Origin of the sequence: Hyphomicrobium sp., assembly GCF_035572195.1 — a bacterium.
Lineage (GTDB): Bacteria > Pseudomonadota > Alphaproteobacteria > Rhizobiales > Hyphomicrobiaceae > Hyphomicrobium_B.
Genome location: NZ_DATNBA010000043.1, coordinates 1 through 55485, shown reverse-complemented (window position 1 = coordinate 55485; position 55485 = coordinate 1). Strand labels below are relative to the sequence as shown.

Genomic DNA, 55485 nt, shown 5'->3' with positions numbered 1-55485 from the left:
TCATCCTCCCGTAATCCTGCCTTATCCAGGATGTCTTCTATCTTCGTCAGCAACGTCGGGAAGTATCGTTCGCTTTCGGCGAGAGCCAGCGCGCACGTCGGCAGAGCCACGCACGCGATGCTGTTGCGGCGCAGACCGGACGATGTCGCGAGCGATACGTTATGGGCGGCGAGTATCTGCTCGATCTTGACCTTCGAACGGGCGCTGACGTTCGCGAAGACGAGGTTCTGATTTGCCGTCATCACGAAATCGCAGATATCGAGGTCCGCGATCTCGCGGATCGCCGATCGCAATTTATGCTGCGGCGTGTCCTTGATGCGGCCGCTCTCGATGTAAAGCGTCAGATGCCATTTCTTCTTGTCCTGGCCCTGGCGCCAGCCGATGAAGTCGCCGGTGCGTTCAAATTTATACGGCCGCGGTGCGCCTAAAGGAAAACCAAGGCGCTTTTCGACCTCGGTGCGGAAATTGTCGAGCCCGCGGTCTTCGATCGTGTACTTGAGGCGCGCCCGCGCCCGATTGGACCGGTTGCCCCAATCGCGCTGCACCGTCAAAATCTTTTCGGCAACCTCGATCACCTTGTCATGCGGGCAGAACCCCAGCACATCGCCGAGGCGCGGAAATGTTTCCACCACGCCGTGCGTCATGCCCATGCCGCCGCCGACGGTGACATTCCAGCCAACGAGCTTGCCGTTTTCGACGATGGCGATGAAACCGCAATCATGCGCGAAGACGTCGACGTCGTTGTCGGGCGGTACCGCGAAGACGAACTTGAATTTGCGCGGCAGATAACGCGGACCATAAATCGGTTCGCTTTCGGCCGTCGCGAGCTCCTTGCCGACGATCTGCTCTCCATCCAGCCAGATCTCGTGATAGGCGCCGGTTTTCGGCAGCATGTGATTGCTGGTTCGCTGCGCCAGCTCGTAGGCTTCCTGATGAACCTTCGAAAGGTAGGGATTTGCGACCGACATGACGCCGCGAGTGACGTCGCCGCACGCCGCGATGGTGTCCAAGCAAGCGGCACTAATCCCCTGCATCGTGCGTTTGAGGTTCGATTTGATGACGCCATGCAATTGGAACGTGGCACGCGTCGTGATGCGCAGCGAATGGTTGCCATACTTCATCGCGATATCGTCGAGCTGCCGCCACTGCGCCGGCTTGACGAAGCCGCCGGGGATCCGCAGCCGGATCATGAACATATATGCCTTGTCGAGCTTCTTCTTCGATCGCTCGCCGCGCACGTCGCGGTCGTCCTGCATGTATGAGCCGTGAAACTTCAACAGCTGGAAATCGTCTTCCGAGATCGCTCCCGACTCGACGTGCGTCAGCCCTTCGGCGATCGTGCCGCGAAGGAACCGGCTCTTCTCTTTCATAAATTCGCTTTTAGATGGCTTATCGTCCGTCATTGCCGTCCTCGTGGGACCAAATCGGCCCTGGCCGTTGTCTGTGATTTAAGTTGAACCGGCCCGGCTTAATACACGTCGCGCTGATAGCGCCCGGCCTTGGTCAGTTCTTTCAGTTTGGCGCGGCCCGCCTCTTCGTCGCCCTTTGCCTGCTCGGCGAGTATCTTTACGAGCGTCGCGTCGACATCCTTGGCCATGCCCTTCTCGTCACCGCAAACGTAAAGATGAGCGCCGTCCTGAAGCCAATTCTGCAGCTCCGCGCGCCGTTCCCACAAGCGATGCTGAACGTAGATCTTTTCCGGCTGATCACGCGAGAATGCAACGTCAATTCTGGAAAGATCCCCGGACCCCAGGTAATCCTGCCATTCGAGCTGATAGAGAAAGTCGTTGGTGAAGTTGCGCTCGCCGAAGAACAGCCAGCTCTTGCCCTTCGATCCGGTTGCAACGCGCTCTTCGACAAACGCCCTGTAAGGCGCAACGCCGGTTCCGGCGCCGATCATGATGATCGGCGTATGGCCGTCGGGCGGCAGGCGGAAGTGCCGGTTCGGCTTGACGTAGAGCCGCGCCGTCGTGCCGACCTTGCGCCGCTCGCCGAGATAGGTGGACGAGACGCCCTTGCGCACCTTGCCGTGTGATTCCCAGCGCACCGCCCCAACCAGAAGATGGGCTTCGCCCGGATGCGCCTTGAGGCTCGAAGCAACCGAGTAGAGCCGGCCCGGAAGCGGCCGCAGCAAGCCAGTCAACTGGTCGGCCGTCAACTTCTCGGGATAGGCTTCGAAGAGATCGATGAGCTGACGGTCGGCGGCAAACTTCGGATAGGCCTCGCCTTCGAGCAACGCCTTGACGTCGCCACGGCCGGTGACCTTTGCATAATTTTCAACCAGCGATCGCGACAGCGTCGTCACGTCGTAGGATTTCTGCAGCTTGAGCAGCAGCGCCGCGTCCGAACCGAGGCCGACGGTTTTCAACAGTTCGTCGACGAGCAAAGGATCGTTCTCAGGCACAAGTCCAATGGCGTCGCCGGGCTGATAACTGAACGCAGGCGTATCGAATGCGAATTCGGCGTGCCACGTCTCGCGCGTCGACCCCGTACCATTCAAATTCACCAGGGCCGAAATTTCTGCTTCGAGGGGGCGCTCGTCGGTAAACTGCGGCTCGTCATCGTCGAGTTGACCGGCTGCACCGCCGAAATCGACATGCACGACGGTGCCGCCTGCCGGCGCTGTCTCAGGCGGCGCCAGCTTGGCGAGCGCGCCTTCAGTCCATTCGGCCGCCTGCTTGGCATAATCGAGATCGAGATCGACACGATCAGCAGCGCGCGAAGCACCCAGTTCTTCGAGCCGCGCGTCGATGGCCTTCCCAACCCCGCAGAAATTGACGTAGGCCGTGTCGCCGAGCGCCAGGACCGCAAAACGCACGCCATCGAGACGCGGCGCCTTATCGCTCATCAATGCCTGATAGAAGTCGGCGGCGCGGGATGGCGGATCGCCCTCGCCCCACGTCGCGGCGTAGACAACGAGGTTTTTTGCCTTGGCGAGGAGCGTCAAGTCAGCATCGGCCATATCGAAGACTTTGGCGTCGAGACCGTTCTTCTGAGCGACTTTCTTCGCCTTGTTGGCGAGCGCTTCAGAGTTACCGCTTTCGCTAGCGTATAGGATCGTCAGTGGGGCCCGTGGTTTCGCCACCGGCGCGGCCGCTGGCAGCGCGCCGCCGCCCAGGGCGGCCTCAAAACCCGCGAAGAAACCTGCCAGCCAGGAGCGTTGCTGCGGAGTTGTCCTAGCAACGACCTTATTCAGCATATCGATGTCTTCCGGCAAGAACGGTGCATTTCGCGGAAGCAGTGGTGTCACGGTCACAGAAGGCTCTCCCAGAAAGACTTGAGACCGGCATGCTCAACACGCCGGTGACGTGCGCATTTAATGACCGGGAAAATCCCAAGCCGGTTCGCCTCGCGAGGCCGAACAAGCAATGTTTGAAGCTCTATCATTAGCAGGTCACTTTAACCCCCAGGGTCGGCATGCATTGACCCATCCGTTCGCCCGCACCCCTATATGCAGTGTTGATAGACCAATTTGGAAGATTTTTCTACATATCTGCGTCATTCTACCCCAAATGTGATAATATTTTCTAATGTTCCGCGCTCAGGCGGGGTTTCGGACTGCCGAACGGGCCGGCCGCGATTCTGGGAAGTGGGCAGTTTGGGCGACTTTACGGACGTGTTGCACTTACAAAAATCATCCAACGAACTCTGAACGAGTCGCGAGGCCGCTCAAGAGGGCGTCATTGCCGAACCTCATCGCCCTCACCTCGCCACCACTCACACGCAGACGTGAAGCACCTTGATTTGAAAAGTTGCCGACGACTGTGGTCTCTAGAGGAGAACGCGGCGGCCTTGACTTTAATTGGCCGATCCGCAGATTGGTGCTCGCACAAGAAAGTGTCTGCACCAATCGGGTGGGCCCTCGGCGGGGCTTGCAGGAATGGAAAGCAGCTTACCGCTTTGGAGGAAACACTATGAAGATCTGGACGAAGCCCGAAGTTCGCGAGCAGGAAGTTGGCCTCGAAGTCACGAGCTACCTGCCGGCCGAAATCGACCTCATCTAAGTTTTGATGTCTTCGGTCTCGCTAAATTTGTGAGACAGCGGCGCGGCGGTCGATGGGCTCATCGGCCGCCGCAGCCGTTTAACCTCTCGAAAAAATGAGAGCGCCACCGGCTTCGGCGATCCGGGTCGCGTAACCATATCAAACAGATGATCATAAAAGTTCTCGGGTCCGCCGCTGGGGGTGGATTCCCGCAGTGGAACTGCAATGGCCTGCACTCAGCCAACGTGCGCGCCGGCATCGCGGGATACAAAGCAAGGCTGCAATCTTCGCTCGCCGTTTCTGCGGACGGCGCGAGCTGGGTATTGCTCAATGCCTCACCCGACATCCGCCAGCAGATCAACGAGACGCCGGAACTGCATCCTGTCAAATCGGGTGCGCAGCGTAATTCGCCGATCAAGGCCGTTGTCGTCACCAACGCCGACGTCGACCATATCACCGGCCTCATCAGCTTGCGCGAAGGCCAGCCTTTCTCGATCTACGGGTCGGATCGCGTACTGGCAACGCTCAACGCTAATTCGATCTTCAACGTCTGCGCTCCGGACGTGGTGCCGCGCATCGTATTCGAACTCGATAAGCCGACGCGCCTCGACGGCGCCGGCGTCGATCTCGGCCTGACGGTCGAAGCGTTCGCAGTGCCGGGCAAGGTCGCGTTATTCCTCGAAAAGGGCGACGCGGGCAGCAATTTCGGAAGCCGCGACGGCGACACGATCGGTCTCAAGATCACCGACGCAAAGACCGGCAAAGCATTCTTTTATATTCCGGGCTGCGCCGAGATCGATACGCCGCTCGCCGACCGCATCCGCGACGCCGAACTCATCTTCCTCGACGGCACGCTTTTCACCGATGATGAGATGGTCAGCCAGGGGCTTTCGAGCAAAACGGGCAAACGAATGGGCCATATTTCTGTTTCAGGACCCAACGGGTCGGTCGAGACTTTGCGCCCACTCAATGTAAAACGCCGAATATACGTGCATATTAACAATTCGAACCCGATCCTGGACGAGAACTCTGAAGCCCGTAAATTTGTCGAGGCCGCAGGTTGGGAAGTCGGCTTTGATGGCATGGAGGTCCGCGTATGAACCCGGTCAGTCTCGAGAAAAAAAATGCCGAGCTTCGGGGCAACGAGCCGCCAATGCCGACGGCCGATTTCGAAGCCGCGATCCGCGCAGTGGGGCCGGAGCGCTATCACGATCTTCATCCCTTCCATCACCTGCTGCACGGCGGCAAGCTGAACAAGGGCCAAGTGCAGGCCTGGGCCCTCAACCGCTACTGCTATCAAGCGGCAGTGCCCCGCAAAGACGCAGCACTGATCAGCCGCGTGCATGACCGCGAACTGCGTCGCGCCTGGACCCATCGCCTTCTCGATCATGACGGCCTGCCACCCGACGAGCCCGGCGGCATCGAACGCTGGCTCGTTTTGACCGACGGCCTGGGGCTCGATCGCGAATATGTCGTGTCGCGCCGTGGGGCGCTGCCCGCCACGGTCTTCGCGGTTGAATCCTATGTCACGTTCGTCCGCGAACAACCTCTGACGATCGCCGTTGCCTCGTCGCTGACCGAACTCTTTGCGCCGAAAATCCACAAAGAACGCATCTCCGGCATGCTCGAGAATTATGATTTCATCGACGACAAGGTGATGGCCTATTTCAAGCGCCGCTTGACGCAAGCCCCGGGCGACGCGGAATTCGCGCTGCAGTACGTCTTGAAGAATGCCAGGACGCGAGACGAGCAGGAAGCCTGCGTCGAAGCCGTGCGCTTCAAATGCAATGTGCTCTGGGTTCAGCTCGACGCGCTCTATCACGCCTACGTCAACGGCAACGTTCCGCCGGGCGCTTTCCGGCCGGAGGCATGAGCATGAACGCCGAAGCAACGCCTCGCACCCGCACGATCATCACGCCTGCATCGCAGCCGGCGATGCCGCCGCACATCAAGTTTCGCCACGATGCGGGTCGCGGCCGTTGGCATGTGCTGGCGCCTGAACGCGTATTCGAGCCCGACCCGATCGCTATCGAAATCTTGAAGCGTTGTGATGGCGTGAGAACGGTCGAGCAAATCGCAAACGAGCTTGCAAAAGACTATAACGCGCCGCTGCAAGAGATCCTTACAGACACTATATCTATGCTGCAGGAACTCTCAGATAAGGGCGTCGTAAAAGCCTAGAAAACTGGGACGCAACGGAGCTGACGTTATGAACGAAATAGCGCCGATGGAGCAGTTCTCCAACTCACCCGTGGAAGCAGCTTGCGCGCGCGCCCCGGTCGGGCTGCTGGCTGAGCTTACGCATCGCTGTCCGTTGCAGTGTCCCTACTGTTCGAACCCGCTTGAGCTCGAGCGAGTCAACACCGAGCTGACGACTGCCGAATGGCAGGACGTCATGCGCCAGGCAGCCGAACTCGGCATCCTGCAAATCCATCTGTCGGGCGGCGAACCAACCGTCAGAAAAGATCTGGAGGACATCGTCGAGGTTGCGGCCAAGGCGGGCCTCTACACAAACCTGATCACGGCGGGCGTGACGCTGACCCGCGACCGACTGAAGAAGCTGAAGGACCTTGGCCTCGATCACGTCCAGCTATCGATTCAGGACGTCGACGAAGCCAACGCAGAGAAAATTTCGTCGTACAAGGACGGCCTCGCCAAAAAGCGTCAGCTCGGCAAATGGGTGCGCGAACTGGATATGCCGCTCACCATCAATGCGCCGATCCACCGCCTCAATATCGAAAACCTGCCGAACATCATCAACTTCGCGGTCGAGCTGGGCGCCGGACGCATCGAGGTTGCAAACATTCAGTATTACGCCTGGGCGCTAAAGAACCGCGCAAGCCTGATGCCGACCCGCGCTCAAGTCTTGAAGAGTGCCGAGATCGTCGAGGAAGCGAAGGAGCGCCTCAAAGGCATCATGGTGTTCGACTTCGTTGTTCCGGACTACTACGCGAAGACGCCGAAGCCGTGCATGGGCGGCTGGGGCCGCGGGATCATGAACGTTACGCCGCAGGGTCGCGTGCTGCCCTGCCATGCTGCCGAGTCGCTTCCCGGTCTCGAGTTCGACAACGTCAAAGACAAACGTCTCGCCGACATCTGGCTCAACGGCCAGGCCTTCCAGAAATATCGCGGCACCAGCTGGATGAAGGAGCCCTGCCGCAGCTGCCCGCGCGCCGAGATCGATTTCGGTGGCTGCCGCTGCCAGGCGATGGCCTTCACTGGAGATGCGGCAAACACCGACCCGGCTTGCAGCTTCTCTCCACATCATGCGGCATTTGTCGCAGCCGCCGAGCAGGAGAGTGCGGTGCCGAAGCCTCCGGCATTCGTCTACCGCCGCATGAGCGCCGCCAAGCCGGTTCCGGCGAAGTAGCCCGACACAGAAACCGTGAGTGCAATGCGGTATGCGTCGGTTCACCGACGGTGCGGCATTCTGTTCAAGCGGGATTCAGAAAAAAAATGTCATTTTGCCGGAGCTAAGTTATGACTGCCGGCGTTTCAACGACGTCGCTCGGACGAATTCGGGAAGGAAACTAAGATGCGCAAATGGATTGTAGCGGTCGCGATGATCGCTGGGTTACCGGCCGCGGCAATGGCTGCAGACGCGGAGAACGGCAAGACGGTCTTCAATAAATGCAAGGCGTGCCATCAGGTCGATAAGAACGCCGTCGGGCCCCACTTGGGTGGCGTCGTCGGCCGAAAGGCGGGATCTGTCGAAGGATTTGCCTATTCCGACGCGGTGAAGAAGTCCGGCCTCACCTGGGACGAAGCAACCCTCGACAAGTGGCTGCAGGGCCCGAGCAAGTTGGTTCCAGGAACGCATATGATCTTCGCCGGCATCAAGGATGAAGGCGATCGCGCCGATCTGATCGCGTATCTGAAGACACTTCCGGCCGCGAAGTAATCCTCCGGTCGTTCTGTAGTTTGAAGCGCCGCCAGGGGGTCCTTGGCGGCGCTTTGGTTTTCATCGGTCGTGATATCGCTTCACGGCTCGAGAAGCTGAACGTCGCTCGAGTCGAGTTTGCCAAGAAGTGTATCGAGGGGCGCTCCTTCGATACGCATTTCCGGCGCGACGTCCTTCAGCGGGATCAAAACGAAGGCACGTTCCGCGATCAATGGATGCGGGATACTCAAGTCCGCCTCGTTTACCTTGAGAGCGCCAAAGGTCAGAATATCGACGTCGATAACCCGCGGTCCCCAGCGCTTCTTGCGTACTCGGCCCATTCCATTCTCGACCGCCTGGCAGTGTTGCAGCAGCTCGCGCGGCGAGAGGCCCGTCGTGATCGAAATGCAGGCATTCACGAACCAATCCTGATCCGTGACGCCCCACGGCGCGGTGCGATAGAGGCGCGATCGTGCCACCAGCTCGATCGTTCCATCGGCTGTCAGTCGTGCAATCGCCTCTTCAATGTTGCCGACCCGGTCGCCCATATTCGAGCCGAGCGCCAGCGTTGCCTCGAACGCCTTCATTGGTGAACCTGCTCCTCTCGGCAATGGAACCGGTGGTTCTCAATCATATTTGATGTAGGCGAACCTCTGATCGCCCTGCGGCGTACCCTCGAGGCCCTTGCCTTCCTTACCTGGCTGCCAGCAAACGACGGACTCGATTTTTGTCGCAAGCTCGAGGTCTTTGGGGGTTATACCCTTGGCGGTATGGGTAATCAGCCGTACTTCCACCCAGGCATAGGACGCGGTGATGTCGGGATGGTGCCAAGCCGCTTCGGCGAGATGGCCGACGGTGTTGATAACCATCAGTGTGCCCTTCCAACCTGACGTCTTGTAGGTACGGCGGATCCAACCGTCCTCTAGCCTCCACGACGGAAGATTGGTCTGAAGCCACGCCTTGACGTCAGCTTCGGACATTGGTTTTTCGCGTTCCGCGGTCATCTTGCCCTTGCACTCCAATTATCGGACAGTTCTGTCGATAAATTCTACCGCCCCTGGCCATGCCGACGCAAACCCGATGCTGCCGCTGAGAATGCTTCGGCAGAAAGGACCATACTTCGTGAGGTTTTCACCCGTGACTTCGACCGCAATCCGCGTCATCGCGCCGGCTCGGCTGCATCTCGGATTCCTCGATCTCAACGGCGCGATCGGCAGGCGCTACGGGAGCATCGGGCTGGCAGTCGATCATCCGAGCACGGACCTGACGCTTACGCAAGCTCGCGAGCACTCGGCCAGCGGCTATGAAAGCGAGCGTGCGCTGGCGCTCGTCCAAAAATTCGCAAGCCAACAACATGGCCAGGGTTATGCCGTTGACATACGCGAGGCCATACCCGCCCATGCCGGCCTCGGCTCGGGAACCCAGCTGGCGCTCGCAATCGGAGCGGCCGTGGCGAAGCTCGAAGGTCGCGACCTCTCAGCTGGCGAGCTTGCCTTGCTCGGCGAGCGCGGGGCGAGATCCGGCATCGGGCTCTCAGCGTTTGCCTGCGGTGGTTTCATCATCGACGGCGGACGGGGCGCGCTCGATGCGCCGCCGCCGCTGACGCTGCGCGCCGACTTCCCCGAAGACTGGCGCGTCATGCTGATCCTCGATGAAGGACGCGCCGGCGTTTCGGGCGAAGCGGAAGCGACGGCATTCGCGGACCTGCCCGAGTTTCCTCAATCCGCGGCGGCCCATATCTGCCACTTGGTTTTGATGAAGCTCGTACCCGGCATGAAGGAGGCCGACATCGCCGCGTTCGGCTCAGCGCTGACCGAAATCCAAGACATCGTCGGCGGTCACTTCGCTTCAAAGCAGGGCGGCAGCAAGTGGACGAGCGATGCCGTCGGACGCCTGGCTTCCCGTATGCGCGATGCGGGCGCGACCGGCGTCGGACAGAGCTCATGGGGTCCAACCGGCTTCGCATTTGTCGACGGCGCAAAAGCGGCAGATCGCCTCTATCATTCTTTAATCGAAGACGCTAAAGCCGACCGACTCGACATCGTGATCGCGCGGGGGCGCAACACGGGCGCTACTATCGAGGCGGTGAAAAAATAAAAAAACGAATGGAGATCAAAGCACTATGAGTGAGGCCACTCCCATCCTGCATATGCTCGCGCCACAGAAGCATATGAGTCCATTCGATGTGAACATGGCGGCCGACGCGGGCTACAAAGTCATCGTTCCCTACATCAATGTTGAACTCGGCGAAGTCACCGGTCTCATTCAAGACGCGATTTTCTCACGCCCCCCCAACTACGGCGTGCGTACCGGATTTTTCATGGGTGGCAAGGATGCGCTGCTGGCGCTCGATATGCTCGACGCCGCAAAAAAAGCCATGGTGCCGCCGTTCGAGTGTTCGGTATTCGCCGATCCCGCCGGCTCATTCACGACAGCAGCCGCGATGGTTGCTTGCGTCGAGAAAATTCTCAAAGAAAAGTTCAACCGGTCGTGGAAAGGCGTCAAGGTCGCCGTGTTCGGCGCCACTGGCGTCGTCGGTTTCGCGTCCTCGATCATCGCCGCGCTTGAAGGGGCCGATGTCCGCCTTGTCGCGCATCGCGGCGTGGAACGCGTAGTCAAGAATGCCGATATTTCCAAGACGCGGTTCGGCGTCGATCTCGATGCCGTGGCCGGCGAAACGCCGGAGCAGAAGCGCGCAATTATCGCCGATGCCGAAGTGATTTTCGCGGCCGCCGCAGCCGGCGTCCAGGTCGTCTCGAAAGAGCACAAGCAGCTGGCGAAGAACCTGCTGGTGATCGCCGACGTCAACGCCGTGCCGCCTCCGGGCGTCGAAGGCATGGAGCTGTTCATGAACGGCGAAAAGCTGCCGGGCTGCGACGCTCTCGGTGTCGGCCCGCTTGCGATCGGCGACATCAAGTACAAATGCGAGTCGGGTCTGTTCAAGCAGATGATCGCATCCGACAAGCCGTTGATGCTCGACTTCCGCCATGCCTACGCGCTCGCGAAACAGCTTGTCGGCATCTAGAGTGTCGTGGGCCAATCGGTCCTAATCGCTGCATTCTCCGGGCGGGCGCTTGCGCAGTCCGCCCGGCGCGCTGGCTTTGAGCCGCTCGTCGTCGATGCCTTCGGCGATCTCGACACGCGCCAAGCGGCTGCAGATTTTCGCGTCGTCGATGGCGCCATGCAGCGGGGCTTCAATACCAAGTCCGTTGTCGCCGCACTCGAAGCGCTCGCCACGGCCGCGCGCGTTTACCCCATTGGCCTCATCCTTGGTTCCGGCTTCGAAGACAAGCCCAGGCTCGTAGTGTCTCTCGCCAAACGCTTCCGGTTGCTCGGCTGTTCGCCTGAGACGATCGCCGCGAGCAAGGACCCAGCGACCTTCTTTGCAACCCTCGACAAACTGAATGTTCCACATCCCGAAACGCGACTGACGCCGCCCGACCACCCGGTGGATGCCTGGCTGACCAAGCGCACCGGCGGCAGCGGCGGCCGCCACATCCGCGTCTTCCGTGCAGGCGTTGCATCGCGACGGCGACGCTATTTCCAGAAACAACTCGCCGGCGAGCGGCTGTCGATCGGCGGCCTGTTCGCGCCCGGCGGCGCGGAATTCGCACCGACGCGGCAATGGATCTCGCCATCGACCCAAAATCCCTTCCGCTTCGGCGGCGCGGTATCGATGCCGGAGATCGACGCATCCCTTTACCGGCGTCTTGCCGAGGCTGCGTCGCAGGTCGGGACGGCCTTGGGCCTTGTCGGCATGGCGTCATTCGACTTCATCGTTGCGAATGGGCAGCCGCATCTGCTCGAAGTCAATTCGCGACCCGGCGCCTCCCTCGATGTGCTCGACGACGCGCACGGCCGATTGTTCGCCGGTCACATTGCCGCTTGTCTCGGCACGCCGATGCCGGCCGCCGTTCGTTCAAACCGGCCCGCGCGCGCGATGGCCGTTTTGCACGCCGACCGAGGCCCGTTAACTTTGGGAGACATACCTTGGCCCGACTGGAGCGCCGACCGCGGCACGCCAGGCACGTTCGTTCCGCGCGGTGCCCCGCTTGCCACCGCCTTCGCCGATGCGCCGACGGCTGATGAGGCGCAGCGTCTCGCCGCAGTGCGCTTGGCGGAACTCGAAGACCTGATATACGGACACTCGAAATCCTGACTCCACTGGAGCTCCCATCCGATGCAAAGCGCAATACAGCCGAGCGTTTCCGCTCGCGCCGCCAAACTTGTCGATGCGATCGTCGCGGATGCCGACGCGCTGCGTATTTCGGTTTCGAGAGGCGAACACGGCGAGCGCCTGATCGATATGGGCGGCAAATCCATCGGCGGACTTGAAGCCGGGCGCCGCCTCGGCGAAGTCTGCATGGGCGGCCTCGGCACCGTCGCCTTCACGCAATCTTCTGGGCTCGCAAATTGGCCGCTCGGCGTTGTCGTGACATCGAATGATCCCGTCATCGCGTGCCTCGCCAGCCAATACGCCGGCTGGACCATCACCGACGAAGCATCGGGCTTCTTCGCACTCGGATCGGGCCCGGCGCGGTCGCTGTCGCGCGTCGAGGACCTGTTCAAGGAACTCGGCTACGTCGACCACTATCCGCAAGCGACCCTCGTCATCGAAGGCGATAAGGCACCCCCGCCCGCCGTGATCGCGAAAGTTTCGGAGAGCTGCGGCATCGTCCCGGCCGGCCTCACGATCTTGTACGCGACGACCTGGAGCCTCGCCGGCACTGTTCAGATCGCCGCCCGCGTTCTTGAGGTCGCGATCCACAAGGCTCATGCCCTGCACTTCCCACTTGAGAACATTCTCGACGGCACGGGCACGACGCCGATCGCTCCGCCGGTTCCCGATTTCGTCAAGGCGATGGGACGCACCAACGACGCCATCATCTATGGCGGCCGCATCCATCTCTTCGTCAAAGGGCCGGACACCGACGCGAAGCGCCTCGCAGACAACCTGCCGTCGAGCGCGTGCGCCATCTACGGCAAGCCGTTCGCGGAAATCTTTGCGGCGGTCAACGGCGACTTCTACAAGATCGATCCGATGCTGTTCTCGCCGGCTCAAGTCATCGTTTCGAACGTCGAGACCGGCAACTCCTTCCGGGCGGGCGAACTAGCTCCGGAGATCGTCGATGCGAGCTTCCGTTGAAACGCCTGCGAAGCCCGTCTCGGGATTAGGCAGCGGCCTGCATCTCGCGCTTCTGATCGAAGAAGGGCGAGGCGAATGGCATGCCCGCCGCATCGTCAGATCGCTCGAAGAAATGGGTGCCCGCGTCACGGTTTCGTCGCTGCCGCATTGCGCCTTCGATACCTCGCTTAAATCCGGAATCGATATTGCGGGCTTCGACGGCGCACTGCCGGACGGCGTCTTCGTGCGCTCGATCTCCGCGGGAACGCTCGAGCAGATTACGTTCCGCCTGGGGCTTTTGCATGCGTTGCGCGAAAGCGGCGTGCGGGTGTGGAACGATGCGCGCGCCATAGAACGGTGCGTCGACAAATCCCAGACGACGTTTTTGCTGCACAAGGCCGGCGTACCGACGCCGCGGACGCGCGTCTGCGAAACGCTACCCCATGCACTTGAGTACACCGAAGGGCTTGATCGTACGCTGGTGATGAAGCCACTGTTCGGAAGCCAGGGTAAAGGCATCGGCTTGATTTCGTCGCAAGCCGAGCTTCCGGTTCCTGAAGCCGTCGACCACATGTATTACATGCAGGACTATATCGGAGCCAAGGACGGCGTTTTTGAAGACTGGCGGGTGCTCGCAACCCGGCATCGCGTCGTCGCGGCGATGACGCGCCGCGGCGCCAACTGGGTGACCAACATCCACCAGGGCGGCAAGGCCCGCCTCCACCTTCCCGATGCCGAGATGACGCGAATTTCGATGGCCGCGATGCGCGCCGTCGATGCCGATTATGCCGGTGTCGATCTGATCCGCACGGCGAACGGCGAGCTGCAGGTGCTTGAGGTCAACTCGAACCCGGCGTGGCGAGGGCTGCAAAGCGTCGCCGACATCAATATCGCCTGGGCCATCGCCGAGGACTTCCTGAAGACGGTCGTTGCGCACCATGCCGCCGCCGTGCCTGCCGATGCGATATGAGAAAGCCCCTGCCCCCGAACGAAATAAAGGCCGCGTTTCTCGCCGCGTGCCGGGCTGAACTCGATGCGCTGAAACCCGGCAACGTGCACCGGCATTCTGCCGGCCACGGCATGGAGGTCGCACATTTCGAACGCGCCGCCGCAGCCGCAGCCGGGCCGATCGCCGATCCCACATTGAGCGTCGGGCAACGCATTCTGCGCGCCACCGAGATGAGCGTCGCCGCGACGGGACTGAATGCCAATCTTGGTATCGTGCTTCTTGCGGCGCCCCTCGCCAAAGCCGCGAGCGAAACGACGATCGATGTGGGGCTTCGTCGCCGGCTCGGCCAAATTCTATCGGAACTCGATGAGCGCGACGCCGAAGACGCCTTCGCCGCGATCCGCCTCGCCAACCCCGCCGGGCTTGGCAACGTCAAGGAAGGCGACATCCGCGAAAACCCCGAGCGCATGACGCTGATCGCGGCGATGCACCTCGCCGCCGAGCGCGACCGCATAGCCAACGCCTACGTCACGACGTATTCCGATGTTTTCGATTTCGCACTGCCGGTTCTGCGCGATGCCCGAGCCGCAACAGCGGATCCAAACCTCGCGGTCACCACGTTGCACATGGCACTGCTGGCGGAATTTCTCGACACGCACATTAGCCGCAAGCATGGCACGCAGGCTGGTGAGGACGTGCGTCAAGAAGCCCGCGGCATAATTTCGAGTTGGACTTCTGCTGCAACCGCGAAATCGCTGTCGCAATTAGCCGAATTCGACATGAAATTGAAAGAACGAGGCCTCAATCCCGGCACGACCGCCGATTTCGTGGTCGCCACGCTCTTTGCCGAAGGGCTGGTCGAGCGAAAACATTCATGAACGCGGGCCCGCCCTCCTACTAAAGGGCTTGTCTAGCACGATGACCTGGGGCTAATTACGGGCGCCGTGTCCGCAAGGTACACGGACCTATCCATTGTGCTGACCCCCGGGCGTCTCGCGCTCCGGGCGTCGACGTACTTGGATATCCATCGCCAGAGCAGTACAGCGAAGTCCCGGCTTCTGACGGGGGAGCGTTGGTGCTCGTATCGTTTCATTCGTAGGAGGAATCCCCCCTAATGGCCAAAATCAATAAAGTTATGGTCGGCGAGTCTCTCGTCGGCGACGGCAACGAAGTTGCTCATATCGACCTCCTCATCGGACCGCGCGGCTCGGCTGCCGAAACGGCATTCTGCAACGCTCTGACGAACAACAAGGACGGCTTCACGACGCTTCTCGCCGTCATCGCACCGAACCTCGCCTGCAAGCCGAACACGATCCTTTACAACAAGGTCACCATCAAGGACGCCCGTCAGGCCGTTCAGATGTTCGGACCGGCTCAGTACGGCGTTGCAAAGGCCGTTCAGGATTCGGTTGCCGAAGGCATTATCCCGGCTGCTGAAGCCGACGACCTCTACATCTGCGTTGGCGTGTTCATCCACTGGGAAGCTGCCGACGACGCCAAGATCCAGGACTACAACTATCGCGCCGTGAAGGAATCGCTGGCTCGCGCCATTGCAGGCAAGCCGACGGCTGCAGAAGCTACGGCTCAGCGCAACTCGGCTCAGCATCCTTTCGCTGCTAAGACTTGAAGCGGAAACCGTCCTCAGCAGGAAGAAAACAACAATAATTCCGCCCCTCCAATGAAGGGGGGTCTGCTGCAGCGATTGGGTAGACTGCTCTCAGGCCGTTACAGCGGTTAAGAAAAAAGCTTGGACCGCGGAACTCGCGGATCCACGCTTCGCTAGAGCGGCTCCGCCAATAAGCACTATGACGTTTGACGTTTACCGGCCGGCGATCTCCTTGAGGTCGCCGGCCGTAATTTTTTGTGCATGCAAAGCCGACGCGACCAACGCTCCGGCCGCTCCCACCGCGCGAATGCGGTCGAGATCAGCACGGTCGCGGATACCGCCGGCCGCATAGACGCGCCGCGAGCCGGCGCGCGAAGCGATATCCTGCAGCCGCGCAACATCCGGGCCACCGCCGCTGCCGACGCGATCCAACGTCATCACGATGACGCGCGCGGGCCAGAGAGTTGGATCGTCGAATAGCGCTTCCGGCCCCATGAATTCGTTCCCACGAAAATCGAGCGACAGCACGGTGCGGGACGGCGCATCGGCGACGATGTCGTGCCAGACACGGACGTTTTCGAGGCTTTCGGAACCGACGACCAGTGTCGCAATCGGAGCGGCGAGAACGGCGCGGGCCGCACCGCGCGAACCAGTCCCCGCATCGATCCAGATTTCGGTATGTGGCAGGACCTGGCTCAGCGCCGGTACCAGCCGTGTATTGCGGCCTCGCCCCTCAATGCCGTCGAGATCGGCGATGTAGATTTTGCGGAACGGAAAAAGCGCCCGGAGGCCGCGGGCCAGCTCGGCGGGTTCGGTCGACTTCGCAAGCGGCGTTTCAATCGGCCGGTAGGCCGAACGCTTGCCCTCGACGGCATGAACGACTTGGCCATGCGCCACGTCGAGCACCGGAATGATGTCCACGGCTTGCCTCCTCGAGGGTTAAGTGTATCACGGGGCCGGATATCGATGTGAAGGCTTCATGACAACTACTGTCGGATACGATATCGGCGGCGCCCATCTCAAAGTCGCGGCCGTCGAAGATGGCCGCCTCGTTTTGGTGCGCCAGATCGCCTGCCCGCTATGGCAAGGTCCCGAACGGCTAGACGCGGCATTCGACGAAGCGGCGGGCTTGACCGGCGCCGCAGCCATCCACTCCGTCACGATGACCGCCGAGCTGACGGAAATATTCGAGAGCCGACAAGCCGGCGTTGTCGCAATTCTGCAAAAGGCGCGCGAGCGCCTGCACGGCGATATCCGCGTCTTCCTGGGCCTCAAAGGCTTCGGTTCCGTCGAGGCGGCAAACGCGGATCCGCTTTCGGTGGCCTCGGCTAATTTTCTCGCCAGCGCTCGCCTGATCGCCAACCGGCGGCCGAAGTTGCTGCTGATCGACATGGGCTCGACGACGACCGATATCGTGGCCTGTGACCGGCCGCAGGGTCTGACAGACGCCGAACGACTGCAAACCGGCGAGCTGGTCTATACCGGATTGACCCGAACGCCGGTTGCGTCCGTCGCGACGCGCGCACTTCTCGCCGGAGAGTGGCAGGGCCTGGCGCGCGACGCCTTCGCGACGATGGCCGACGTGCGGCGCATTATCGGCGATCTTTCTGGCGACGTTGATATCCACGCGACGACGGACGGGCGGGGCAAATCGATCGCAGAAAGCCTGGCGCGGTTTGCGCGCGGCTTCGGGCGTGATGCGGACATGCGCCATCTGGCAACGTGGCAGGCGGCCGCCGCGTATGTGCGCGAGCGCCAACTGCGCACACTTCACGACGGCGCTCTGCAGGTGTTGTCGCGACCCGGCCTCGACATCACGTCGGTCGTTGCGGCCGGCATCGGCGCGGCCGACGCAGAGGCGATCGCTGCCCGGCTCGGGCGGCCCTGCGTGAACTTCGGCGCTCTCATCGATGCTCCGGCGGAGCATCGTGTTTGGGCGACGCGATGCGCGCCCGCAGTTGCAGTGGCGTTGCTGCAAGAGAAATAATTCTGTTTTCGCTTCGCATATAATTTGGGCCGCAGAAGGGTACTACGGCCCAATTGCCCGTCTCGGAAACGATCAGGACTCAGTCGCGCTCGAGCTCGAGCTTGACGAGGTCGAGCGTTTCCGCCTCGAGCTTGATGTCGTAGACCTTGCCGTCGGCACGGCGCGCATCGTCGACCTTCCAGACGCTGTGGTCGGGCCTGAGCCGGCGCCACGCGACAAATCCCATTTGGTTCAACTTGGCGGCGACGGCTGCCGGATCGTCGTTGCGCGCATCGTAGCGTGCGTCATGCCCTGCGCTCGCTGGCAACGCAAATGCGACCGTGATACCGGCGATCGCGAGACCATATCGTGCCTTATGCGGAATTCGGAACATGTCGTTACACCTTTCTCATTACTGCGCGCCAATGCGCCCACCGATACGGTATCGACGGGCACACGGGCCTAAACGGATATAGGCCCGCATTGTTCCATCGGCTAGCGAACCAATCAATCATCTTTAAGTTGCGACGCCAGGTGATGCGTGCTGAACCCCGTTGACGTCTTGAGGTTTTGATATTGCCGGCGCGCCAGATCGCGATCGACGGTCGCCGACTTGATCGCCGCGATCAGAATGTTTTTCGACGTGTGCTCGGTCGAGACGAACTCGATCACCTTCACCTTGTAGCCGGACGCCTCGAGCAGCAGGGCGCGCGCCGCGTCGGTCACGAGATCGGCCTGACGTTGTTTGAACAGCGGATACTTGATCAATCCTTTGAGGCCGTCGATGGGTTCGTCGAGCTGCGGCGCGAGTTCGTGCTGACAGCAAGGTGCGGCGAGGATCAGATTCGCATCGGCCGTGATACCAAACGCCATCGCATCATCGGTCGCGGTATCGCAGGCGTGCAGCGCGATGACGATATCGGCGGATTTGGCGGACGTCTTCCCTGCTTCCGACGCCTCGAACGAGAGCCCTGAGAACCCAAGTTCGCGGGCCAATCCATTGCAAAATTGGACGAGATCGCCGCGCATCTCGATGCCCGTCACGCGGCAATCGCGTTTCAACGCCGTGGCGAGATGATCGTAGAGCGCAAACGTCAGATAGCCTTTGCCGGAGCCGATATCGACGACGGAAAGCGTCGGGCTTTCGCCTGCTTCTGTTTCTTTCAGCAGCCCGTCAACGATTTCGATGAAGTGGCAGATCTGCCGATACTTGCCTTGCATGCTCGGCTTGACGCGGCCTTCGCCGTCCGAAACCTGCAACGCCTGCAGATAAGGCCGATCTGGCGCAACGAGATAGGCCTTGGCCCGATTATGCTCGGCAACCGGCGGCGCCGATGTCAGGGTCGCCTTGTTCTTTATTAGTTGCGGTTCGCGCTTACGGCTGTAGGTGAGCGTCACATCCCCACTAGCTGCAAACAGTGTTGCGCTCAAGTAGGTGTCGCCAATCTTCGCTTTGATATGGTTGATGCCGTCGTTGATCGAAAACGTCTTCGTCTCGTCCTTTCGCGCAAGACTTGTGACCAGCTTCAGATGCGGGACATCCTTCAAAAGTACCAGGGTTGCCACGGCCTTGCTCGGCTCACCCTGCCCGCGAAACTTGCCAAGCGAAATCCTGATGAAGGTCTTGTTCTCGATGGCTTCTGAAAAAGCAGCGATAAACTCGGACTTCTTGTTGGTGGGCGCAATCATGACTTGCCGGCGGCCTCGTCGAACATCGCCTGCCTCCAGGCTGCGATCTTTTCCATCAACCAGCTCCACGCTTCCTCCTCGCGCGGACCGGCGGTCTTGGAGATCGCGATTTCGAGGTACTTCAATTCGTTCTCGATCTTTTCCGGCGGCAACATGCCGAGGCGCGTCGTCAGCACGGCAAGCTCGAGCACGGCGGCCTGAGCCCGGTTGAAACCCTCCCAAGGTTTGTGTGTCTCGCGATGCACGATGGCGCAGGCGAAGCGAGGCCGTCGCTGATCTTCGACGACGTTCTCGACCTTGAGTTCCCAGTGCGATACGCAATCGGCAAGCCGCCCACCCTTGATCGCGGGCAACGGAACAAGCGGCCACGTCTTGCGGCCCGTTACGCAGCCCGCAAAGACGCGGACGTCGTCGGTGTGGCTCGCCGCTGCGAACGGGTTTTCCCGCAGGTTATCGAGTGTCTTTGACGGTTTGAACGGCGCGATGATCCAGCGTGCGCCCTCTTCGATCAGCCCAAGCGGCGCGATATGAACCTCACCCTTGGCGTTCGCCGTGGTCACGATCGTTTCAACAATGCGCGGCATCAGAAGCCTCCTTCTGCCTCGAGAGCGGCAGCGAATTCCGCGTCGTTCCCCGGACCGAAGATTGACCAGGAAAGGCCGGCACGCGCAACAATCGTTGGGAATTCAGGATCCACCACATCGCGGCGTGCCAGCTCTTTGGCACTCGCTTCCTTTTCGACGTTGACGGACTTCAAAAGCACGAGGTGGGTGCCGCCCAGAAGTTCGGCCAAGCGGGCAGCGAGACTGTCCGACGTCGCGGTCCAACCGGCCGGAATCGTCACGTCGTCCGCGATCATGCGCAGCGGCGCCCATACCGGAACCTCGTCGCGCCGCAAGACGGCGGAAATTTCGTCGAGGCTCTGCGCGATTTCAAGCCCCCCTTGGAGCGACATCATAAGTTCGGCCATCTGATGCATGGCGAGCATCGCAAGACGGTGTGCAACGGCGTCATTAAAATTTATGGCGCGTTGCAGCTCGCGGACGTTTTCGGCAAAAGGGCCGCCACCCGGAACGATGACGATAGGAAGACGGGCCGCTTTGATAATCGCGAGCGCCCTTCTTAGGCGTCCCGTTTCGGCGAGGCTGCCGCCGACCTTGACGACGAGTGGAAGACCACCCCTCGCCGCTCGTTCAGCCACGGCCGAACTCGCGCGCGGCCGCCTTGGTTGCCGGACGAATGATTTCAACGCCGCGCATCGGGCCGCGCTCGAGTTTTTCCAGCGCGACACGGACGACGCTGATGCGCCGATCGGCTAAGACGCGTTCCGCGATGCGCTCGGCGAACGTCTCGACGAGATTGATGTGACCGCCGCGCGCCAGCGCAACTATTGTATCAATGATGTCGGCGTAGGACGGCACGTCGGCCATCCTGTCGCCGGTGCTGAAGACATCCTTCGCAACCCTGGCCTCGACGGTAAAGCGCACCTTTTGAGTTACGCCCTGCTCCTCGGCGTAAACCCCGACGTTGCAATCGACGATGAAGTCTCGCACGAAAATGGTGTCGCCAATCTCGCGTGCCTTGGCGGCCTTCTTCAATTTTGCCGTGTCGCGATCGTTTGCTTTGCCAGCCTTCTTCTTGTCTTTCATGCGACAGATTTCTCCCGCGCCGCTGAGGCTGATCGCGCGCGTTCGAACTCGTATCGAACCGCAGTTAACTTTTTGGGATCGAGGCCGCTGACGCGTCCTGATGCGCATAGCGCCCCGCGGAAGCCGAGCACATCCGGATTGAGTCGTGCAAGACCGGCAATGTCGTCGCGTTGCAGAGATCCGGCGAGGCCGGACGATAATCCATTCGCCGCAGCCGCACGCACAAACTCGGCGAGACGGTCATTAGAGAGAACCGTGGTCAGGCGGCCAGCGGATTTATCCGCCGTATCGAGCATCGCGCCTGCGAAGCCGTGAGCCGCGAGTATGGGAAGAAGCGAGAAATCAGGATTGGAGTCCGCCATCAGCACGGCGACGAGCTGGGTGGACGGTTGCTTTTCCCGGCCCAGCGCGACGATGGCCGGTCGCGGGTCCCGATCGCCGAAAAAGCCGATTTTGACGATGTCGACTCCCGTTGCCGCCATGATGACAGCGGCAGGGACCATCGCATCGGCTTCGGCCGGCAGATCGCCGATCGTGGCGCTCACCGGCACTCGACCCGAGATAACCTCCACGATGTCGCGAACCGCTTCGGCGTCGAGCGCACCGAGAGCGCCAGTGGCAGGGTCTTTGCAGTCGATGATGCCGGCTCCGCCGCGAAACGCCATCTCGGCCTCGGCGGCATTCGTCACACTGGCGAGAAAGGCGGGCCGGTCTCGTCTCAAACCTTCGATCATTCAGTCATCCGTGGCAGCGCCCCGCGTCAAGTGGCGGCGAAAATGCGATTTTGCTCGGCAAGCACCGCGGCGCGGTCACGCCGTTCGGCTTCGTTGAGGTTCACGACCGCATCCTGTGCGACACTCGCCTCTCCGGGCGCCAGGCGCAAGATGCGCGTGCCGAGTTGAATAGCCTCGGAACGGTCGTGAGTCACGAAAAGCACGGTCGTCGGCTGGCTATGCCACAGCTCCATAAGCAATTCGCGCAGACTTGTGGCCGTCGGGTCGTCGAGCGACACGAACGGCTCGTCCATCAACAGGATTTCGGGCTGGAGAATGAACCCGCGTGCCAGTGCCGCACGCCGCTGCATGCCGAGCGATAGCCGTTCGGGATAGGCGTTCGCCGCCTCGGCAAGTCCGACCCGATCTATCATCGCCGGAATTTCAGCGCGCCGCGGATCGCCGTCCGGAAGCACAAGCGCAATGTTTTCATAGACGGTGCGCCAGGGTAAGAGCCGCGGCGTCTGAAAGATGAAGGTGAGACTGTCTTTGGCTGGGCCAAGGTCGATCTCACCCTCATAATCGGTGTCGAGCCCCGCGATGATATTGAGGAGCGTCGATTTTCCGCATCCCGACGGTCCGGTGATGACGACAAACGACCGCGGCGCGACCTCAAATGAGACATCTCTCAAAACGAGTTGTGCCTGCCGGTCGCCGACCGCCGGGAATGTTTTGCGCTTTACCAAGACGTGGATCGGAGTGCCGACGTTCATTCCGTTCAACGGCGCCATGCGCTCACCCGTGCCTGCAGCGGCTGCAGTATAGTAAATTCGATGAACTGAACGATCAGGATGAAGGCCAGGGCGTAGGCGAGAATGGTGGTGACGTCGAACTCCTGGAAGGCGATGGTCAGCTTGTAACCCACGCCGTTCGACCGTCCGAAGGCCTCGACAACGAGCACGATTTTCCAGACGAGTGCCAGGCCCGAACGCGCCGCGGCGGCGGAGAAAGGCGCGAGCTGCGGTATGGTCACGTGGCGCAACGTTTTCCACCAGCCGAACTTGTAGACGATTGCCATCTCGCTCAGGTCTTTGGAAAGACTGCGGGCGCCTTCCCGCATGTTGACCGCGACATTCGGAATTTTATTCAAGGCAACCGCCGTTACCGCGGCGGCATCGGTCAATCCGAACCAGATGTAGCAAAGCGTTATCGTGACGAGTGCCGGCAGGTTGAGAAACAGGATTAGCCACGCGTCAAAGAAGCGGTCCGCCGTTTTGTATCGGCCGAGAACCAAACCGATTGCTGTTCCGATGAACATCGAGATGACGAATGCGAAGAACACACGCAATAACGTCGCTGACGTATGTTTCCAGAGTTCTCCGTTTCTGGCTTCGCGCATCAGCACATCGAAGACGGCGACGGGCGTCGGGAGATATCTGTTCTGAAGGAATTCGGCGATAATCTGCCATAGGATCGCGAACACGAGCAGCGAGCCCACCAACCAGGCGAGCCGCTGAAGCGTCGCGTTAATTCCCAATGACGAGCTAGCCGGCCTGGGTATGGAAAAGGCCCTGGTCGAAACGGGTGCCATCGCCTACGAGTTCCGTATCACCGAGTTCTATCAGAAGTTTCGTCAACTTCTTGGCTGCCGAAGTCTCGTCGGCTCCCCAAGGTCCGGGAATTCCCGAGCGATAGTATTTTTTGATCGCAACGAGTTCGGCATCTGACGCGGGCCTTATAAGTGGGCGAAGTCTGTCCCAAGCGGCGTCGGATTTGGCAAGAACCACATTTGCATCACTGACCGCCGCGAGCAGAAGGTCTACGGGAACACGCTTTTCGTGAACCAATTTTTCCGACCAGATAAAGCCGACAAGCGGCGGCGTCGGGCTGACGCCGAGGCCCTTTATCACATCGGCCATCGTCAAGACATCGCGTGCTCCGCCGGCTTCGAGACGTGCCGCGTACGTCCAAAAATTCAAGACCGCGTCGAGGCGACCGTTCTGGAATTCGGCGGTGACGAGAGGCGCGGCGCCGAAAACCGGCTCGGCCAACGTCGCGATATCCTTGCCGAGAACTTTGCGAGAATAAGCGCGCAGCAGAATCCAGCTCTTGTCGATGCCGGTACCGGCGACGCCGATTTTCTTACCCTTCAGATCGGCGAGCGACTTAGCCGAACTACCCTTCGGGACCATGAGACTGCCGAGCGCCGATGAATAGGGCGCGAACTTCAGATCGTCGCCCTTGGCGCGCTGGCGAAGCGCCCACGTCCAATCGCTGACGGCGACGTCGGCGGCTCCGGACAACAGAGCAACCGGCGCTGCGGGATTGTTCGCAACTTCGACGACGTGGAGATCGAGGCCATGCTTTTGGTCGAACTTCTCAAAACGAATAGTATCGATCAGCCAGCTGACCGAGCCGAATTGCACGGACGTGAGCCGCACGGGAATCGCCGCACGAGCAAACCGTGGAAGCATCGTCGCGACTGCAAGAGCGGACCCTGTCGCGAGGGCTTGGCGACGGGTGAAATCGGTCATTTCGCGGGCGCCTCGGCGTTGAAACGGTTTTTCCAGAGATAACGAACCCCATGCAGCCAGAGGTCATCGTTATTGCCGTTGATTTGGGCCTGCATTGTTTTCGTGAGCTTTCCTGTCTGCGTATCGCGCGTCACCAGACTTATGCTTAAAAGTGCATCCGACCACTTGTCGACGTAACCGGTCACGGCGACATCGGCGCCGGCCTCTTTTGCTATCGGCACTTCACAGCCATCGCATTTGTCGAATGGGGCAGCAGCTTCGATCTCCTTGGCCTGCGAAGTGAGATCGACGACTTCGTATTTGCCATCCTTTTGCATCAGCGTCTTGAGTTCATCCGCGACGAGCTTCAGCCGCCTCACATCCTCGGTATTGAGTTGCGGGATGAGTTCGCCTTCCTGACTGACGTCACGAATGTCAAAAGGAAAGACCGCAGCTTTGGTTGCAGCGGCAGCCGGAGTGACGATCAGGACAGCAAATAGCGCACATAAGAAACGCTGAAGCATTGGGCATCCGTTCCAAGTTGGGGAAACGTTCGATGGTCGCGAGTTCGATAGCCGGGAGACCGCTCCACGATAGTTGTACGTGTTCGTTGGCCCCGGCGGATTACAAGAGGTCCGCCAAGACTTTAACGAGAGTTGCTAGTCACAAACGCGAGAGCCAATCGCCTCCACCTTGACAAGCAGGCCGCACGCCCCCTTTTACAGCAACACAGTAACATTGGAAGTGACCAGCCGCTAACATCGTCGTGACGGCAAGTTGATTGCGAACTGGAGTGGAACGTTGGCTGTCTCAAGCATCGGATCGAATGCCGGCTCTGCTGCGCGTCGGCGAAATTGGGTGGCATTAAGCATCAGCTTGTTGTTGGCGAGCTTGGCCCTCGCTGTGGGGCCCGCGCGCGCTGAAGACGCGACGCCGCCTCAAACGACGGCAGCGCCGCCTGCAGCTGCTCCGGCCGCTGCTTCTCAGGGCGCCGAATCCAAATCGGGCCCCGTATCCAGCTCTGATGCATCGCAAAAAAAACTGACCTTCTCCGTTCTCTACGTCAAGCAGAACCGCACGAAAGACTTGCCGTTGTCGATGCTAGATCTTCCTGCCAAGGACGACGGCATTGCGGGCGCCAAGCTTGCAATAGAAGACAACAACACGACGGGCAGATTCCTCAATCAGACATTCAAGCTCGATGTGCTGAACGGCGATGTCGATGAGTTGATCAAGGGTGCGACAGAGAAAGTAGCGGCAGGCGATTCCTTCATCATTGCCGACCTCGAGCCCGACGCATTATTAAAGTTTGCCGATGCCTTGGCAGGTAAGCCGGCCGTCATTTTCAACGTGGGCAGCCCGGACACCAGACTTCGCGAAGAAGATTGCCGCGCCAACGTGCTGCATATCGCTCCCAGCCACGCGATGCTGGCCGACGCACTCGCTCAATACCTCGTTTGGAAGAAGTGGCCGAATTGGCTTCTCGTCTACGGACCTCGGCCCGAGGACAAATTGCTAGCGGACTCGTACCGGCATGCAGCCAAGAAGTTCGGCGGCAAGATCGTTGAGGAGCGCGAGTTCAAGGAGCCGACCGGAAGCCGGCGGGCCGATGGCGGTTTCGAGCAGGTTCAGCAGCAGATTCCGACCTTCATGCAAGGTGCAAAAGACCACGATGTCGTCCTCGTGGCCGATGCCGGCAATCTATTCGCCGACTACTTTCCTTATCGAACATGGATACCGCGCCCAGTCGCCGGTTCGGCGGGACTGGTCGCGTCGAGCTGGCACCCGGCGCTGGAGCTTTGGGGCGGGACGCAGTTCCAGCACCGGTTCAAGCGGCTGAACAGCCGCAACATGCGCCCGATCGATTATGATGCGTGGGTGGCGACGCGGGTCGTCGGAGAAGCTGCGACGCGTAAACAGACCTCCGACTTCAAGGTGCTGAGCAGCTTCATTCATTCGCCTGGGTTCGAGGTCGCAGCCTTCAAGGGCGTCGCGACGAGCTTCAGATCGTGGAATGGGCAGCTCCGGCAGCCGATAATCGTCGGAACGCCGAAACTATTGGTCAGCGTCTCTCCGCAGCAGGGCTTCCTGCATCAGTCCAGCGTGCTCGATACGCTGGGAATCGACAAACCGGAAACCAAGTGCAAAGCCTATACGCAATAACCGCGACCTTGCGATCCTGCCCCATCAGCGATTTCCATTTGGAGACTTAGGGAATGCCGCGACTGTCATTGTTTCGTTCTGCGCTAATTTCCGCAGCCGCCATCTCACTTACCGCAAGTTCCGCAGATGCGTTCACTGCCTACGTGACCAACGAGAAGGATAACACCGTCTCGGTTATCGACACCGAAAAGCTGGAAGTCATCAAGACCGCCAAGGTCGGCCAGCGCCCACGCGGCATCGTTATGTCGAATGACGGCAAGTGGATCATCATCTGCACCAGCGACGACAACGACGTGAAAGTTTACGACGCAAAGACGCTCGAATACGTCAAAACTCTGCCGTCGGGGCCCGATCCGGAGCTCCTGGTCCTGCATCCCGACGGCAATAGGCTCTACATCGCCAACGAAGACGACAACCTCGTCACGGTCGTCGACATCCACACCGGGCAAGTCATTACCGAGATCCCTGTCGGCGTCGAACCCGAGGGGATGGGCATGAGCCCCGATGGAAAGGTCATCGTCAACACGTCCGAGACGACGAACATGGCGCATTTCATCGACACGACGGAGCACAAGACGTTCGACAACGTGCTTGTCGACAGCCGTCCGCGTGTCGCGATATTCAATGCGGCGCAGACGCAGCTTTGGGTTTCGTCCGAAGTTGGCGGTACCGTAACCGTCATCAATCCGGCCGATCGCAAGATCATCGGCAAGATCCACTTCGAAATTCCAGGCATCACGAGGGAAGCCATTCAGCCGGTCGGCATCCGGATTACGAAGGACGACAAGATAGCGTTCGTCGCACTGGGCCCGGCGAACCGCGTGGCGGTTATCGATACAACGACATTCAAGGTGCTGAAATACATCCTCGTCGGGCAGCGTGTCTGGCAGATGTACTTCACGCCCGATAATAAACTTTTGTTCACAACCAACGGCGCCTCGAACGATGTGACGGCCATCGACGTTGCCAATCAGAAGGCGATCAAGTCTATCAAGGTCGGGCGGTATCCTTGGGGCGTCGTCGTCTCGCCGAACTAGATGCCCGCTGATGGCCAACGGCAGCGGCCGCGCCGCGCGGCCGAATTCTGGAAGAGCAAACGCAAGGACGATGATGTCAGCGACGAACCCAAGCGAAACGGACAAAACGCCAGCGCTCGTCGTCAGTGGTGTCAGCCATAGCTTCGGCGACACGAAGGTCCTCGACGACGTGTCGTTGACGGTCGATCAGGGTGCATTCGTCATGCTGCTAGGCCTCAACGGCGCGGGCAAGTCGACGCTGTTCTCGCTTATCACGCGCCTCTACGACAACGTCAGCGGACAAATCTCCATCCGCGGCTTCGACGTCCGCCGCCGGCCATCTCAGGCGTTGCAGCGTCTTGGCGTCGTGTTCCAGAGCCGCACACTCGATATCGACCTGTCGCTGATGCAAAATCTGAAATATCACGCGGCGTTGCACGGATTTTCAAACCGCGAGGCGACCAAGCGTGCCCGTCAGGCGCTCGAACTGATCGGCCTTGCCGATCGCGGCGGCGAGAAAGTGCGCTCGCTTTCGGGCGGTCAGACGCGACGCGTTGAAATCGCCCGCTCGATGATGCATCGTCCGGATCTGCTACTGCTCGACGAAGCGACCGTCGGCCTCGACCTTGGGTCTCGCGAGAGCGTCGTAAAGATCGTCCGCGATCTCGTGGCGAAAGAGCGGCTCGGCGTGCTTTGGGCTACCCACCAAATGGATGAAGTCATGCGGACGGATCAGGTCGTCGTCCTGCACAAGGGTGTCGTGCTGTTCAACGGTACCGTCCCGAACCTGCTTTCGCTGACCGGCGCGACGAGCGTCCGTGAAGCCTTCCGAACCATTACCGGCACTGCCGCCCCCGTCGAGGAGGCCGCTTGATGTCGTCGCCGGCGTTCACAACTGCTGACAATGTCCCGGCGCGGAGCGTCGAGGATACCGCCGCCCGCCGCCGCCTCGGAGCCGCCGGGTACTACGCGTGCTTCAAGGGTATCGTCTGGCGCGAGGTGCTGCGCTATCTGCATCAGCGTGAGCGGTTTCTTTCGGCGTTGGTCCGGCCTCTGATCTGGCTTTTCATTTTTGCCGCCGGTTTCCGGCAGACGCTCGGCGTTTCGATCATCCCGCCCTACGAGACTTACGTTCTCTATGAGGAGTTCATCGCGCCCGGATTGATCGCGATGATCCTGCTGTTCAATGCGATGCAATCGTCGCTTTCGATGGTTTACGATCGCGAGACGGGCACGATGCGGACGCTGCTCGTCAGCCCGTTCCCTCGCTCTTTCCTCTTGTTGTCGAAGCTGTTCGGCGGCGTATCGGTTGCCTTGCTGCAATCCTATGCGTTCGTGTTCGTCGCGTATTTTTGGGGAATTCAGCCCCCACCGATTACCCAGGTCAAGCTGTTCACATTCTATGATGCTCCGGCATGGCTCGGAGGCGTGTTCGGGACGATGACCGACCCGGTCATCACACCGTTGTTTTCAGTGCCGGAGTTGCTGCAGCCGTTTGCCGGATATCTGACCCTCGTCCCGGCGCTGATCCTGGCCGGGCTAATGCTGGGATCCCTTGCCCTCTTCATGTCGTCAGTCATCCGCCAGCTCGAGAATTTCGCCGGCGTGATGAACTTCGTCATTTTCCCGATGTTCTTCGCCTCTTCGGCGCTCTACCCGCTGTGGCGGATTCGCGAGGCGAGCCCGCTTCTCTATGAGGTTTGCCGTCTCAATCCTTTCACCTACGCGGTCGAGTTGGTTCGCTTCAGCCTCTACGGTCAGGTCGATACGGTATCACTCGCCATCGTCGTCGGGTTCATGGTCGTTTTTCTTGCGGCGGCCGTTTTTGCTTACAATCCATCCAAGGGGTTGATCGCACGCAGAGGCGGCCCCGGTGGTTCAGCTTGAGGTTTGACATGACAAAAACAAAAATCCCCTTTGATCTTCGTGCCTGGGCCACCGGCTTTCTGATTGCGTTGACGCCGGTCGCGCTTGCCTCGACGCCGAGCTTTGCAGACGACGATCCGAACAATTCAAATTGGCCGTGCGTCTATCGCAAGGTTCCCGAACTGAGCGCCGCAGCGATCTGGGATGGGCCGGCAATTACCGACACCACCAGCTGGCGCAAAGACGACCAAGTGCGAAAGCTCTCAGAATATTTGATCTCGCGGCGCATCAAGGAGCCCGATGCCGAGGCTGCGATCAAAAAATTCGCCGATAGTCTTCCGGCGGATGCGCGTGATGCCAAGTTGACGGAACTGTTCGCTGCCGTGCTGACGCGCACGAATGAGGATCGCAAGGTCGTGATGTCAGGTATCGAGCGCTTCAACGTGCGTCAGCACGAACGCGCCAAGGACATCGAAAAGGAAGGCTTGTCGCTGCCGCCCGATACCGTGGCGGCCGCCGCGGGAGAAGAAATACCGGCGGGCGAAATCGGCAAACTTTCGGATGCCGAAACCAAATATAAATGGGAAGTCCGCGTCTTCCAGGAAAAGCAGGCGAACATTCCGCTCGCCTGCGAGATACCGGAGCTGATCGACCAGCGGGCGGGCGACATAGCGCGCGCTATTCGTGCTCAGATGAAGAGCTGAACCAGCACCATCGTTCGGCTTGAAAAAAAGCACGCGGCGCGTCACGGGCGTTGCGCGCTCCTGCCTAACGGCCCTAAAAGTCTTTACACGCCGTTAGTCTTAACGCGGCGTTAACCGAGATTGACGTAGTCTCAACACATCGGTTCTCGACGCCGGTCTCTCCCCAGCCCGAAGCCGATACTTGCAAGTGATGTGTCGTCATCCATTGTCTCGCGTTCCTGTGAGGTTGACAGATGCAATACGAACTTGTCTCGCGTGCCCTTGCTTACGTCTCCTGCTTCTCAACAATGAGCCTGCTCATGACGTCGGTGGCGATCGCCGCCGTCAATATCGGGAAAGTGCATCCGGTGTCTTTCTGCGCTCCGAACACCTGCGTCGCAGGCGTCTGGGTCGTAAGCGAAGCACGATCGGATGGACTGACCAGCAGGTCCCACGTCGAGGCGCTGGCGCTGCGGCTTTGGTCCGCTAGAACTTGAGGGAATGCTCACGCCGGCGCGGCTGCGTTCAAGCAATCGCGGGCCGTTGGCGAGAGGAAATCGGAATTCGATTGGAGGGGCGCCGTCTATAACGCGGCGATGAACCCCCTATGGACTGAGGCGCACCGGGCGGCCTCAGACGTAATCCAAGAATAAGGGCGCGAGTCTCAGGCCTGGCTCGCGCTCTTTTGTTTTTTGACGATACGATCGATCGCCTGGAGTTCCGCAATAAGCGCCGCAAATTCCTTGAGCGGGACCATGTTGGGCCCGTCGGAAGGTGCCTTGTCCGGGTCCTGGTGCGTCTCGATGAAGAGGCCTGCAACGCCGGCTGCTACGGCAGCGCGTGCCAGAACTGGCACATACCGCCGGTCGCCGCCCGACGACGTCCCCTGCCCGCCCGGCTGCTGGACGGCATGGGTTGCATCGAAAATGACAGGAGCGCCGGTCTCCGCCATTTGCGGCAGCGCGCGCATGTCGACGACCAGCGTGTTGTAGCCAAAGCTCGAGCCGCGTTCGGTAACGAGAACGTTCGGGTTTCCCGAGCTTGTCACTTTTGCGACGACATTCTTCATGTCCCAGGGGGCCAGAAACTGGCCCTTCTTGATCTTTATGACACGGCCCGTTTTCGCCGCGGCAACAAGCAGGTCGGTCTGACGGCAGAGGAACGCCGGAATTTGCAGGACATCGACCACCTCGGCCACCGGCGCGCATTGAGCGGCGTCGTGAACATCCGTCACGATGGGCAAGCCAAGCGTCTCGCGAATTTCGGCAAAGACCGGCAGGGCGGCTTTGAGGCCCATGCCGCGCCGGCCCGTGAGCGAGGTCCGGTTGGCCTTGTCGAATGAGGATTTGTAGACGAGGCCGAAGCCGAGTTTCGCAGCGATTTCAGCCAATGCAGAGGCCATTTCAAGGGCATGCGCCCGACTCTCCATCTGACACGGTCCGGCGAGAACCGAAATCGGCGCGTCATTGGCGAATAGGACGTTGCCGGCGCGAACGTGCGCGGCGGGCCTCAAGGACTCATTGATCGTCATGCCCCGGTTATAGCGGCGGCGGCATCGGGCTGCGAGAGCCCTCGATGAAATCAGACACGCAAAACAAAAGCGGCGGCCAAAAAGGCCGCCGCTTCAAGAACCTAGAGGTTCGAATTCGTTAGATCAGGTCGATCTCGGCCGGGAGGTAGCTCGTGACCTCGAGACCAACTTCCTGCTCGCGAACGGCGGGCTTTGTCCAGACTTTCATGGTGTGTCCTCCTCGATGTTCGACAGGTTGTTCCTGTTGGAAGTTTACTTAGTGAGATAACTCCTAAAAGGCTAATCTCTTTTCGCTAACGGCGTTCAAACTTTTCGTGATCACGAAACGGTGATTTGTTATATCATTTCACCACGTTGAGGCTGCCGACTTACGTGCGATGTCAGTCGAATAGGCAATTCACCACCACAAACGACGCTTCCAAAGAAGCCCTGCGCCTCGCTCTGACAAAGCCCCGATTGCTCATCCTGAAAATCAAATCCCGCATCCAACCCCCGAAAGGATTGTGACAAAACGATAACGCCGATTGTGCCATTCGGGCGTCACTCCGAGCGAGACCTAGGCCGTGCGGGACCTGCCGATAGGTCGGACACCTGAGAATGTGCTATAAATGCCCGCGCAAGCCGCGACTCGGGGCGGCATTAACAAAAACACATGGGGACTATTATGCTTGAACAATATCCTTGGGTTGAGCCTGTACTGATCGGCGCCGCCATTGTTTTCGTGCTCGACTTGATCGGCAATATGATTTCGTTTTCCAACCGGTTCATGAACGCGCTGGCAACCGCCATCGTGTTCGCAATCGTGTTCGGTGGATTGCTCTATTCCGGCGTCATGCGGCTCGACGTCTCGACGATCACGACAACGGCTCCCGCCACGGCACCTGCGACCCCACCGGCGACGACGACGCCCTGATCTGCGGGCCACAAGAGATTGATTGCAAAATCCCGGCGTTACCCGCCGGGATTTTGTTTTGCGAGACCAAATGCGGGGCCCGCCTAAACCAGCCGGCTTTGCTCTACGGCTGCCGCGATGAAGCCCGCAAATAGCGGATGGGGCTCGAAGGGGCGTGATTTCAATTCGGGGTGATACTGCACGCCGATGAACCAAGGGTGGTCGGGATATTCGACCGTCTCCGGCAGCAGACCGTCCGGCGACAGACCGGCAAATCGCAAGCCCGCCTGCTCAAGGACCGTGCGATAGCGCATATTGACCTCGTAGCGATGGCGGTGGCGCTCCGAAATATGCGTCGTGCCATAGACCTTGGCGATGCGGCTTCCCTCGGCGAGCGTCGCATCATAGGCGCCGAGCCGCATCGTACCGCCGAGTTCGCCGCCCTGCCTACGCTGCTCGAGTTCGTTGCCGCGCATCCACTCCGTCATCATCGCAATGACGGGCTCCGGCGTTTCGCCGAATTCGGTGGAACTGGCCGCCTCTATTCCAGCCAGACTGCGCGCCGCTTCCAAACAGGCCATCTGCATTCCGAAGCAGATGCCGAAATAGGGTACGCCGCGTTGGCGCGCGAACTTGACCGCAAATACCTTACCTTCCGATCCACGCTCACCGAAGCCGCCCGGAACGAGAATGCCGTTGACGCCTTCAAGATATGGCGCCGCGTCCTCACGCTCGAAAATCTCGCTTTCGATCCATTCGAGCTTGACCTTGACGCGATTGGCGATGCCGCCATGCACAAGCGCTTCCATCAAGGATTTGTAGGCGTCCTTGAGGCCGGTGTACTTGCCGACAATGGCGATCGTCACCTCGCCCTCGGGCTGCGCGATACCGCTAGAAATGGCTTCCCAACGCGACAAATCCGGCTTCGGTGCGCCGGTGATGCCAAAGGCGGCGAGCACCTCGCGGTCGAGCCCCTCACGGTGATAAGCAAGCGGCACGTCATAGATCGACGCGACGTCGAGCGCCTGGATGACCGCTTCCGGCCTGACGTTGCAAAAGAGCGCGATCTTCTTTCTTTCGCTGCCGGGGATCTCGCGGTCCGAACGGCAGAGCAGAATGTCGGGCTGGATGCCGATCGAACGCAGCTCCTTGACCGAATGCTGGGTCGGCTTGGTTTTCAATTCTCCCGCCGACGAGATGTAAGGCATCAACGTCAGGTGGATGAAAACGGAGGCGCCACGCGGCAACTCGTTGCCGAGCTGACGGATCGCCTCGAAAAACGGCAAACCTTCGATGTCGCCGACGGTACCGCCGATCTCGACGAGTACGAAATCGACATCCTCATTGCCCGACAACACGAAATGCTTGATCGCGTCGGTAACGTGCGGAATGACCTGCACGGTGCCGCCCAGGAAATCACCGCGCCGCTCTTTGGCAAGGATGTCCTGATAGATGCGGCCCGTCGTGATGTTGTCCGACTTCTTCGCCGGAACACCGGTGAAGCGCTCGTAGTGGCCTAGATCGAGGTCCGTCTCGGCGCCGTCGTCGGTGACGAACACCTCACCGTGTTGATACGGGCTCATGGTGCCGGGATCGACGTTTAAGTACGGATCGAGCTTCTTGAGCCTGACCGAATACCCGCGCGCCTGAAGGAGCGCGCCGAGTGCGGCTGATGCGAGGCCTTTTCCAAGGGAGGACACCACGCCGCCGGTGATGAAGATGTACCGTTGCATGGGCCTTGTCTCTGACACAGCCGAGCGCAGATTCGAAGCTGTTTTTTTGCACCGCCACCGTGCGAAAACGACGCCATGCTCGCCGCTTACCGCACGAAGCTACGTTGCAGCTACCTGCGGCACTGCTGTGCGACCTCCTGCGCCGCCGCTGACTGAACGTCGGCGGGCACGGTTTCAGAGGCGAGTTGTGCCTTTAACGTGTCCGCCGTTTCCCTCGAACTGCGCACCTGCACGTCCGGGGCATCGTCACCGTACCTAACGTCGATAGCAACGACGCGGTAGTCCATGGGCCTGAGATCGGTCTGCTGCCCTTTGATGGAAACTTTCGTCTTGCCGCACGTGATCGACACCACGGCGGGCGTCGCCTTGAATGTTTTCAGGTGCCGTTCGTTGCCGTATTCGGCGGCACGCGCCAGCGCAATCTTCTCGAGACGATCGGCCGGCGTACCGGGCGGCCCGGCCGCCGTCACATGCAGGCTGCCGTCAGCGCCGTTCGAAATGCTGTATCCGGTCGGCGAGAAAAGATTCGCCGGTTGATAATTGGCAACGGTCGAAGACGTGGCCAGCTCGTTCAAGTTGGCACCGCAAGCGCCAAGCAAAGCCGCCATCCCAAGGGCGGGCGCGAAGCGGACGAAGCCACTCCACGCCGACCCAAAAGCCGTTTCAAAGCCAATCACGGCCACCCCACCATCGCGCCTCGCCAAGGACGGTATGTAGGCAGGGAAATCGGCGCAGGTCCATCGTGCTCAGCGCACAACCGCGCCCGGTGCACAAAAAACGGACAACGATTACTGGCTCTGTGGAACGCCCGGTGCGCCCTGCCGCTGTTGCAGCTTGTCGAGGACGCCGCCACGGCCTTCAGGTGCCTTTTTAGCGTCGGAGCCGGGCGTCGCCGGTCCGCTAACCGGCGCACCCGCGGGCCTCGCGTCAAAAACCGATCCAGAACGCGACGAGTGGTTGGCTATCAAGGTCAGAAGAATGCTGGTGACGAAGAACGCCGCAGCGAGCCCCGCCGTTGTACGCGTCAACAGGTTGGCAGTGCCGCGGCCCGTCAAAAACCCACCACCGCCGCCACCGCCAATGCCAAGCGCTCCACCCTCCGATTTCTGCATAAGTACGACGCAGACCAGAGTGGCGGAGATCATCAGGTGAATGACGAGTAGGACGGAGGCCATGTTTATTGATCCAGGTCTTGGGAGCTATCAACCGCGGCTATACACCAGCCCGCCGTGCCGGACCAGCCCTGGCTGCGCCAGCTTGGCCGGCCAAAGCCTTGTGTTCACAAAGCTACGTGTTCACTGAGACGGAACGACTTGGGGCTCGCCAAATCCGAATGCCGGCGAGACCGGCGTCCACGGACTTGAATTTTGCACCTGTCCCGGTTCGGCGGCTATGGGCTCGGCGGCAGGCGTGTCACTCGTCTGAGTTGGCTGCGTCACTTTGTCGATATTATCGGCCTGTGGTGCAGCGGATTCCTTCTTCTTATGAGTCGCGCGCTTTTTATGCGGGGCCGCCGTCTTCTTTGCCGGTCGATTGGCGGTCGACACCGGCTTTGACGGTTTTGGTGGATCGGCCGCCGCGGGCGGTGTTCCGCCGGCCTTCGGAGAGGCCGCAGACAACGGAGCCGTCGGGTCGGCGTCGGAATTCTTTTCAATACGGCTCGCCGCTTCGCTGGCCTTTTCCGCATCGGGAGAAAGCTTAGCGTCGCGACATCCGAATTCCACTTGCTCGCCGAGCGTCAGATAATGTTCGACTTCGCGCAGCCGCTCCGGCGTCAAGTTGGCTTTCGCCCATTCAGGCCCCTTGCTCATATCGTTGAGGATGCCCGACTGCCGGAATTTGGTCTCTTCGAGCCGCAGTTGCGCGCACGTTTCGGCATCGATCTTCGGCTGCGTCGCAAACGCTGTGGTGGCCGAGACCAGTGAGGCGGCAAGGGCGATGGCACAACAATGAATGTTCCGCATCATCGGCTCTCATAAGCACGAACTATGGCGAGAAAATCGCTCGCCTTGAGACTGGCGCCGCCGACGAGCGCACCATTGACTTCGGACACGGCCATCAGCGCCGTCGCGTTGTCGGGCTTGACCGAACCGCCGTAGAGAATGCGCATCCGTTCGCCGTCTTCGCCAAAGATGGCGGCAAGTTCGCGCCTGATGGCAACGTGGACCTCTTCGACATCGGACGTCGTCGGCGTCAGACCCGTGCCGATCGCCCAGACAGGCTCGTAGGCTACGACAGTATTGGCCGCCGTCGACTGCTCGGGCAACGACGCCTTGAGTTGCTGCAACACCACGTCGAGCGTGAACCCCGATGCACGTTCGTCACGCGTTTCTCCGACACAAACGATGGCGATAAGACCAGCACGTTGCGCGCCCTCTGCCTTCGCCTTGACTTCAGCGCACGTTTCGCCGTGGTCCACCCGCCGCTCTGAATGGCCGACGATCACCGCTGAAGCGCCGGCCTCCTTCAGCATTTCAGGCGCGATATCGCCGGTATGAGGGCCCGACGGTGCGGCGTGACAGTCCTGGCCAGCGAGCAGCAGGCGGCTTTTCCCGATGGCCGCCGAAAGCTCTGTCATCAACGTCGCGGGCGGCGCGATTAAGACGTCGGCGCCGATTGACGCGAGATCGCCGTCGACCGCGTCGCGCACGATGAGGGCTTCGGCCACGTTGGCCTGCAACCCGTTCATTTTCCAATTTCCCGCCACGAGGGGCCGGATCGCGTGTGCTTGCCGGGCCATATTTCCCCTCTTTTCATTACAGACACGACAGCTCTTCTTCCAAACCGCGTCCCGGCGAAATAGCGCCGATGGTGGGCGCCCTTGCAATCCGGAGCGGCCTAGGCTTCATATCATGCCGATCCGCCCCGTCACGTGGGGTCGTTGCCATACGAAGCCCGTTGACCCTACGCCATTCCGTGCGACAGCGTCACGCTTCCATCATCGGGACTCTCTAGATCCATGCTTGAGTCACTAAGACGGGGCGCCCAAACTCCGGTCGCCAAATTATTATTTGGAATTCTGGTCGTCAGCTTCGGCATCTGGGGTGTTGCCGACGTGTTCACCGGCCGGACTAGCGGCGCCGTTGCGAAAGTCGGCGGAACCTCTATTTCGTCCGAAGAATTCCGGCGTCAGTACCAAAACGAACTCGATCGTATTTCGCGACAGGCGAACAAGCGCATCACCGCCGAGCAGGGCCACGCGATCGGGCTCGACAGGCGCGTTCTCGCGCAACTCGTCGTCGGAGCAGCCCTCGAAAACCACGCCGAAGACCTTGGCCTCACTCTTTCGGACAAGTCGCTCATCGCTAGCGTCGAGGCCGATCCCGACTTCAAAGGCCCGGATGGCAAGTTTTCCAAGCAAGGGTTCGAAGGTTTGCTGCGCCAGACCGGTCTTACCGAACGCGGTTTCCTCAATCTCAGGCGACAGGATGAAATCAAGGCGGCGCTAGTCGGATCATTCATCAAGGCCCAGACGGTTCCCAAACCCCTCTTCGATCTGATGCACGCCTATAATGACGAAAAGCGCGTCATCGAATGGATCAAGATCGATCCCGAAGTGGTCACCGTCCCGGATCCTAGCGAAGCCAAGCTCAAGGAAGTCTACGAGGCCGACAAAGCCAAGTACATGACGCCCGAGTACCGCAAGGTCGAGGTGCTGACACTCAGCGTCGACGATCTCAAGAAGCAGATGACCCTCAGCGACGACGAGATCGCCAAGGCGTACGAGGCGTCGAAGGATAGTTACAACACGCCCGAGCAGCGCCGCGTCCAGCAGATCGCTTTCAAAGACAAAGCGACGGCGGAAACGGCTCTCAAGGCGCTGCGCGATGGAACGAAGACGTTCGGCGACGTCGCAAAGGAAGCCGGCGCTAAGGACACCGACGTCGACCTTGGTCTGATCAGCAAAAAAGCGCTGATCGATCCGAAAGTTGCCGACGCCGCCTTCTCGCTCGAAAAGGATAAGTATTCCGACGTCATCGAAGGCCGCTTCGCGACCGTCATTCTCCGCGTCACGCAGATCGAGCCGGGCGTCACTCACACGCTCGCCGACGTGAAGGATGAAGTCAAAGACAAGATCGCGATCGAAAAGGCGAAGACGGATCTGCAGAACAAGCACGACGAAGTGGAGGATGCGCGGCTGGCGGGCAAGACGCTGAAGGAAATTGCCGATCAGTCAAAGCTGACGTTCAAGGAAATTCCTGCGACGGATGCTACGGGATTGAACCCGGACGGCAAGCCGGTCATGGAGACACCCGATCTCAGGAAGATCGTCGCTCGGGCGTTCGCACCCGATAGCAATTCCGACGATGCGGCGATCGAGCTCGCCGATGGCGGTTCGGCATGGGTGAATGTGCTTTCGACAGAGGCCCCGAAGCAAAAGACATTCGATCAGGTCAAAGATCAGGTGAAGGACAACTTCGTCCGGTCGGAGCGCAAGCGTCTGCTCAACGAACTCGCGAAGAAGCTCACCGACCGGGTCAATACCGGCGAGCCGATGACTGCACTAGAGGCGGAGGCAAAGAACAAGGTCGAGAAGACCGATCCGCTGACACGCAAGACGATACCGCAGAGCATTTCAGAGGCGATGGTCGCGCAAGCCTTTGCTCTTCCAAAAGGCCGCGCCGGGCATGGCGACTCGCCGGATGCGAACACCCAGATCGTGTTTCGCGTCGCTGACATTATTCCGGCACCCGCGCCATCACTGACGGAAACTGATGGGCTAACGCGCGAACTCCAGGACGAACTCGCAAATCAGACGCTGACCGAATACACCGAAGCGCTGAAGAACCGTTATGGCACCTCCATCAATCAAGCCGAACTGAACAGCGCCCTTGGCGTCAGCAATGAGTGATGAAAAGGTGAACGCCTTGACGGCACGATCCTTACCGACCGGACCTGGCGTGCAATCCGACGCCGCGAGTTCAGGACCCGGAGCCGAAATTTTCCCGGAGGAGGATCGGTTCGCCAAGGTCTACGACCAAGGCACGGCGCAGGTAATCTGGACGCGCCTTATCGCCGACCTGGAGACGCCTGTTTCGGCCTACCTGAAGCTCGGCGACCGGCGGCCGATGAGTTTTCTCCTTGAATCGATCGAAGGGGGATCGGCGCGCGGCCGTTATTCCGTGATCGGCTTTGCGCCGGACGTCGTCTGGCAGGCCGTCGGCGAGACGGCTTCCCTCAACAGAACGCCGATGGCCGATGCCGGTGCTTTCGTCTCTGACGATGCGCCGACGCTTCAGTCGCTGCGAAACTTCCTGGCCGAAAGCGCCATTGTGCTTCCCGAAGCGCTGCCGCCGATGGCCGCCGGTATTTTCGGCTTCATGGGCTACGACACCGTGCGGCTCATCGAGAAGCTTCCGGAGATGACACCGGATACGTGCGGCGTGCCGGACGCGATCTTGATCCGTCCGACATTGATGCTGATCTTCGACAATGTGAAAGACGAAATGATCCTGGTGACGCCGGTGCGTCCGAGCGCCGGGATCAATGCCGCGGACGCCTATGCCGCCGCACTGGCCCGCATTCACGGCGCCATGCAAAATCTCGATGCGCCGTTGCCGCATGGATCATCGGCGACAACGGAATCGTTGTCGCTCCCCGAGCCACAATCCAACACGACGGCCGCCGATTACTTGGCGATGGTCGCCAAGGCGAAAGACTACATCAAGGCTGGCGACATCTTCCAGGTGGTGCTGTCGCAGCGTTTTTCGGCGCCTTTCGAACTGCCATCGTTTGCGCTTTACCGGTCGCTGAGGCGCCTCAATCCTTCGCCGTTTCTCTTTCATCTCGACTTCGGCACGTTTCAGCTTGTCGGCTCGTCGCCCGAAATTCTCGTGCGCGTGCGCGAGGGCGAAGTCACGATCCGGCCGATCGCCGGTACGGCACGGCGTGGCGTCAACGATGCCGAAGACAAGGCGCTCGCCGCCGCCCTCCTCGCCGATCCGAAGGAGCGTTCGGAACACCTGATGCTTCTCGATCTCGGCCGCAATGACATCGGCCGGGTGTCGACGACAGGCAGCGTCACCGTCACCGATCAATTCGTCATCGAGCGCTATAGCCACGTCATGCACATCGTCTCGAATGTCGTCGGGCGTTTGGACCACGACAATTATGATGCGATCGACGCGCTGATGGCGGGTTTTCCGGCGGGCACGGTTTCCGGGGCGCCAAAAGTCCGGGCCATGCAAATCATCGCCGAGCTCGAGAAGGCGAAACGCGGGCCCTATGCGGGATGTGTCGGGTACTTTTCGGCGGGCGGCGAGATGGACACCTGCATCGTGCTGCGCACCGCGATTTTGAAGGACGGCATGATCCATGTACAGGCGGGCGCCGGCATCGTGCATGACAGCATTCCCGAAAATGAGCAGCAGGAATGCATCAATAAGGCGAGAGCCGTCGTCCGCGCCGCCGAAGAGGCCGTGCGCTTTGCCTCGAAATCCGGCCGTGGAATGACGTCGGGTTCGGGCGGCAACGGCGGGATGTTCGGCTAACCAAGTCCGCCGGATTGCTCTCAGGATTGCGGCTTGGGGCGCCAGCGTTTCGCCCATGCGCGCCGCCACGGGGTCCATCGCGGCCGCCACAAAAGGCTGACGATACTGTGCCAGACCGCGTAAATCACGAACCAGAACAGAACGCCTATCGGAACGACGCCCAGCGCAAAGAGCAGCCGGCGCGCGCGGATCGATGCTGCCGTTCCGTATTTGGCGGTGCGCGCTCTGACCCAAGCACGCACCCTCTCTTGCCCGAGTATGTATTCGGCGGCGCGCAGTGCAATGAATGCGATCACGAGGATCGGCAGCACCAGCCACAATACGATCCACAACAGCTGCCAGACGAGCCACAGCACGACGTTTACGACGAAGCCGAGCAGCCAGACGATCGGAGCGAACACGTAGTCCATTTGTGACGTGTCCTGTATCGCGGCGGCGCGACTATGGCCTGACGCTTAACGGCAATGGAGACGTGCTATACAGTCCGATCATCCGCCGCAACGCCAACCCAAGGCTTCAATGCTTTCCCTCGGACTCCTCCGCCATGCCAAGTCGAGCTGGGACGATTCGGACCTCGATGATTTCGACCGCCCCTTGAACGATCGGGGACGCGCCGCGGCTCAGATCATGGGAAAGGCCCTGAAAGAGTTGCATTTCGTACCTCAGCTCATCCTCTGTTCACCGGCGAAGCGGACGCGCGAGACCCTTCAACTTGTCTCGCCTCGCCTCCAAGGTCCACCCGCCGAAGTCGACTTCGATGACAGGCTATATCTCACAAGTCCCGACGCACTTTACGATAGGCTCAAGGCCGTTCCAATCGACGCCAAATCGGTGCTGATGATCGGGCACAATCCAGGTCTTCACGGCCTGGCTCTGATGCTCATGGGCACCGGAGACGCGAAATCGATCTCGCGGCTCGAAGACAAGCTTCCTACCGCCGCTTTGGCGGTATTTACTTTTCCGCAGGTAGCTTGGCGCGATCTCATCCCTGCCGCCGGGCGGCTCGAGGCCTTCATCACGCCACGCGACCGCGCCTAGCCGCAATTTGAATGTCGCGCGCACGGGCCTATATTCCCTGTCGCGCCACGCGGCCCGTCTGCTAGAACGAAATCCAGACGGCGATGCCGATGCCCCATGGACCAAAGCCACCATGCTCATTCTGATCGATAACTACGACAGCTTTACCTACAATCTCGTCCATTACCTGGGTGAGCTTGGTGCCGAGAGCGTCGTGATCCGCAACGACAAGATTTCGGCCGAAGAAGTCATGGAGAAGAAGCCGAAAGCCATCGTGCTTTCGCCCGGCCCCTGCACGCCCAACGAAGCCGGCGTCTGCCTCGATCTGATCAAGAAAGCCGGGCCGACAATCCCACTGCTTGGCGTCTGCCTCGGGCATCAGGCGATCGGACAGACTTACGGCGGCAAGGTCGTGCGCGCGCCGGCACCGATGCATGGGAAGCTGTCGTCCATCAACAATACCGGCAAAGGCGTCTTCAAGGGTCTGCCGAAGCGGTTCGAGATCACGCGCTATCATTCGCTGATCGTCGACCGCGCAACGCTGCCCGATTGCCTCGAGATCACGGCGGAGACCGACGATGGCCTGATCATGGGGCTGCAGCACAAGACATATGCCGTGCACGGCGTGCAGTTCCATCCGGAAAGCATCGCCTCGCAGCAGGGTCACGCGTTGCTCGCAAATTTTCTGACGCTCGCCGGCTTCACGCCGAAAAGCCTCAAGGCGGCTTGAGCGGCGCATGACGGTTGCAAACCCTGCACGCGAACTGAAACGTCTGATGAACCGCATCGCCGACGGCGAAACCCTCACCGATGAGGGAACGCAAGCGGCACTCGATCTGTTGATGTCGGGGATCGCGCCGCCGGTTGCGATGGGGGCATTCCTGATGGCGCTCCGCGTCCGCGGCGAGACGACGGATGAGATCGCGGGGGCTGCCAAATTTTTGCGTGGCCGCATGACGACCGTCGACGCGCCTCCCAATGCCATCGACATCGTCGGCACCGGCGGCGACAGCCACGGCACTTATAATATTTCGACGGCGGCAACGTTCGTCGCGGCGGGGGCGGGCGCAATCGTCGCCAAGCACGGCAATCGCGCCGTGACGTCGCTGTCCGGCGCTTCCGACGTGCTGGCTGCGCTCGGTGTTAAACTCGATGTGCCGCCCGTGGTCGTGTCGCGTGCGATCGCCGATGCCGGTGTCGGCTTTCTCTGGGCGCCGCTTTATCACCCTGCCTTCAAAACCTGGGCTCCGATCCGCAATGATCTCGGATTACGCACGATCCTCAATCTACTCGGACCACTCTGCAATCCGGCCAAGGTCACACGGCAGGTGCTCGGTGTTTATGATCGCAAGCTCGTCGAACCGGTGGCGGAGGTATTGCGCAAACTGGGCTCGGTACATGCGTGGGTCGTGCATGGCGACGACGGCATGGACGAACTGACGACGACGGGGGTGACGCACATCGCGGAACTTAAGGACGGCGACATTTTCGCTTTTGATCTGACGCCCGAAGAGGTGGGCCTCGCGAGGAGCGACATCGCCGCGCTCAAAGGCGGGGATGCAGCGACGAACGCCGCCGCGATCCACGCCCTGCTGCAAGGCGAACCGGGACCCTACCGAGACATCGTGGTGTTGAACTCCGCCGCCGCGCTGATCATCGCAGGCAAGGCGGACGGGCTTGCGGACGGCATCGAAAAGGCTAACGCTTCGATCGACAGCGGACGCGCCTCGCGCGCCCTCGACCGTCTCGTGGCAGTGACGAACGAAGCGATCTGATATGGCTGACATTCTCGAGAAGATCACGGCTTACAAACGTGAGGAGGTGGCACGCGCCAAAGAGCTGCGGCCGCTGCGTGTCATTGCCGAACACGCCCGTTCGGCACCGAGGGTGCGCTCATTCGCGGGCGCCATCGAAGCCAAGCTCAAGCACAACGAGCCGGCACTGATCGCCGAGATCAAGAAGGCGTCGCCTTCGAAGGGTTTGATCCGCGCCGATTTCGATCCGCCGTCGCTCGCCAAGGCTTACGAGGCCGGAGGTGCGGCGTGTCTGTCAGTGCTGACGGACCGTCCTTCGTTTCAGGGCGCGCCAGATTTCCTCACCGCCGCGCGGCAAGCAACGGCCCTGCCGGTGCTGCGCAAGGACTTCATGATCGATACTTACCAGGTTGCCGAAGCGCGCGCCTGGGGCGCCGATTGCATCCTGATCATTCTCGCAGAAGTGGATGACCGCACCGCCGGCGACCTCGCTTCGGCGGCGAAAGATTGGGACATGGACGCGATCGCCGAGGTTCACAATGCCGCCGAACTCGATCGCGCACTCGAACTCGATTGCCGTCTGATCGGCATCAACAATCGCAATCTCAAAACATTCGAGGTAAGCCTCGAGATGACGGAAAAGCTGGCGCCGAAAATTCCGCCGGACAGGATCGTCGTCGGCGAGAGCGGGATATTCACGCCCGCCGATATTGCGCGTCTCGCGAAGGCCGGCGTTCATACCTATCTCGTCGGTGAAAGCCTGATGCGCCAAGCCGACGTCGCCGCGGCGACGAGGGCGCTCCTTGCTTCGGGTGCTTCGGCATGAGCAAGCTTTCTCACATCGACGACAAGGGTCAGGCCCGCATGGTCGACGTGTCGGAGAAGGCGATCACGGCGCGTCGGGCCGTCGCCGAAGGCTTCATCTCGATGCGGCCGGAAACTCTGGTTCTGGTCGAAAGCGGCCAATCGAAAAAAGGTGATGTGATCGGAGCTGCCCGGATCGCCGGGATCATGGCCGCGAAACGCACGCACGAGCTGATCCCGCTTTGCCATCCGCTGGCGATTACAAAAGCAACTGTCGATTTTGCGCTGTCGGAGGTCCCGCCCGGCGTCCACGTCAAAGCCGAAGTCAAAGTCTCCGGCCAGACCGGCGTCGAGATGGAAGCGTTGACTGCGGTGTCGATCGCATGCCTGACGCTCTACGACATGCTGAAGGCGGTCGATAAATCGATGACCGTCGATGGCGTTCGCCTCGTTGAGAAAGAAGGCGGAAAGTCCGGAAAGTTCAAAGCCCGCCCACGTTCGGGAGGCCGGTGATATCATGGCGTTGCTGCCTGTAACCGAGGCGCTGCAGCGCATTCTCGACTCTGCGGCCCTGCTCGAATCCGAAGACGTCGATCTCCGCCACGCCTTCGGTCGCACGCTTGCGAATTCCGTCGCCGCTCGTGTCGACAACCCGCCCTTCGATGCGTCCGCAATGGACGGCTACGCGGTCAGCTCAATGGATGGGGCGACGACGCCCGCGTCGTTCGTCGTCATCGGGGAATCCGGCGCGGGAAAGCCCTTTGCAGACAGGCTCGGCAAGGGTCAGGCGGCACGCATTTTCACGGGCGGCGCAATGCCAGAAGGCGCTGACTCCGTTGTCATCCAGGAAGACGTGCTAGCCAATGGCACGACCGTCACCATCCGCGAGGTCGTCCTGCGCGGGGCGAATGTTCGTACCCGGGGGCAGGACTTCATAAAGGGCGAGATACTTTTGCAGCAGGGTCGCCGCCTGACGGCCCGAGATGTTCTCCTCGCTGCGAGCGCCGGCCACGCAACGCTTCCGGTCATCCGTAAGCCCGTCGTGGCGATTCTCTCGACCGGCGACGAACTCGTCGAGCCCGGAGCGCCATTGCGGCACGGTCAAATCTGGGCCTCCAATTCCTTTGGACTCGCCGCAATGGTCGAAGCCGCGGGCGGAGAGGCGCGCGTTCTCGGCATTGCACGCGATTCGCATGAGTCTCTTGCTGCCGCCTTGAACGTTTCCGATGGCGCCGACATCCTCCTGACGATTGGCGGGGCTTCCGTCGGAGACCACGATCTCGTCCGCCCTGCCCTCGAAAGGGCCGGCGCGCGGCTCGATTTCTACAAAATTGCAATGCGCCCCGGAAAGCCGCTGTTCTTTGGGTCTCGCGTCGTTGCGGGCGTCCGCCAGCACTGCCTTGGCCTGCCTGGAAATCCGGTTTCGGCGGTGATTTCGGCGCGCGTGTTTCTCGTACCGCTTATCGGGTGGCTGCTCGGCCGCGAGGCGCCTCTCGCGACGATCGACGCCGTTCTTACTGAGCCGGTCGAGGCGAACGGACCGCGTCAGCACTACATGCGGGCGGCGCTCGATATCACCCATTCGCCGCCGCGGGTAACGCCGTTCAAGAGTCAAGACAGCGGCCTAATCACAGCGTTGCAACGCGCCGACTGCCTGCTCGTCGTTGCCGCCGATTCGCCTCGCCAGCCGGAGGGCACCGTCGTCGATGTCTTGAAGTTGGATATTTAACTGCGTCCCGGCGCGATGTTTTAGCGAAGTCACCTGCACATCAAAATTTCACCATGGTTCAGTGGGAATGGCGAATGGTGACGCGTGCCCTGGGTCGCACCCGTCCGGGTATGACCATCGAGCGTTTGCGAATGAACAGGCTGACGCCGAGCGCGAGGCCAGAGGGAGAGACTTATGAAAAAACTCATGATGACCGGGGTAGCTTCGCTGATGATGGTCAGCGCCGTCGTTCCGGCGATGACCACGCCGGCCGAAGCGGGCCGGGGCGCCGGTATTGTGGCGGGCACAATTATTGGTCTCAGTGCGGCGGCGATCATCGCAAACTCCAGCCGCGCCAACGCCTACGAGCATCGCCGCTGGCGTGAGCGGTGCGACCGGTGGGCGTTCCGGTGCAATCGCGGCGACGACCGCGCCTGCTTCGCGTTCGATGATGAATGCCGCGGTTAATCCAGGATAAAATCGACAAGCCAAGCGCCGCCGGCAACAGCCAGGCGGCGCTTTGTATTTGCGAAGGCTGTTTCTTAGTCCTTGGCGCGCTCGACGTATGAGCCATCGGCCGTCATGACGACGACGCGGGTACCGGCGCCGATGTGAGGCGGCACCATCACGCGGGCGCCGTTCGAGAGTTTGGCGGGCTTATAGGACGATGACGCGGTTTGGCCTTTGACGACCGGATCGGCCTCGACGATTTCCAGCGTCACGCGCTGCGGCAGCTCGATCGAAATCGGATTGCCCTCATGCAGCGCGACGAGGCACGTCATACCCTCCTGCAGCCACTGCCCCTGATCGCCGACGACATCCTTCGGAATGGTGATCTGGTCGAACGTCTCGGGATGCATGAAGTTGAAACCCATGTCGTCTTCGTAGAGATAATTGTAGTCCTTTTCATCGAGATAGGCGCGCTCGACCTGGTCGGTCGTCCGGTAGCGCTCGACGACCTTCACGCCGTCGGCGATACGGCGCATTTCGAGATGCGTGACGGGCGTTCCCTTGCCGGGGTGAATGTTTTCCGCGTGCATCACAACGGCAAGCCTGCCCTCGAGATCGAGCACATTGCCTTTGCGGACCGAGCTTGCAATAACCTTCACCACCAGTGGTCTCCGTTCTCAAAATTCAAGCGCCGCGGCCACCTGATCGGACGGTCGAGTAGCGGGTAGCCTGCAGGGAATCTCCGCGTCTCTTACCCGCTTACCCTTCAGCCGCCAAGTTATGTGTCGCAAAGTGCGGCAACCTCACCCGCAAAAGCCCAAATTGGTCCGATGTCGCAACCTTCGCCCTGGTGGAATGCCGACAAACATGCCGACCGCCGGCCATTTCTTATCATGCGTGGCCGGATCAAGGCGGCCATCCGGGCCTGGTTTGTTTCCCAAGGCTTCATAGAGGTCGAGACGGCGTGCCTGCAGGTGTCTCCCGGCAACGAGACGCATTTGCATGCTTTCGCGACCGAACTCGTGGCGACCGATTTGTCGCGCCGCGATCTTTATCTCCACACGTCGCCCGAATTCGCGATGAAGAAATTGCTGGCTGCGGGGGAAACGAAGATCTTCACGTTCGCGCCCGTGTTCCGCAATCGCGAGCGGGGCGCGCTGCACGCGCCGGAATTCACGATGCTCGAATGGTATCGGACGGACGCACCCTATGAAGCCCTATGGGATGACTGCGCGGCGATCCTGAGGATTGCGGCCGATACGAGCGGCCACTCGCCCTGGACGTTTCGCGGCAAGGTTTGCGATCCGCTGAGGCCACTCGGGCGCCGGGCGGTCGAAGACGCGTTTGCCGCCGCCGGTATCGGTCTTGGCGAAACGCTGACGAAAACCAGCGTCGATCGCGACGCGCTTGCTACTCGGGTTCGCGATGCCGGTATTCAAGTCGGCGAACAGGATTCATGGTCGGATATTTTCAGCCGCGTTATCGTTGAGAAAGTGGAACCCCAGCTCGGGCTCGTCCAAGCCGATATTCTCTACCGCTATCCGGCGAACGAGGCGGCGCTTGCCCGGCCCGACCCCGTCGCTCCGATCTGGGCCGAACGCTTCGAACTTTACGCATGCGGCGTCGAACTCGCCAACGGCTTTGGGGAGTTGACCGACGCCGGCGAGCAGCGCCGCCGCTTTGAAACCCGGATGGCGGAGAAAAGCCACATCTATGGCGAGCGCTATCCGATCGATGAGGATTTTCTTGCTGCGCTGGCTAAGATGCCGCCCGCATCGGGCTGTGCGCTCGGCTTCGACCGGCTGGTTATGCTGGCCGTTGGTGCCGAGCGGGTCGATCAGGTCATCTGGACGCCGATTGCGGATGGCGGCAATTAGGCGATCTGCCCCCGCTGCTCTTGGGGCGATGGGAGAAGGAGTTGGCAATGACCTCAACCCATTCCGGTGGCTGCCAATGCGGCGCGATGCGCTTTCGTGCCGAGGGTAGATTGGGCGATGCTTCGGTTTGTCATTGCCGCATGTGTCAGAAGGCGTTCGGCGGCTTCTACGCGCCGCTTGTCTCGCTGCGCGATGCGAAACTCACATGGACGCGCGGCCAACTTAAAAAATTTCAGTCGTCGAATGCAGTGTCGCGCGGCTTCTGTGGAGACTGCGGTACGCCGCTCACCTACGAAGCGCCCGACGGCATCGCTCTCGCCATTGGAGCTTTCGACACGCCCGAAAAGATCTCGCCGAAACTGCAATGGGGCGTCGAGGCCAAGTTGCCTTACGTCGATCGCATTCACGAACTTCCGGCAAAGCAGACGCTCGATGATGCGGTGGCCGCTCATTTTCTAACGAACCTCGTTTCCTATCAGCACCCGGATCACGATACCGACGCATGGCCTCCGGCATGACGGAACTTCCTCGCAAGCTGACGTCGGTTGATGATTTGATCACCGAGGGCCTCATTCCCGAAGCTGCCCGCGCCGCGATAACCGACGTGGGGGCCCGCTACACGATCGCCATCACGCCGGACATCGCCAGCCTCATCGACCGAAGCGATGCGAACGATCCAATAGCGCGGCAGTTCGTGCCCGATCCGCGCGAACTCGTAACGCACGCCGCAGAGCGCGACGACCCGATCGGCGATCGCTTGAAGAGCCCGGCGCCCGGTATCGTGCATCGCTACCCCGACCGCGTGCTGTTGAAAATCGCAAGCGTCTGTCCGGTCTACTGCCGCTTCTGCTTCCGTCGCGAAATGGTCGGGCCGGAGAACGGCGAGGCCCTGTCGGCCGATGACCTTGCTGCCGCGCTCGATTACATCCGCGCGACGCCTGCCGTCTGGGAAGTCATTCTGACCGGCGGCGATCCCTTCGTATTGTCCCCGCGCCGTATCCGCGAGGTCACCGAAGCGCTGTCGGCCATTCCGCATGTGAAGGTGCTGCGCTGGCACACGCGCGTGCCGGTCGTCGATCCGGAGCGCGTTACGGAGGCGCTGATCGCGGCGCTTCGCGCAACGACCCAAACCGTCTTCGTCGGACTGCACACGAACCATCCGCGCGAATTGACGGGCGACGCACGCGCCGCCATCGCGCGCATCGTCGACGCCGGTATCCCTATTGTCAGCCAGACGGTTTTACTGCGCGGCGTCAACGACAATGCAGACACGCTCGAAGCTTTGATGCGAGCGTTGGTCGAGGTTCGCGTCAAACCCTACTACCTGCATCACGGTGACCTGGCGCCCGGCACTGCGCACTTCCGCACGACGATCGGAGAGGGCCAAGCCTTGATGTCGGAGCTTCGGCGGCGGCTTTCAGGACTGGCACTGCCGACGTACGTGCTCGACCTTCCCGGCGCACACGGCAAGGTTCCACTGGAGAGTCGTGCACATGAGATCATCGCAGGCACATACAGCGTGCGGGACGCGCGCGAATACGAACACGTCTACGAAGACTGCTGCGCGGCCCCGGACGCACCGTGAGAGAGCGCTTCACTCCGGAGAGTCGCGAATTTCAGCGAAAGCCGACAAGTCCAACAACAATCAATTTGAAAAGAGACGCATGCGGATATTTTTGCACTGCGAGATAATGAACGCTTTTCAATTGGACGCTTCGGGCGAACGGTGCGAGAGTGCCCGAAAATGTATCAACAATGAGCGCCCTACAGGACGCCAATCCTAGCGGAGGGAACACGATGAACGAACAGGTCAAAACCGAAATATTCCATGGAGCATGCCCGCACGATTGTCCGGACACCTGCTCGATGGATTACGAGGTCAGGGGCGGGCAGCTCATTTCAGTCAAGGGCAAGAAAAACCACCCGATGACCCGCGGCGGCCTGTGCGTGAAGCTGAAAGACTTCCACGATCACCACGCCAATCCGGACCGGCTGATGTACCCCATGAGGCGCTCCGGCCCGAAGGGTTCGCGGCAGTTCGAGCGCATCACCTGGGACGAGGCGATTTCAGAGATCGGCACGCGCTGGCGCGAGATCATCGGCACGTACGGCAGCCAGGCAATCATGCCGTACAGCTATCTGGGTAACATGGGCCTGGTGCAAGGCATCAACTCCGGCGACCCATTCTTCAACCGGCTCGGAACGACGGTCAACGAGAAGACGTTCTGCGCGTCCGGCTCATCGACCGCATGGCTGCTGACGGTTGGCCCAACCGGCGCCGTCGATCCGGAGAGCTTCGTCCATTCGAAGTTCATCGTCATCTGGGCATGCAATTCGATTTCGACCAACCTGCATCACTGGCCATTCGTGCTCGAAGCACAAAAGCGCGGCGCCAAGATCGTCGTCATCGACTCCTTCAAGTCGCGTACGGCAAAGGCCGGCGACTGGCACATCTGCCCGAAGCCCGGCACCGATGGCGCTTTGGCGATGGGCTTCATCAATTCCATCATTCAGCAAGGCCTGGTCGATCAGGACTACGTTGACAAATACACGGTCGGATTTCCCGAACTCAAAGAACGCGCCGCCGAATTCACGCCCGAATACGTCGAAAAAATTACCGGTGTGAAGGCCGCCGACGTCGAAAAGTTCGCTCACGAGTTTGCAACCGCTCAGCCATCGGTCATTCGTATCGGCGTCGCCCTCGAACGTAGCGCCGGCGGCGGACAAACCATTCGCGCCGCCTGCTGCCTGCCGGCACTTGTCGGTTCGTGGCGACACGTCGGAGGCGGTCTCTTACAGATGCCGCTCTGGGACTTCCCGGTCGACTGGACCAAAGCAGCGAGGCCCGACTGGATCAAGCCGGGCACGCGCGCCATTAACAATCTTCGGCTCGGCGCGGCGCTGACCGGCGAACTCGATCCGCCGATCAAAAGCCTGTTCGTGTTCTGCACCAATCCGGTATCGCAGGCGCCTGAGACGAATAAAATCGTCGAAGGTTTGAAGCGAGAAGATCTGTTCACCGTGGTGGCGGAGCACTTCCTCACCGATACCGCGAAGTACGCCGATATCGTGCTGCCGTCGGCGATGGCCGGCGAGGCCGAAGACATGATGTGGTCGTGGGGTCATTTCTATTTCACGTACAATCAGAAGGCGATCAATCCGCCCGGAGAGTGCAAGCCGACGAGCGACATGTGGCGTTTGCTCGCCAAGGAAATGGGCTTCGACGATCCCGTTTTCAAAATGACCGATAGCGAGCTTTGCGCCGAATACATCAACTGGACCGACCCCAAGATGGGCGGCATCGACATGAATTATTTCAAGGAGCACGGCTACTACAGGATCGACGTCGGCCCCGCCGACACGCGCGCGCCGCACGCCGAAGGCAAATTCCCAACGCCCTCGGGCAAAGTCGAGATGTTGCTGCACGGTGCCACGAACTTCGTGGCCGGACCGTTCCGCGCCATGTACGACGGTGATCAGGCGGGTGAGCCGGTCGATCCGCTTCCCGGTTACGTGCCGGCCCGCGAGAGACCCGAGACGAACCCGGAAAGAGCCAAGCTTTATTCGCTCAACATCGTTTCACCGAAGAGCCACGGGTTCCTGAACTCGTGCTACGCGAACGAGCCTCACAAGATCAAAGGCCAGGGCGAACAGTTCGTGATGATCTCGCCGGGCGATGCCACGAAACGTTCGATCCGCGAGGGCGATCCCGTCCGGGTCTACAACGACCGCGGCGATTTCGAAGGCGTTGCCAAGGTGACGGACGATGTGCCGGATGGCGTCGTCGTCGCCACGCTCGGTTATTGGCGCTCGCTCAACCGCTCGGACGGTTCGGTCAACAGCATCTCGTCCGACGCCTGGTGCGGCCTCGGCCGGGCGCCGACGTTCTCCGATAACCTCGTCGAGGTTCAGCGGGTTAACTGAGCCGCGCCTTCAGAACCCCAAGTCCAGGCACGGTGACGTTGCCTGGACTTGTTCCCCACGTGACAGCTGATCCATCCCTGCGGCGCTAGAAACGCTATCCGGCAGGGTTAGCGGACGCTTTTGCTTTATTCGAGCATCTGGAAGCACCAGTATGTTCGGGATAATCGGAGGGGTCCGCTACACGGTATTGGATCATCATGTCACCCGTACACGCGACGCTTGCGGCTATGGCCTACCTTCTGGCCAAGCATGCCGTTGCCGATTTCTTTCTGCAGACCGAGACGATCTACCGGCAAAAGGGCATCTACGGTGCGCCGGGTGGCCTGCTCCACGCGCTTATCCATATCCTTTTGACGGCGCCCGTTTTTTTGCTTTTTCCGGGCGGCAGCGCGGTGCTTGCCTGCTGGCTTCTCGCAGTCGAATTCCTGGTCCATTACCACATCGACTGGGCGAAAGAGCAGATCGTCCATCACTACGGATGGCGGTTCGCCGACAGGCAATATTGGTGTGCGCTCGGCTTCGACCAGCTCCTGCATGGGCTGACCTACGTCGCCATTCTCTGGATCTGGCTGCCCCAGGGTTAAATCCGGCTCGGCCCTCCCCCGCGACAGCCATGCTCGCATCTTGCGGAGCCCCTGGCGCATCTGCCATATGCGCGAAGCGGACGGGCGCCGCACGTAACGTTTTGTTCCCGGCCAGCGAAGCAATATTGGAAGGCTAGTTTTGGACCGGAAGGCTCGAGACGCGGAATGGTCCCGGCTGATGCGCGCTGCAATCGCGGGCGATGAAGGGGCTTACCGCACACTTCTGGCAGACTTGTCGCATGTGTTGCGCGGCGTCGTTCGTCGCGGCTTTGCCGGCGTTGGTATTGCGCGTGATGATGTTGAGGATGTGGTGCAGGACGTGCTGCTCGCGATTCACCTGAAGCGCCATACCTGGGACGCATCAATGCCGCTCGGGCCGTGGATGCTGGCGATTGCGCGCAACAAGATGATCGATGATTTGCGCCGACGCGGCCGGCGTCCGGAAGTTTCAGTCGACCTGACGCAATTTGAATTCGAGGGAGAGGACCAGCAGGCTTCGATCGACGCTCATGACGTGACACGCGTGCTGAACCGTCTTCCGGAGCGCAACCGCGAGATCGTCCAGGCGATCAGCATCGACGGGCATTCCGCCCGCGATGTCGCGGCGCGGCTCGGAATGACCGAAATCGCGGTGCGCGTCGCGTTGCACCGTAGCCTGAAGACGCTCGCCGATACCTATCAAGAGAAGAAGTTATGAAGACCGACGACCTGATCAGAGCCCTTGCCGCCGACGCTCCGAGCGTCGAGCCGCCGATTGCGCGCACGCTTGCCGTCGCGGTCGCAATCGGGGCCTTGCTGTCGCTCGCCTATTTCCTGTGGGCCTTCGGTGTTCGTGCGGATTTTTCGAACGTCGCGATGAACTCAGGCCGCTTCCTTTTCAAGTTCGTGCTGACGCTGAGCGTCGCCATTCCGGCGTTTCTACTCGTTCGCGGTCTGGCGCGACCGGACTTCGCGCCCGGCAAGCGGCTGTGGTGGCTGGCTCTGGGTCCGGCGCTGCTGTTGGCTGCGATTATTTTCGAGCTCGCCTCGGTGCCGGCTGATGCCTGGCATGCACGGATGATCGGGCGCAATTCATTGTTCTGCGTCACGGTGATCCCGTTGCTGTCCCTGGCGCCGTTCGCTGCCGTGCTCTACGCGCTGCGCTCCGGTGCGCCCGCGAACCCAACCGTTGCCGGAGCCGTCGGCGGCCTGCTGTCCGCCGGCATCGCCGCGACGCTTTATGCCAGCCATTGCACGGACGACAGTCCGTTATTCGTCGCCGCCTGGTATTCGATCGGCTTCGTTTTGATGACCGTACTCGGAGCCTTAATCGGCTCGCGGGTCTTGCGCTGGTAGCGTCGTTCTAAAGCAGATCGCGCAGGCGGTAATAGAGCATGCCGAGCGCCAGCATCTGATTGCCGAAAAGGTCGCTGAGCGGCAGCCGCACGTGACGAATGCGATCGAACAGATCGAACCGTTCGGTCGTTCCGCAAATTGCATCCGAGACGATTTCAGCCGCGATATGCGAAGCGTTGACGCCGTGGCCGCAGTAGCCCTGCAGGAAATAGAGGTTCGGCGCGAGGCGGCCGACGGCGGGCACGCGGTCGACGATGATTGCGATGCGCCCGCCCCATGCGAAGTCGATCTTCGCATCGGCAAGCTGGGGGAAAATCCCGATCATTCGTGGCTGAATGGAAGCACCGATATCCGTAGGATCGCGGTTTGAGTAATTGCAACGGCCGCCAAAGAGCATGCGGCGATCGGCTGAAAGCCGGAAGTAATCGACCACGACGTTGCTGTCGGCGACGGCGAGATCCTGCGGATTGATCGCCGCCACGACGGCATCGCTCAAAGGCTCCGTCGCGATGATGTAGCTTCCCGTCGGCAGCATCAGGCCTTTGAGCCTCGGCTGATCGAAGTTGTCGAAGATTTCCCCGCCGATGACGACGGTTTCCGCCTCGACGCGGCCGCGCTCGGTCTTGACCCAAGGCTTGGCGCCGCCTTCGAGAGCGACGGCCGGCGTTTCCTCGAAAATCCTGACGCCAAGGTTCACCGCGGCGCGGGCTTCGCCAAGGCACAGATTGAGGCCATGCAGATGACCGCTGCGAGGGTCGATGACACCGCCATGATAGGAGGTCGTGCCAAGGACGCGCGGCATATTCTGCGGCTCGACAATTTCGAGATGATCGCCGTCGCCGTCCTTGATGCGCTCTGCGACATGGGCGCGGATAGCACGCATATGGCTCGGGCGGGCCGCGACCTCCATCCAGCCGTGTTTCAGATCGCAAGAGATGCCATATTTGGCGATGCGCCCCTCGATGATCTCGTGGCCGCGGTAGCGAATATCGCGGACGAGCTTGGCACCGGCCGCGCCGTGCTGGCGCTTAATCGCCGCTTCGCCGCTGATGCCGCCGATCATCTGGCCGCCGTTGCGTCCCGATGCGCCCCAGCCGATGCGGTTGGCTTCGAGAAGGACGACGGAACGGCCGCGCTCGGCCATCGTCAATGCCGTCGCGACGCCCGAGAAGCCGCCGCCGATGACACACACGTCGGCCTTGACCGTGCCTTCGAGCGCCGGATGGCGCGTCCGGTCATTGGCGGTCGCGGCGTAGTACGAAGCTATGTGATTTTGAGCCTTCACGAGCGCACGATTAGCTTGCATCCAAGCCAAGCACAAATTTTGCGTGAGGTGACGTCCCATTCACTCCATGGCCGCCCTCCGAGGCGGCCATCCAGGGCCAAAAGCGACATTTTCGTTTTGCACTGGATGGCGGGGTCAAGTCCGGCCATCGAGTGAGTGGAATCAAGGTTCCTAGCCGACGGCGCCGAACGCCCGGCGGCGTTCTTGGTCTTCGCGTTCCGCCGAGCGCTTCGAGAAATACGCGGCGATCAATACGCCGAGCGTGACAATGCCGATCAGGATCGTCGAGATGGCGTTGA

General features: G+C 60.7%; 62 protein-coding genes (1 of these 62 only partly in view). 37 read left to right on the top strand and 25 right to left on the bottom strand.

The features are described from left to right. Together VN623_RS04435 and VN623_RS04430 are read right to left on the bottom strand one after the other, a co-directional pair. Window positions 1-1403, bottom strand: the 5' portion of a protein-coding gene (locus VN623_RS04435; protein WP_325568535.1) for an NADPH-dependent assimilatory sulfite reductase hemoprotein subunit. 313 nt of this gene lie to the left of the window's left edge; only the first 1403 of its 1716 coding nucleotides appear in the window; the start codon lies at window positions 1401-1403; its stop codon lies off the left edge, out of view. A gap of 65 nt (window positions 1404-1468) precedes the next feature. Further along, the gene (locus VN623_RS04430; RefSeq protein WP_325568533.1) at window positions 1469-3256 is read right to left on the bottom strand and encodes a diflavin oxidoreductase; all 1788 of its coding nucleotides are present in this window, start codon (window positions 3254-3256) and stop codon (window positions 1469-1471) included. A 658-nt stretch (window positions 3257-3914) separates the two neighbouring features. Here VN623_RS04430 and pqqA (VN623_RS04425) point away from each other — a divergent pair. From pqqA (VN623_RS04425) to VN623_RS04400, 6 genes are all read left to right on the top strand, one after another. Next, window positions 3915-4004 (top strand): pyrroloquinoline quinone precursor peptide PqqA, encoded by a 90-nt coding sequence (gene pqqA / locus VN623_RS04425; RefSeq protein ID WP_181338038.1) that lies wholly within the window; start codon window positions 3915-3917, stop codon window positions 4002-4004. A gap of 146 nt (window positions 4005-4150) precedes the next feature. Further along, window positions 4151-5083 (top strand): pyrroloquinoline quinone biosynthesis protein PqqB, encoded by a 933-nt coding sequence (gene pqqB, locus VN623_RS04420; RefSeq protein ID WP_325568530.1) that lies wholly within the window; start codon window positions 4151-4153, stop codon window positions 5081-5083. Next, the gene (pqqC, locus tag VN623_RS04415) at window positions 5080-5856 is read left to right on the top strand and encodes a pyrroloquinoline-quinone synthase PqqC (protein ID WP_325568528.1); all 777 of its coding nucleotides are present in this window, start codon (window positions 5080-5082) and stop codon (window positions 5854-5856) included. The genes pqqB and pqqC overlap by 4 nt, the downstream gene beginning before the upstream one ends. 2 nt (window positions 5857-5858) lie before the next feature. Continuing rightward, complete coding sequence (gene pqqD / locus VN623_RS04410) at window positions 5859-6164, top strand: pyrroloquinoline quinone biosynthesis peptide chaperone PqqD (protein WP_325568526.1); 306 nt, start codon at window positions 5859-5861, stop codon at window positions 6162-6164. A gap of 28 nt (window positions 6165-6192) precedes the next feature. Then, complete coding sequence (gene pqqE, locus VN623_RS04405; protein ID WP_325568524.1) at window positions 6193-7353, top strand: pyrroloquinoline quinone biosynthesis protein PqqE; 1161 nt, start codon at window positions 6193-6195, stop codon at window positions 7351-7353. Window positions 7354-7518: 165 nt separating this feature from the next. Then, complete coding sequence (locus VN623_RS04400; RefSeq protein WP_325568522.1) at window positions 7519-7884, top strand: cytochrome c family protein; 366 nt, start codon at window positions 7519-7521, stop codon at window positions 7882-7884. Between the two features lie 80 nt (window positions 7885-7964). Here VN623_RS04400 and folK read toward each other — a convergent pair whose 3' ends face one another. Together folK and VN623_RS04390 are read right to left on the bottom strand one after the other, a co-directional pair. Then, window positions 7965-8450 carry a 2-amino-4-hydroxy-6-hydroxymethyldihydropteridine diphosphokinase gene (folK, locus tag VN623_RS04395; protein ID WP_325568521.1) on the bottom strand — a complete coding sequence of 162 codons (486 nt, stop codon included), beginning with the start codon at window positions 8448-8450 and terminating at the stop codon, window positions 7965-7967. Window positions 8451-8489: 39 nt separating this feature from the next. Further along, window positions 8490-8867 carry a 4a-hydroxytetrahydrobiopterin dehydratase gene (locus VN623_RS04390; protein WP_325568519.1) on the bottom strand — a complete coding sequence of 126 codons (378 nt, stop codon included), beginning with the start codon at window positions 8865-8867 and terminating at the stop codon, window positions 8490-8492. A 91-nt stretch (window positions 8868-8958) separates the two neighbouring features. Between VN623_RS04390 and VN623_RS04385 the strand changes: the two genes are divergently transcribed. The 7 genes from VN623_RS04385 (at window position 8959) to fae (ending at window position 15564) form a co-directional block, all read left to right on the top strand. After that, window positions 8959-9960, top strand: a complete 1002-nt coding sequence (locus VN623_RS04385; protein WP_414653163.1) for a beta-ribofuranosylaminobenzene 5'-phosphate synthase family protein — start codon at window positions 8959-8961, stop codon at window positions 9958-9960. A 25-nt stretch (window positions 9961-9985) separates the two neighbouring features. After that, on the top strand, window positions 9986-10888 hold the full coding sequence (locus VN623_RS04380; RefSeq protein WP_325568515.1) for an NAD(P)-dependent methylenetetrahydromethanopterin dehydrogenase: 903 nt from the start codon (window positions 9986-9988) through the stop codon (window positions 10886-10888). Window positions 10889-10894: 6 nt separating this feature from the next. After that, window positions 10895-12022 carry an ATP-grasp domain-containing protein gene (locus VN623_RS04375; protein WP_325568513.1) on the top strand — a complete coding sequence of 376 codons (1128 nt, stop codon included), beginning with the start codon at window positions 10895-10897 and terminating at the stop codon, window positions 12020-12022. 21 nt (window positions 12023-12043) lie between these two features. Further along, entirely contained in the window at window positions 12044-13009 is a 966-nt protein-coding gene (mch, locus tag VN623_RS04370; RefSeq protein WP_325568511.1) for a methenyltetrahydromethanopterin cyclohydrolase, read from the top strand. Beyond that, window positions 12993-13958 (top strand): RimK family alpha-L-glutamate ligase, encoded by a 966-nt coding sequence (locus VN623_RS04365; protein ID WP_325568509.1) that lies wholly within the window; start codon window positions 12993-12995, stop codon window positions 13956-13958. The genes mch and VN623_RS04365 overlap by 17 nt, the downstream gene beginning before the upstream one ends. Continuing rightward, the gene (locus tag VN623_RS04360; RefSeq protein WP_325568507.1) at window positions 13955-14815 is read left to right on the top strand and encodes a triphosphoribosyl-dephospho-CoA synthase; all 861 of its coding nucleotides are present in this window, start codon (window positions 13955-13957) and stop codon (window positions 14813-14815) included. Before VN623_RS04365 ends, VN623_RS04360 begins: the two co-directional genes overlap by 4 nt. Before the next feature lie 236 nt (window positions 14816-15051). Further along, entirely contained in the window at window positions 15052-15564 is a 513-nt protein-coding gene (fae, locus tag VN623_RS04355; protein ID WP_325568505.1) for a formaldehyde-activating enzyme, read from the top strand. Between the two features lie 192 nt (window positions 15565-15756). Here fae and VN623_RS04350 read toward each other — a convergent pair whose 3' ends face one another. After that, window positions 15757-16464 carry a HisA/HisF-related TIM barrel protein gene (locus VN623_RS04350; protein ID WP_325568503.1) on the bottom strand — a complete coding sequence of 236 codons (708 nt, stop codon included), beginning with the start codon at window positions 16462-16464 and terminating at the stop codon, window positions 15757-15759. Between the two features lie 58 nt (window positions 16465-16522). On the opposite strand from VN623_RS04350, the gene VN623_RS04345 reads away from it, so the two are divergent. Then, window positions 16523-17530 (top strand): hydantoinase/oxoprolinase family protein, encoded by a 1008-nt coding sequence (locus VN623_RS04345; RefSeq protein WP_325568501.1) that lies wholly within the window; start codon window positions 16523-16525, stop codon window positions 17528-17530. Between the two features lie 79 nt (window positions 17531-17609). Here the strand turns inward: VN623_RS04345 and VN623_RS04340 are convergent, their stop codons facing one another. From VN623_RS04340 to VN623_RS04295, 10 genes are all read right to left on the bottom strand, one after another. Further along, window positions 17610-17903: a PepSY domain-containing protein gene (locus tag VN623_RS04340; RefSeq protein ID WP_325568499.1), complete on the bottom strand. Its 294-nt coding sequence runs from the start codon at window positions 17901-17903 to the stop codon at window positions 17610-17612. Window positions 17904-18016: 113 nt separating this feature from the next. Next, the gene (locus VN623_RS04335) at window positions 18017-19198 is read right to left on the bottom strand and encodes an SAM-dependent methyltransferase (protein WP_325568497.1); all 1182 of its coding nucleotides are present in this window, start codon (window positions 19196-19198) and stop codon (window positions 18017-18019) included. Further along, window positions 19195-19782: a DUF447 domain-containing protein gene (locus tag VN623_RS04330; RefSeq protein ID WP_325568495.1), complete on the bottom strand. Its 588-nt coding sequence runs from the start codon at window positions 19780-19782 to the stop codon at window positions 19195-19197. The genes VN623_RS04335 and VN623_RS04330 overlap by 4 nt, the downstream gene beginning before the upstream one ends. Continuing rightward, on the bottom strand, window positions 19782-20399 hold the full coding sequence (locus tag VN623_RS04325; RefSeq protein ID WP_325568493.1) for a uridylate kinase: 618 nt from the start codon (window positions 20397-20399) through the stop codon (window positions 19782-19784). The genes VN623_RS04330 and VN623_RS04325 overlap by 1 nt, the downstream gene beginning before the upstream one ends. Further along, window positions 20392-20847, bottom strand: coding sequence for a dihydroneopterin aldolase (locus VN623_RS04320; protein WP_325568491.1), 456 nt, complete (start codon window positions 20845-20847; stop codon window positions 20392-20394). Before VN623_RS04320 ends, VN623_RS04325 begins: the two co-directional genes overlap by 8 nt. After that, window positions 20844-21581 (bottom strand): (5-formylfuran-3-yl)methyl phosphate synthase, encoded by a 738-nt coding sequence (locus VN623_RS04315; protein WP_325568489.1) that lies wholly within the window; start codon window positions 21579-21581, stop codon window positions 20844-20846. The genes VN623_RS04320 and VN623_RS04315 overlap by 4 nt, the downstream gene beginning before the upstream one ends. Before the next feature lie 26 nt (window positions 21582-21607). Beyond that, the gene (locus tag VN623_RS04310) at window positions 21608-22351 is read right to left on the bottom strand and encodes an ABC transporter ATP-binding protein (protein ID WP_325568487.1); all 744 of its coding nucleotides are present in this window, start codon (window positions 22349-22351) and stop codon (window positions 21608-21610) included. Further along, entirely contained in the window at window positions 22339-23151 is an 813-nt protein-coding gene (locus tag VN623_RS04305; RefSeq protein ID WP_325568485.1) for an ABC transporter permease, read from the bottom strand. The genes VN623_RS04310 and VN623_RS04305 overlap by 13 nt, the downstream gene beginning before the upstream one ends. Beyond that, the gene (locus VN623_RS04300) at window positions 23105-24094 is read right to left on the bottom strand and encodes an ABC transporter substrate-binding protein (protein WP_325568483.1); all 990 of its coding nucleotides are present in this window, start codon (window positions 24092-24094) and stop codon (window positions 23105-23107) included. Before VN623_RS04300 ends, VN623_RS04305 begins: the two co-directional genes overlap by 47 nt. After that, window positions 24091-24597: a DUF3280 domain-containing protein gene (locus VN623_RS04295; protein ID WP_325568481.1), complete on the bottom strand. Its 507-nt coding sequence runs from the start codon at window positions 24595-24597 to the stop codon at window positions 24091-24093. Before VN623_RS04295 ends, VN623_RS04300 begins: the two co-directional genes overlap by 4 nt. 334 nt (window positions 24598-24931) lie before the next feature. Between VN623_RS04295 and VN623_RS04290 the strand changes: the two genes are divergently transcribed. The 6 genes from VN623_RS04290 to VN623_RS04265 all read left to right on the top strand — a co-directional run bounded on the left by VN623_RS04290 (window position 24932) and on the right by VN623_RS04265 (window position 30298). Then, on the top strand, window positions 24932-26236 hold the full coding sequence (locus VN623_RS04290) for an ABC transporter substrate-binding protein (RefSeq protein WP_325568479.1): 1305 nt from the start codon (window positions 24932-24934) through the stop codon (window positions 26234-26236). Between the two features lie 53 nt (window positions 26237-26289). After that, window positions 26290-27273, top strand: coding sequence for a PQQ-dependent catabolism-associated beta-propeller protein (locus VN623_RS04285; protein ID WP_325568477.1), 984 nt, complete (start codon window positions 26290-26292; stop codon window positions 27271-27273). 73 nt (window positions 27274-27346) lie between these two features. Next, entirely contained in the window at window positions 27347-28126 is a 780-nt protein-coding gene (locus tag VN623_RS04280; protein WP_325568475.1) for an ABC transporter ATP-binding protein, read from the top strand. Then, entirely contained in the window at window positions 28126-29139 is a 1014-nt protein-coding gene (locus VN623_RS04275) for an ABC transporter permease (protein ID WP_325568473.1), read from the top strand. Before VN623_RS04280 ends, VN623_RS04275 begins: the two co-directional genes overlap by 1 nt. 8 nt (window positions 29140-29147) lie before the next feature. Next, complete coding sequence (locus VN623_RS04270) at window positions 29148-29822, top strand: hypothetical protein (RefSeq protein ID WP_325568471.1); 675 nt, start codon at window positions 29148-29150, stop codon at window positions 29820-29822. A 233-nt stretch (window positions 29823-30055) separates the two neighbouring features. Then, a complete protein-coding gene (locus VN623_RS04265; protein WP_325568469.1) occupies window positions 30056-30298 on the top strand; it encodes a hypothetical protein in 243 nt (80 codons plus the stop codon). A 167-nt stretch (window positions 30299-30465) separates the two neighbouring features. Here VN623_RS04265 and kdsA read toward each other — a convergent pair whose 3' ends face one another. Both kdsA and pqqA (VN623_RS04255) read right to left on the bottom strand, forming a co-directional pair. Then, window positions 30466-31332, bottom strand: a complete 867-nt coding sequence (gene kdsA / locus VN623_RS04260; protein WP_325568467.1) for a 3-deoxy-8-phosphooctulonate synthase — start codon at window positions 31330-31332, stop codon at window positions 30466-30468. A 118-nt stretch (window positions 31333-31450) separates the two neighbouring features. After that, window positions 31451-31540, bottom strand: coding sequence for a pyrroloquinoline quinone precursor peptide PqqA (gene pqqA, locus VN623_RS04255; RefSeq protein ID WP_015597947.1), 90 nt, complete (start codon window positions 31538-31540; stop codon window positions 31451-31453). Between the two features lie 456 nt (window positions 31541-31996). Here pqqA (VN623_RS04255) and VN623_RS04250 point away from each other — a divergent pair, with 456 nt between their 5' ends. After that, the gene (locus VN623_RS04250) at window positions 31997-32245 is read left to right on the top strand and encodes a hypothetical protein (RefSeq protein ID WP_325568465.1); all 249 of its coding nucleotides are present in this window, start codon (window positions 31997-31999) and stop codon (window positions 32243-32245) included. Between the two features lie 83 nt (window positions 32246-32328). On the opposite strand, the gene VN623_RS04245 is transcribed toward VN623_RS04250, so the two are convergent. The 5 genes from VN623_RS04245 to tpiA form a co-directional block, all read right to left on the bottom strand. Next, entirely contained in the window at window positions 32329-33957 is a 1629-nt protein-coding gene (locus VN623_RS04245) for a CTP synthase (RefSeq protein ID WP_325568463.1), read from the bottom strand. 110 nt (window positions 33958-34067) lie between these two features. Continuing rightward, window positions 34068-34634, bottom strand: a complete 567-nt coding sequence (locus tag VN623_RS04240) for a hypothetical protein (protein ID WP_325568461.1) — start codon at window positions 34632-34634, stop codon at window positions 34068-34070. A 111-nt stretch (window positions 34635-34745) separates the two neighbouring features. Then, a complete protein-coding gene (gene secG / locus VN623_RS04235) occupies window positions 34746-35132 on the bottom strand; it encodes a preprotein translocase subunit SecG (protein ID WP_325568459.1) in 387 nt (128 codons plus the stop codon). A gap of 120 nt (window positions 35133-35252) precedes the next feature. Next, window positions 35253-35924 (bottom strand): hypothetical protein, encoded by a 672-nt coding sequence (locus VN623_RS04230; RefSeq protein ID WP_325568457.1) that lies wholly within the window; start codon window positions 35922-35924, stop codon window positions 35253-35255. Beyond that, window positions 35921-36697, bottom strand: a complete 777-nt coding sequence (gene tpiA, locus VN623_RS04225; RefSeq protein WP_325568455.1) for a triose-phosphate isomerase — start codon at window positions 36695-36697, stop codon at window positions 35921-35923. Before tpiA ends, VN623_RS04230 begins: the two co-directional genes overlap by 4 nt. Window positions 36698-36916: 219 nt before the next feature. Between tpiA and VN623_RS04220 the strand changes: the two genes are divergently transcribed. Further along, entirely contained in the window at window positions 36917-38809 is a 1893-nt protein-coding gene (locus tag VN623_RS04220; RefSeq protein WP_325568453.1) for a SurA N-terminal domain-containing protein, read from the top strand. Continuing rightward, the gene (gene trpE / locus VN623_RS04215; RefSeq protein WP_325568451.1) at window positions 38802-40448 is read left to right on the top strand and encodes an anthranilate synthase component I; all 1647 of its coding nucleotides are present in this window, start codon (window positions 38802-38804) and stop codon (window positions 40446-40448) included. The genes VN623_RS04220 and trpE overlap by 8 nt, the downstream gene beginning before the upstream one ends. A 20-nt stretch (window positions 40449-40468) precedes the next feature. Here trpE and VN623_RS04210 read toward each other — a convergent pair whose 3' ends face one another. After that, a complete protein-coding gene (locus VN623_RS04210; RefSeq protein ID WP_325568449.1) occupies window positions 40469-40858 on the bottom strand; it encodes a hypothetical protein in 390 nt (129 codons plus the stop codon). Between the two features lie 109 nt (window positions 40859-40967). Between VN623_RS04210 and VN623_RS04205 the strand changes: the two genes are divergently transcribed. From VN623_RS04205 to VN623_RS04175, 7 genes are all read left to right on the top strand, one after another. Continuing rightward, window positions 40968-41486 (top strand): SixA phosphatase family protein, encoded by a 519-nt coding sequence (locus VN623_RS04205; protein ID WP_325568447.1) that lies wholly within the window; start codon window positions 40968-40970, stop codon window positions 41484-41486. 112 nt (window positions 41487-41598) lie between these two features. Beyond that, on the top strand, window positions 41599-42195 hold the full coding sequence (locus VN623_RS04200; protein ID WP_325568445.1) for an aminodeoxychorismate/anthranilate synthase component II: 597 nt from the start codon (window positions 41599-41601) through the stop codon (window positions 42193-42195). 7 nt (window positions 42196-42202) lie between these two features. Further along, window positions 42203-43240 (top strand): anthranilate phosphoribosyltransferase, encoded by a 1038-nt coding sequence (gene trpD, locus VN623_RS04195; RefSeq protein ID WP_325568443.1) that lies wholly within the window; start codon window positions 42203-42205, stop codon window positions 43238-43240. Window position 43241: 1 nt separating this feature from the next. Next, a complete protein-coding gene (gene trpC / locus VN623_RS04190; protein WP_325568440.1) occupies window positions 43242-44045 on the top strand; it encodes an indole-3-glycerol phosphate synthase TrpC in 804 nt (267 codons plus the stop codon). Next, window positions 44042-44536 carry a cyclic pyranopterin monophosphate synthase MoaC gene (gene moaC, locus VN623_RS04185; RefSeq protein WP_325568438.1) on the top strand — a complete coding sequence of 165 codons (495 nt, stop codon included), beginning with the start codon at window positions 44042-44044 and terminating at the stop codon, window positions 44534-44536. The genes trpC and moaC overlap by 4 nt, the downstream gene beginning before the upstream one ends. A gap of 4 nt (window positions 44537-44540) precedes the next feature. Beyond that, a complete protein-coding gene (gene glp / locus VN623_RS04180) occupies window positions 44541-45752 on the top strand; it encodes a gephyrin-like molybdotransferase Glp (protein WP_325568436.1) in 1212 nt (403 codons plus the stop codon). 174 nt (window positions 45753-45926) lie between these two features. Continuing rightward, entirely contained in the window at window positions 45927-46199 is a 273-nt protein-coding gene (locus VN623_RS04175) for a hypothetical protein (RefSeq protein WP_325568434.1), read from the top strand. Between the two features lie 74 nt (window positions 46200-46273). On the opposite strand, the gene efp is transcribed toward VN623_RS04175, so the two are convergent. Then, the gene (gene efp, locus VN623_RS04170) at window positions 46274-46843 is read right to left on the bottom strand and encodes an elongation factor P (protein WP_325568432.1); all 570 of its coding nucleotides are present in this window, start codon (window positions 46841-46843) and stop codon (window positions 46274-46276) included. Between the two features lie 168 nt (window positions 46844-47011). Between efp and epmA the strand changes: the two genes are divergently transcribed. The 7 genes from epmA (at window position 47012) to VN623_RS04135 (ending at window position 53901) form a co-directional block, all read left to right on the top strand. After that, window positions 47012-48058, top strand: coding sequence for an EF-P lysine aminoacylase EpmA (gene epmA / locus VN623_RS04165; RefSeq protein WP_325568430.1), 1047 nt, complete (start codon window positions 47012-47014; stop codon window positions 48056-48058). Between the two features lie 47 nt (window positions 48059-48105). Beyond that, a complete protein-coding gene (locus VN623_RS04160; protein WP_325568428.1) occupies window positions 48106-48576 on the top strand; it encodes a GFA family protein in 471 nt (156 codons plus the stop codon). Next, entirely contained in the window at window positions 48573-49643 is a 1071-nt protein-coding gene (locus VN623_RS04155; protein ID WP_325568427.1) for a lysine-2,3-aminomutase-like protein, read from the top strand. Before VN623_RS04160 ends, VN623_RS04155 begins: the two co-directional genes overlap by 4 nt. Before the next feature lie 212 nt (window positions 49644-49855). Then, complete coding sequence (locus VN623_RS04150) at window positions 49856-51982, top strand: molybdopterin oxidoreductase family protein (protein ID WP_325568426.1); 2127 nt, start codon at window positions 49856-49858, stop codon at window positions 51980-51982. A 197-nt stretch (window positions 51983-52179) separates the two neighbouring features. Beyond that, window positions 52180-52566 (top strand): DUF3307 domain-containing protein, encoded by a 387-nt coding sequence (locus VN623_RS04145; RefSeq protein WP_325568424.1) that lies wholly within the window; start codon window positions 52180-52182, stop codon window positions 52564-52566. A gap of 139 nt (window positions 52567-52705) precedes the next feature. Next, window positions 52706-53263: a sigma-70 family RNA polymerase sigma factor gene (locus tag VN623_RS04140; RefSeq protein ID WP_325568422.1), complete on the top strand. Its 558-nt coding sequence runs from the start codon at window positions 52706-52708 to the stop codon at window positions 53261-53263. Next, complete coding sequence (locus VN623_RS04135) at window positions 53260-53901, top strand: NrsF family protein (protein WP_325568420.1); 642 nt, start codon at window positions 53260-53262, stop codon at window positions 53899-53901. Before VN623_RS04140 ends, VN623_RS04135 begins: the two co-directional genes overlap by 4 nt. A gap of 7 nt (window positions 53902-53908) precedes the next feature. Here the strand turns inward: VN623_RS04135 and VN623_RS04130 are convergent, their stop codons facing one another. Next, complete coding sequence (locus VN623_RS04130; protein WP_325568418.1) at window positions 53909-55186, bottom strand: FAD-binding oxidoreductase; 1278 nt, start codon at window positions 55184-55186, stop codon at window positions 53909-53911. Window positions 55187-55485: the final 299 nt, after the last annotated feature.

Bases quoted from the DNA above. Each gene is read 5' to 3' on its own strand.
- pqqA (WP_181338038.1), top strand. From the start codon at position 3,915: ATGAAGATCTGGACGAAGCCCGAAGTTCGCGAGCAGGAAGTTGGCCTC.
- pqqB (WP_325568530.1), top strand. From the start codon at position 4,151: ATGATCATAAAAGTTCTCGGGTCCGCCGCTGGGGGTGGATTCCCGCAG.
- pqqC (WP_325568528.1), top strand. From the start codon at position 5,080: ATGAACCCGGTCAGTCTCGAGAAAAAAAATGCCGAGCTTCGGGGCAAC.
- pqqD (WP_325568526.1), top strand. From the start codon at position 5,859: ATGAACGCCGAAGCAACGCCTCGCACCCGCACGATCATCACGCCTGCA.
- pqqE (WP_325568524.1), top strand. From the start codon at position 6,193: ATGAACGAAATAGCGCCGATGGAGCAGTTCTCCAACTCACCCGTGGAA.
- VN623_RS04400 (WP_325568522.1), top strand. From the start codon at position 7,519: ATGCGCAAATGGATTGTAGCGGTCGCGATGATCGCTGGGTTACCGGCC.
- folK (WP_325568521.1), bottom strand. From the start codon at position 8,450: ATGAAGGCGTTCGAGGCAACGCTGGCGCTCGGCTCGAATATGGGCGAC.
- VN623_RS04390 (WP_325568519.1), bottom strand. From the start codon at position 8,867: ATGACCGCGGAACGCGAAAAACCAATGTCCGAAGCTGACGTCAAGGCG.
- VN623_RS04385 (WP_414653163.1), top strand. From the start codon at position 8,959: ATGCTTCGGCAGAAAGGACCATACTTCGTGAGGTTTTCACCCGTGACT.
- VN623_RS04380 (WP_325568515.1), top strand. From the start codon at position 9,986: ATGAGTGAGGCCACTCCCATCCTGCATATGCTCGCGCCACAGAAGCAT.
- mch (WP_325568511.1), top strand. From the start codon at position 12,044: ATGCAAAGCGCAATACAGCCGAGCGTTTCCGCTCGCGCCGCCAAACTT.
- VN623_RS04365 (WP_325568509.1), top strand. From the start codon at position 12,993: ATGCGAGCTTCCGTTGAAACGCCTGCGAAGCCCGTCTCGGGATTAGGC.
- VN623_RS04360 (WP_325568507.1), top strand. From the start codon at position 13,955: ATGAGAAAGCCCCTGCCCCCGAACGAAATAAAGGCCGCGTTTCTCGCC.
- fae (WP_325568505.1), top strand. From the start codon at position 15,052: ATGGCCAAAATCAATAAAGTTATGGTCGGCGAGTCTCTCGTCGGCGAC.
- VN623_RS04345 (WP_325568501.1), top strand. From the start codon at position 16,523: ATGACAACTACTGTCGGATACGATATCGGCGGCGCCCATCTCAAAGTC.
- VN623_RS04340 (WP_325568499.1), bottom strand. From the start codon at position 17,903: ATGTTCCGAATTCCGCATAAGGCACGATATGGTCTCGCGATCGCCGGT.
- VN623_RS04335 (WP_325568497.1), bottom strand. From the start codon at position 19,198: ATGATTGCGCCCACCAACAAGAAGTCCGAGTTTATCGCTGCTTTTTCA.
- VN623_RS04330 (WP_325568495.1), bottom strand. From the start codon at position 19,782: ATGCCGCGCATTGTTGAAACGATCGTGACCACGGCGAACGCCAAGGGT.
- VN623_RS04320 (WP_325568491.1), bottom strand. From the start codon at position 20,847: ATGAAAGACAAGAAGAAGGCTGGCAAAGCAAACGATCGCGACACGGCA.
- VN623_RS04315 (WP_325568489.1), bottom strand. From the start codon at position 21,581: ATGATCGAAGGTTTGAGACGAGACCGGCCCGCCTTTCTCGCCAGTGTG.
- VN623_RS04310 (WP_325568487.1), bottom strand. From the start codon at position 22,351: ATGGCGCCGTTGAACGGAATGAACGTCGGCACTCCGATCCACGTCTTG.
- VN623_RS04305 (WP_325568485.1), bottom strand. From the start codon at position 23,151: ATGGCACCCGTTTCGACCAGGGCCTTTTCCATACCCAGGCCGGCTAGC.
- VN623_RS04300 (WP_325568483.1), bottom strand. From the start codon at position 24,094: ATGACCGATTTCACCCGTCGCCAAGCCCTCGCGACAGGGTCCGCTCTT.
- VN623_RS04295 (WP_325568481.1), bottom strand. From the start codon at position 24,597: ATGCTTCAGCGTTTCTTATGTGCGCTATTTGCTGTCCTGATCGTCACT.
- VN623_RS04285 (WP_325568477.1), top strand. From the start codon at position 26,290: ATGCCGCGACTGTCATTGTTTCGTTCTGCGCTAATTTCCGCAGCCGCC.
- VN623_RS04280 (WP_325568475.1), top strand. From the start codon at position 27,347: ATGTCAGCGACGAACCCAAGCGAAACGGACAAAACGCCAGCGCTCGTC.
- VN623_RS04275 (WP_325568473.1), top strand. From the start codon at position 28,126: ATGTCGTCGCCGGCGTTCACAACTGCTGACAATGTCCCGGCGCGGAGC.
- VN623_RS04270 (WP_325568471.1), top strand. From the start codon at position 29,148: ATGACAAAAACAAAAATCCCCTTTGATCTTCGTGCCTGGGCCACCGGC.
- VN623_RS04265 (WP_325568469.1), top strand. From the start codon at position 30,056: ATGCAATACGAACTTGTCTCGCGTGCCCTTGCTTACGTCTCCTGCTTC.
- kdsA (WP_325568467.1), bottom strand. From the start codon at position 31,332: ATGACGATCAATGAGTCCTTGAGGCCCGCCGCGCACGTTCGCGCCGGC.
- pqqA (WP_015597947.1), bottom strand. From the start codon at position 31,540: ATGAAAGTCTGGACAAAGCCCGCCGTTCGCGAGCAGGAAGTTGGTCTC.
- VN623_RS04250 (WP_325568465.1), top strand. From the start codon at position 31,997: ATGCTTGAACAATATCCTTGGGTTGAGCCTGTACTGATCGGCGCCGCC.
- VN623_RS04245 (WP_325568463.1), bottom strand. From the start codon at position 33,957: ATGCAACGGTACATCTTCATCACCGGCGGCGTGGTGTCCTCCCTTGGA.
- secG (WP_325568459.1), bottom strand. From the start codon at position 35,132: ATGGCCTCCGTCCTACTCGTCATTCACCTGATGATCTCCGCCACTCTG.
- VN623_RS04230 (WP_325568457.1), bottom strand. From the start codon at position 35,924: ATGATGCGGAACATTCATTGTTGTGCCATCGCCCTTGCCGCCTCACTG.
- tpiA (WP_325568455.1), bottom strand. From the start codon at position 36,697: ATGGCCCGGCAAGCACACGCGATCCGGCCCCTCGTGGCGGGAAATTGG.
- VN623_RS04220 (WP_325568453.1), top strand. From the start codon at position 36,917: ATGCTTGAGTCACTAAGACGGGGCGCCCAAACTCCGGTCGCCAAATTA.
- trpE (WP_325568451.1), top strand. From the start codon at position 38,802: ATGAGTGATGAAAAGGTGAACGCCTTGACGGCACGATCCTTACCGACC.
- VN623_RS04210 (WP_325568449.1), bottom strand. From the start codon at position 40,858: ATGGACTACGTGTTCGCTCCGATCGTCTGGCTGCTCGGCTTCGTCGTA.
- VN623_RS04205 (WP_325568447.1), top strand. From the start codon at position 40,968: ATGCTTTCCCTCGGACTCCTCCGCCATGCCAAGTCGAGCTGGGACGAT.
- VN623_RS04200 (WP_325568445.1), top strand. From the start codon at position 41,599: ATGCTCATTCTGATCGATAACTACGACAGCTTTACCTACAATCTCGTC.
- trpD (WP_325568443.1), top strand. From the start codon at position 42,203: ATGACGGTTGCAAACCCTGCACGCGAACTGAAACGTCTGATGAACCGC.
- trpC (WP_325568440.1), top strand. From the start codon at position 43,242: ATGGCTGACATTCTCGAGAAGATCACGGCTTACAAACGTGAGGAGGTG.
- moaC (WP_325568438.1), top strand. From the start codon at position 44,042: ATGAGCAAGCTTTCTCACATCGACGACAAGGGTCAGGCCCGCATGGTC.
- glp (WP_325568436.1), top strand. From the start codon at position 44,541: ATGGCGTTGCTGCCTGTAACCGAGGCGCTGCAGCGCATTCTCGACTCT.
- VN623_RS04175 (WP_325568434.1), top strand. From the start codon at position 45,927: ATGAAAAAACTCATGATGACCGGGGTAGCTTCGCTGATGATGGTCAGC.
- epmA (WP_325568430.1), top strand. From the start codon at position 47,012: ATGTCGCAACCTTCGCCCTGGTGGAATGCCGACAAACATGCCGACCGC.
- VN623_RS04160 (WP_325568428.1), top strand. From the start codon at position 48,106: ATGACCTCAACCCATTCCGGTGGCTGCCAATGCGGCGCGATGCGCTTT.
- VN623_RS04155 (WP_325568427.1), top strand. From the start codon at position 48,573: ATGACGGAACTTCCTCGCAAGCTGACGTCGGTTGATGATTTGATCACC.
- VN623_RS04150 (WP_325568426.1), top strand. From the start codon at position 49,856: ATGAACGAACAGGTCAAAACCGAAATATTCCATGGAGCATGCCCGCAC.
- VN623_RS04145 (WP_325568424.1), top strand. From the start codon at position 52,180: ATGTCACCCGTACACGCGACGCTTGCGGCTATGGCCTACCTTCTGGCC.
- VN623_RS04135 (WP_325568420.1), top strand. From the start codon at position 53,260: ATGAAGACCGACGACCTGATCAGAGCCCTTGCCGCCGACGCTCCGAGC.